At 71.5% G+C, this 57671-nt stretch carries 42 protein-coding genes and 14 pseudogenes (1 of these 56 running past the window's edge); 24 read left to right on the plus strand and 32 right to left on the minus strand.

What is annotated here, in order from left to right:
- Positions 1 to 116 precede the first annotated feature (116 nt).
- From RBJ77_RS27630 to RBJ77_RS27640, 3 genes are all read right to left on the minus strand, one after another.
- Positions 117 to 815 carry a class I SAM-dependent methyltransferase gene (locus tag RBJ77_RS27630; RefSeq protein ID WP_372347510.1) on the minus strand — a complete coding sequence of 233 codons (699 nt, stop codon included), beginning with the start codon at positions 813 to 815 and terminating at the stop codon, positions 117 to 119.
- Positions 816 to 930: 115 nt separating this feature from the next.
- Positions 931 to 1602, minus strand: a complete 672-nt coding sequence (locus RBJ77_RS27635; protein WP_372347511.1) for a DUF402 domain-containing protein — start codon at positions 1600 to 1602, stop codon at positions 931 to 933.
- A gap of 73 nt (positions 1603 to 1675) precedes the next feature.
- Positions 1676 to 3085, minus strand: coding sequence for a class II fumarate hydratase (locus tag RBJ77_RS27640; RefSeq protein WP_372347512.1), 1410 nt, complete (start codon positions 3083 to 3085; stop codon positions 1676 to 1678).
- A 94-nt stretch (positions 3086 to 3179) separates the two neighbouring features.
- On the opposite strand from RBJ77_RS27640, the gene RBJ77_RS27645 reads away from it, so the two are divergent.
- Positions 3180 to 3554 carry a VOC family protein gene (locus RBJ77_RS27645; protein ID WP_372347513.1) on the plus strand — a complete coding sequence of 125 codons (375 nt, stop codon included), beginning with the start codon at positions 3180 to 3182 and terminating at the stop codon, positions 3552 to 3554.
- 20 nt (positions 3555 to 3574) lie between these two features.
- Here RBJ77_RS27645 and RBJ77_RS27650 read toward each other — a convergent pair whose 3' ends face one another.
- On the minus strand, positions 3575 to 5245 hold the full coding sequence (locus tag RBJ77_RS27650) for a fumarate hydratase (RefSeq protein ID WP_372347514.1): 1671 nt from the start codon (positions 5243 to 5245) through the stop codon (positions 3575 to 3577).
- Between the two features lie 154 nt (positions 5246 to 5399).
- Between RBJ77_RS27650 and RBJ77_RS27655 the strand changes: the two genes are divergently transcribed.
- Positions 5400 to 6083 (plus strand): DUF1707 domain-containing protein, encoded by a 684-nt coding sequence (locus RBJ77_RS27655; RefSeq protein WP_372347515.1) that lies wholly within the window; start codon positions 5400 to 5402, stop codon positions 6081 to 6083.
- A 148-nt stretch (positions 6084 to 6231) separates the two neighbouring features.
- Entirely contained in the window at positions 6232 to 6600 is a 369-nt protein-coding gene (locus tag RBJ77_RS27660; protein WP_255975274.1) for a WhiB family transcriptional regulator, read from the plus strand.
- Positions 6601 to 6694: 94 nt separating this feature from the next.
- Here the strand turns inward: RBJ77_RS27660 and glpX are convergent, their stop codons facing one another.
- Positions 6695 to 7732 carry a class II fructose-bisphosphatase gene (glpX, locus tag RBJ77_RS27665; RefSeq protein WP_255975275.1) on the minus strand — a complete coding sequence of 346 codons (1038 nt, stop codon included), beginning with the start codon at positions 7730 to 7732 and terminating at the stop codon, positions 6695 to 6697.
- A 195-nt stretch (positions 7733 to 7927) separates the two neighbouring features.
- Between glpX and RBJ77_RS27670 the strand changes: the two genes are divergently transcribed.
- A complete protein-coding gene (locus RBJ77_RS27670; protein ID WP_372347516.1) occupies positions 7928 to 8464 on the plus strand; it encodes a DUF4245 domain-containing protein in 537 nt (178 codons plus the stop codon).
- A 128-nt stretch (positions 8465 to 8592) separates the two neighbouring features.
- Here RBJ77_RS27670 and RBJ77_RS27675 read toward each other — a convergent pair whose 3' ends face one another.
- The 3 genes from RBJ77_RS27675 to xseA form a co-directional block, all read right to left on the minus strand.
- Positions 8593 to 9183, minus strand: coding sequence for a malonic semialdehyde reductase (locus RBJ77_RS27675; protein ID WP_255975277.1), 591 nt, complete (start codon positions 9181 to 9183; stop codon positions 8593 to 8595).
- 154 nt (positions 9184 to 9337) lie between these two features.
- On the minus strand, positions 9338 to 9592 hold the full coding sequence (locus tag RBJ77_RS27680) for an exodeoxyribonuclease VII small subunit (protein WP_372347517.1): 255 nt from the start codon (positions 9590 to 9592) through the stop codon (positions 9338 to 9340).
- A gap of 14 nt (positions 9593 to 9606) precedes the next feature.
- Complete coding sequence (gene xseA / locus RBJ77_RS27685) at positions 9607 to 10854, minus strand: exodeoxyribonuclease VII large subunit (protein ID WP_372347518.1); 1248 nt, start codon at positions 10852 to 10854, stop codon at positions 9607 to 9609.
- A 124-nt stretch (positions 10855 to 10978) separates the two neighbouring features.
- Between xseA and RBJ77_RS27690 the strand changes: the two genes are divergently transcribed.
- Positions 10979 to 12406: a collagen-binding domain-containing protein gene (locus tag RBJ77_RS27690; RefSeq protein WP_372347519.1), complete on the plus strand. Its 1428-nt coding sequence runs from the start codon at positions 10979 to 10981 to the stop codon at positions 12404 to 12406.
- Positions 12407 to 12415: 9 nt separating this feature from the next.
- On the opposite strand, the gene RBJ77_RS27695 is transcribed toward RBJ77_RS27690, so the two are convergent.
- A complete protein-coding gene (locus RBJ77_RS27695) occupies positions 12416 to 13774 on the minus strand; it encodes an APC family permease (RefSeq protein WP_372347520.1) in 1359 nt (452 codons plus the stop codon).
- 119 nt (positions 13775 to 13893) lie between these two features.
- On the opposite strand from RBJ77_RS27695, the gene RBJ77_RS27700 reads away from it, so the two are divergent.
- Both RBJ77_RS27700 and ppgK read left to right on the plus strand, forming a co-directional pair.
- A complete protein-coding gene (locus RBJ77_RS27700; RefSeq protein ID WP_372347521.1) occupies positions 13894 to 14910 on the plus strand; it encodes a 4-hydroxy-3-methylbut-2-enyl diphosphate reductase in 1017 nt (338 codons plus the stop codon).
- 30 nt (positions 14911 to 14940) lie between these two features.
- Positions 14941 to 15687, plus strand: coding sequence for a polyphosphate--glucose phosphotransferase (ppgK, locus tag RBJ77_RS27705; protein ID WP_372347522.1), 747 nt, complete (start codon positions 14941 to 14943; stop codon positions 15685 to 15687).
- A gap of 18 nt (positions 15688 to 15705) precedes the next feature.
- On the opposite strand, the gene RBJ77_RS27710 is transcribed toward ppgK, so the two are convergent.
- Positions 15706 to 16317, minus strand: a complete 612-nt coding sequence (locus RBJ77_RS27710; protein ID WP_372347523.1) for a DUF6542 domain-containing protein — start codon at positions 16315 to 16317, stop codon at positions 15706 to 15708.
- A gap of 160 nt (positions 16318 to 16477) precedes the next feature.
- On the opposite strand from RBJ77_RS27710, the gene ychF reads away from it, so the two are divergent.
- Genes ychF through RBJ77_RS27725 form a run of 3 tightly spaced genes read left to right on the plus strand, consistent with a single transcriptional unit; the run spans position 16478 to position 19163 of the window.
- Complete coding sequence (gene ychF, locus RBJ77_RS27715) at positions 16478 to 17566, plus strand: redox-regulated ATPase YchF (protein WP_372347524.1); 1089 nt, start codon at positions 16478 to 16480, stop codon at positions 17564 to 17566.
- A gap of 10 nt (positions 17567 to 17576) precedes the next feature.
- Entirely contained in the window at positions 17577 to 18164 is a 588-nt protein-coding gene (locus tag RBJ77_RS27720; RefSeq protein ID WP_372347525.1) for a hypothetical protein, read from the plus strand.
- 9 nt (positions 18165 to 18173) lie between these two features.
- Entirely contained in the window at positions 18174 to 19163 is a 990-nt protein-coding gene (locus RBJ77_RS27725) for an Lrp/AsnC family transcriptional regulator (RefSeq protein WP_372347526.1), read from the plus strand.
- 86 nt (positions 19164 to 19249) lie between these two features.
- On the opposite strand, the gene RBJ77_RS27730 is transcribed toward RBJ77_RS27725, so the two are convergent.
- Positions 19250 to 20473 (minus strand): MFS transporter, encoded by a 1224-nt coding sequence (locus tag RBJ77_RS27730; RefSeq protein ID WP_372347527.1) that lies wholly within the window; start codon positions 20471 to 20473, stop codon positions 19250 to 19252.
- 141 nt (positions 20474 to 20614) lie between these two features.
- Here RBJ77_RS27730 and RBJ77_RS27735 point away from each other — a divergent pair, with 141 nt between their 5' ends.
- Complete coding sequence (locus RBJ77_RS27735; protein ID WP_255980195.1) at positions 20615 to 21121, plus strand: MarR family winged helix-turn-helix transcriptional regulator; 507 nt, start codon at positions 20615 to 20617, stop codon at positions 21119 to 21121.
- Between the two features lie 7 nt (positions 21122 to 21128).
- Here the strand turns inward: RBJ77_RS27735 and RBJ77_RS27740 are convergent, their stop codons facing one another.
- Both RBJ77_RS27740 and RBJ77_RS27745 read right to left on the minus strand, forming a co-directional pair.
- Positions 21129 to 22844: a glycosyl hydrolase family 65 protein gene (locus RBJ77_RS27740; RefSeq protein ID WP_372347528.1), complete on the minus strand. Its 1716-nt coding sequence runs from the start codon at positions 22842 to 22844 to the stop codon at positions 21129 to 21131.
- A 1627-nt stretch (positions 22845 to 24471) separates the two neighbouring features.
- The gene (locus tag RBJ77_RS27745; protein ID WP_372347529.1) at positions 24472 to 25293 is read right to left on the minus strand and encodes a pyridoxal-phosphate dependent enzyme; all 822 of its coding nucleotides are present in this window, start codon (positions 25291 to 25293) and stop codon (positions 24472 to 24474) included.
- A gap of 220 nt (positions 25294 to 25513) precedes the next feature.
- On the opposite strand from RBJ77_RS27745, the pseudogene RBJ77_RS27750 reads away from it, so the two are divergent.
- A pseudogene (locus RBJ77_RS27750) lies at positions 25514 to 26262 on the plus strand (GntR family transcriptional regulator).
- A 698-nt stretch (positions 26263 to 26960) separates the two neighbouring features.
- On the opposite strand, the gene RBJ77_RS27755 reads toward RBJ77_RS27750, so the two are convergent.
- Positions 26961 to 27356: a hypothetical protein gene (locus tag RBJ77_RS27755; RefSeq protein WP_372347530.1), complete on the minus strand. Its 396-nt coding sequence runs from the start codon at positions 27354 to 27356 to the stop codon at positions 26961 to 26963.
- Between RBJ77_RS27755 and RBJ77_RS27760 the strand changes: the two genes are divergently transcribed.
- The 5 genes and pseudogenes from RBJ77_RS27760 (at position 27327) to RBJ77_RS27780 (ending at position 30794) form a co-directional block, all read left to right on the plus strand.
- Positions 27327 to 27740, plus strand: a complete 414-nt coding sequence (locus RBJ77_RS27760) for a hypothetical protein (protein ID WP_372347531.1) — start codon at positions 27327 to 27329, stop codon at positions 27738 to 27740. The genes RBJ77_RS27755 and RBJ77_RS27760 overlap by 30 nt on opposite strands.
- A gap of 654 nt (positions 27741 to 28394) precedes the next feature.
- Positions 28395 to 28584 (plus strand): annotated as a pseudogene (locus tag RBJ77_RS27765) (hypothetical protein); the annotation flags it as partial.
- Between the two features lie 93 nt (positions 28585 to 28677).
- Positions 28678 to 29057, plus strand: a pseudogene (locus tag RBJ77_RS27770) ((deoxy)nucleoside triphosphate pyrophosphohydrolase).
- A 158-nt stretch (positions 29058 to 29215) separates the two neighbouring features.
- Positions 29216 to 29625: pseudogene (locus tag RBJ77_RS27775) on the plus strand (ATP-binding protein); the annotation flags it as partial.
- 671 nt (positions 29626 to 30296) lie between these two features.
- Positions 30297 to 30794, plus strand: coding sequence for a PAS domain-containing protein (locus tag RBJ77_RS27780; protein WP_372347532.1), 498 nt, complete (start codon positions 30297 to 30299; stop codon positions 30792 to 30794).
- 2200 nt (positions 30795 to 32994) lie between these two features.
- Here the strand turns inward: RBJ77_RS27780 and RBJ77_RS27785 are convergent.
- From RBJ77_RS27785 to RBJ77_RS27820, 8 genes and pseudogenes are all read right to left on the minus strand, one after another.
- Positions 32995 to 33685 (minus strand): annotated as a pseudogene (locus tag RBJ77_RS27785) (PspA/IM30 family protein); the annotation flags it as partial.
- Positions 33686 to 34842: 1157 nt separating this feature from the next.
- Positions 34843 to 35916: a TPM domain-containing protein gene (locus tag RBJ77_RS27790; protein WP_372347533.1), complete on the minus strand. Its 1074-nt coding sequence runs from the start codon at positions 35914 to 35916 to the stop codon at positions 34843 to 34845.
- Positions 35917 to 35947: 31 nt separating this feature from the next.
- A pseudogene (locus RBJ77_RS27795) lies at positions 35948 to 37387 on the minus strand (glucoamylase family protein); the annotation flags it as partial.
- Positions 37388 to 38104: 717 nt separating this feature from the next.
- Positions 38105 to 38464: a hypothetical protein gene (locus RBJ77_RS27800; RefSeq protein ID WP_372347534.1), complete on the minus strand. Its 360-nt coding sequence runs from the start codon at positions 38462 to 38464 to the stop codon at positions 38105 to 38107.
- Positions 38373 to 38771 carry a family 1 glycosylhydrolase gene (locus RBJ77_RS27805; RefSeq protein ID WP_372347535.1) on the minus strand — a complete coding sequence of 133 codons (399 nt, stop codon included), beginning with the start codon at positions 38769 to 38771 and terminating at the stop codon, positions 38373 to 38375. Before RBJ77_RS27805 ends, RBJ77_RS27800 begins: the two co-directional genes overlap by 92 nt.
- A gap of 173 nt (positions 38772 to 38944) precedes the next feature.
- Positions 38945 to 39799, minus strand: a pseudogene (locus tag RBJ77_RS27810) (carbohydrate ABC transporter permease).
- Positions 39800 to 39839: 40 nt separating this feature from the next.
- Positions 39840 to 40831: pseudogene (locus RBJ77_RS27815) on the minus strand (carbohydrate ABC transporter permease); the annotation flags it as partial.
- A 552-nt stretch (positions 40832 to 41383) separates the two neighbouring features.
- Positions 41384 to 42169, minus strand: a complete 786-nt coding sequence (locus RBJ77_RS27820) for an extracellular solute-binding protein (RefSeq protein ID WP_372347536.1) — start codon at positions 42167 to 42169, stop codon at positions 41384 to 41386.
- Positions 42170 to 42403: 234 nt separating this feature from the next.
- On the opposite strand from RBJ77_RS27820, the pseudogene RBJ77_RS27825 reads away from it, so the two are divergent.
- Positions 42404 to 43400 (plus strand): annotated as a pseudogene (locus RBJ77_RS27825) (acetylxylan esterase).
- A gap of 628 nt (positions 43401 to 44028) precedes the next feature.
- Here RBJ77_RS27825 and RBJ77_RS27830 read toward each other — a convergent pair.
- The 9 genes and pseudogenes from RBJ77_RS27830 to RBJ77_RS27870 all read right to left on the minus strand — a co-directional run.
- A complete protein-coding gene (locus tag RBJ77_RS27830; RefSeq protein ID WP_372347537.1) occupies positions 44029 to 44328 on the minus strand; it encodes a substrate-binding domain-containing protein in 300 nt (99 codons plus the stop codon).
- The gene (locus RBJ77_RS27835; protein ID WP_372347538.1) at positions 44328 to 44669 is read right to left on the minus strand and encodes a hypothetical protein; all 342 of its coding nucleotides are present in this window, start codon (positions 44667 to 44669) and stop codon (positions 44328 to 44330) included. Before RBJ77_RS27835 ends, RBJ77_RS27830 begins: the two co-directional genes overlap by 1 nt.
- Positions 44670 to 45389: 720 nt before the next feature.
- Positions 45390 to 46130 (minus strand): hypothetical protein, encoded by a 741-nt coding sequence (locus RBJ77_RS27840; protein ID WP_372347539.1) that lies wholly within the window; start codon positions 46128 to 46130, stop codon positions 45390 to 45392.
- 122 nt (positions 46131 to 46252) lie between these two features.
- Positions 46253 to 47025 (minus strand): annotated as a pseudogene (locus RBJ77_RS27845) (succinate dehydrogenase/fumarate reductase iron-sulfur subunit); the annotation flags it as partial.
- Positions 47022 to 47306 (minus strand): hypothetical protein, encoded by a 285-nt coding sequence (locus tag RBJ77_RS27850; RefSeq protein ID WP_372347559.1) that lies wholly within the window; start codon positions 47304 to 47306, stop codon positions 47022 to 47024. The gene RBJ77_RS27850 and the pseudogene RBJ77_RS27845, both read right to left, overlap by 4 nt.
- A 92-nt stretch (positions 47307 to 47398) precedes the next feature.
- Positions 47399 to 47458 (minus strand): annotated as a pseudogene (locus RBJ77_RS27855) (hypothetical protein); the annotation flags it as partial.
- Positions 47459 to 47720: 262 nt separating this feature from the next.
- A pseudogene (locus tag RBJ77_RS27860) lies at positions 47721 to 47780 on the minus strand (hypothetical protein); the annotation flags it as partial.
- 168 nt (positions 47781 to 47948) lie between these two features.
- Positions 47949 to 48845, minus strand: coding sequence for an FAD-binding protein (locus RBJ77_RS27865; RefSeq protein ID WP_372347540.1), 897 nt, complete (start codon positions 48843 to 48845; stop codon positions 47949 to 47951).
- Between the two features lie 119 nt (positions 48846 to 48964).
- Positions 48965 to 49789, minus strand: a pseudogene (locus tag RBJ77_RS27870) (hypothetical protein); the annotation flags it as partial.
- Positions 49790 to 51093: 1304 nt separating this feature from the next.
- Here RBJ77_RS27870 and RBJ77_RS27875 point away from each other — a divergent pair.
- Positions 51094 to 51693, plus strand: a complete 600-nt coding sequence (locus tag RBJ77_RS27875) for a hypothetical protein (RefSeq protein WP_372347541.1) — start codon at positions 51094 to 51096, stop codon at positions 51691 to 51693.
- A 187-nt stretch (positions 51694 to 51880) separates the two neighbouring features.
- A complete protein-coding gene (locus tag RBJ77_RS27880; RefSeq protein WP_372347542.1) occupies positions 51881 to 52033 on the plus strand; it encodes a hypothetical protein in 153 nt (50 codons plus the stop codon).
- A gap of 341 nt (positions 52034 to 52374) precedes the next feature.
- Here RBJ77_RS27880 and RBJ77_RS27885 read toward each other — a convergent pair whose 3' ends face one another.
- Entirely contained in the window at positions 52375 to 52584 is a 210-nt protein-coding gene (locus tag RBJ77_RS27885) for a hypothetical protein (protein ID WP_372347543.1), read from the minus strand.
- Positions 52585 to 52810: 226 nt separating this feature from the next.
- On the opposite strand from RBJ77_RS27885, the gene RBJ77_RS27890 reads away from it, so the two are divergent.
- The 4 genes and pseudogenes from RBJ77_RS27890 to RBJ77_RS27905 form a co-directional block, all read left to right on the plus strand.
- Complete coding sequence (locus RBJ77_RS27890; protein ID WP_372347544.1) at positions 52811 to 53266, plus strand: hypothetical protein; 456 nt, start codon at positions 52811 to 52813, stop codon at positions 53264 to 53266.
- Between the two features lie 290 nt (positions 53267 to 53556).
- A pseudogene (gene typA / locus RBJ77_RS27895) lies at positions 53557 to 55484 on the plus strand (translational GTPase TypA).
- 766 nt (positions 55485 to 56250) lie between these two features.
- Positions 56251 to 57282, plus strand: a complete 1032-nt coding sequence (locus RBJ77_RS27900; RefSeq protein WP_372347545.1) for an ABC transporter permease — start codon at positions 56251 to 56253, stop codon at positions 57280 to 57282.
- A gap of 108 nt (positions 57283 to 57390) precedes the next feature.
- Positions 57391 to 57671, plus strand: the beginning of a protein-coding gene (locus tag RBJ77_RS27905; RefSeq protein WP_372347546.1) for an ABC transporter substrate-binding protein. It continues 1516 nt past the right edge of the window; only the first 281 of its 1797 coding nucleotides appear in the window; its start codon is at positions 57391 to 57393; its stop codon lies off the right edge, out of view.

Here is a 57671-nt window from a genome sequence, read left to right on the forward strand (position 1 = left end):
GCGGGTCCGCGGGGCGGGCCGCCGCGCCGGGGTGGCGGCCTTCGTGGGAGCCTTGGTGAGAGGCTGAGTGCTCCGTCACGCGTGTCGAATCCGTCCGTCCGGGGCTGCGCGCCGCGTCACTGGCCAGTGCGCCGGCAGTTGAGGAACAGCTGGTGCTCGGGTGGGGCGTCGGTGCTCGCGGGAGCGTACGCGTACGTCTCCTCCCCGGTGATCTCGAAGCCCGCATCGCGCACTACCTGGTGCAATTCGTCCCGCAGGAAACCCGATACCCGGATCGTGTGTCCCAGGAACGGAATCTCGGCGTCGTCCAGGTCCGCCTCGACCATGGACAGCGTCAACCAGCCATCGGGGCGCAGCAGCGAGCGCAGCAGCCGCAGGGCGCCGGGGATCTCGTCGCGCTGCAGCATCAGCAGGGTGAAGAAGCAGGTGACCGCGTCGAACTCGCCCACGCCGTCCGGCCCTTGGGCCGTCAGGTCCATCAGGTCGGTCTGCCGGAACTCGGCCTCGGGCACCTGCTTGCGGGCCAGCTCCAGCATGCCCGCCGACAGGTCCACGCCGACCACCGAGTGGCCCGCGTCGACGAGCTGGCGGGCCGTCGGCACACCGGTGCCGCAGCCCACGTCGAGTACCCGGGAGCCCGGTTCGAGCCGCGCCAGCATCCGCTCCACGGCGGCCAGTTGGCCGTCCTTGTGCGGGAACGCCTCGTCGTAGCGTCCGCCGATCGCGTCGAACGCGGCGGCCTGCCCCGACCGGTCCACCCTGTCCGCTCCACCCACGTTCACGGTCCCGCCGCCCCTCGATGACCTCGTTGACATCGTGTCAGACTCGCTGCGTGCGCCTTCAGTTGCTGCGCGAACTCCTCACATTCGCTGCGCTGAGCTCTTGCGGAGGTTGATCCTACGTTTTCTCCCCGGGGGCGCATCAAGGGTCTCATGAGGACACGTGCGCGGGCGTACGGTCCCAGTCCGCGGGAAGCGCCGGGACCGGCCACGCGGGATCGGGCCGCCAGCGCTCCCAGCCGTCCGAGAACGGGTGGCCCCAGCTCTCGATCACCTCGATCGCGCGGGCCCCCGCGGCCCGTACCCCGGCGGCCTGCGCGGCGCCCATCAGGCCGACGGCCTGCGCCTGCGCGAACTCGTCCTCGTCGTGCCAGCGCCAGCTGCCGTCCGGATACACGGACAGGTCGAGGAAGTGGTCCTCGGAGTCGATGCCGCCGGCCCACCGCACCCGCGGCTGCTCCAGGTTCACGTACCAGTTGCGGAACCGCCAGTCCGGCTCCCAGAACAGCCACACCGACCAGGGCTCGCCGGGCCGCGCCAGCTTGAGCACGCCCGCGCCGAACCAGCTCTCGTGGCGCAGCGCGCGCGGCTTCGTGTAGCGGGTGGCCAGCGGCTCGTGGTGCACCGGGGTGCCGTCGGCGATGACCGGTTTCACGCACTCGGTGCCCGGCGCCATCCACACGGCGAGCTGCTCGTCGGTGTCCTGGACGACGGTGACCGGACGGCAGATGTGAAAGCCGTCCCCCGCGTTGGCGCGGTAGCGCCACAGGATCCGCTCCCCGGGCGACCAGCGCCCCTCGCCACTGCGGTCGTCGTCTGTCATGGACAGATATTAGGTGCCAACGGCATAGGCCGCTGCGGTGTGGACCACGAATACGTCATCCGGCCACCAGCCGTTACGGACGGGTCATCCGCAGGACATCGAGCGCCTCGTCGAGTTGCTCGACGGTGAGGTCGCCGCGCTCCACGTAACCGCCGTCGAGGACCACCTCACGGATCGTCCTGCGCTCCGCCAGTGACTTCTTGGCCACCTTCGCGGCCTCCTCGTAGCCGATGTACTTGTTGAGCGGCGTGACCACGGAGGGCGAGGACTCGGCGTACTCGCGGGCCCGCTCGCGGTTGGCGGTGATGCCGTCGACGGTGCGGTCGGCCAGGAGCCGGGAGACGTTGGCGAGGAGCCGGATCGACTCCAGCACGTTCTTCGCGATCACCGGGAGCATCACGTTCAGCTCGAAGTTGCCCGCGGCGCCCGCCGTGGCCACCGTCGCGTCGTTGCCGATCACCTGCGCGGCCACCATCAGCGTCGCCTCGGGAATGACCGGATTCACCTTGCCCGGCATGATGGACGAACCGGGCTGCAGGTCGGGGAGGTTGATCTCGGCGAGCCCGGTGCGCGGGCCGGAGGCCGCCCAGCGCAGATCGTTGGCGATCTTCGTCAGGCCGACCGCGACGGTGCGCAGCTGCCCGCTCGTCTCCACGATCCCGTCGCGCGCGCCCTGCGCCTCGAAGTGGTCGCGCGCCTCGGTCAGCGGCAGCCCGGTCGCCCGCGCCACCTCGGCGATGACGGCGGCCGAGAACCCGGGCGGCGTGTTGATCCCGGTGCCGACGGCCGTGCCGCCCAGGGGCAGTTCGGCGAGCCGCGGCAGGGAGGCGGTGAGCCGCTCGACGCCGTAGCGGACCTGCGCCGCGTAGCCGCCGAACTCCTGGCCGAGCGTCACCGGCGTCGCGTCCATCAGGTGCGTACGGCCCGACTTCACGACGTCCGCGAACTCGGCGGCCTTGCGCTCCAGGGCCTCGGCGAGGTGGTCGAGGGCCGGGATCAGGTCGTGGGTGACCGCGGCCGTGGCCGCGATGTGGATCGAGGACGGGAAGACGTCGTTCGACGACTGCGACGCGTTCACGTGGTCGTTCGGGTGGACCGTCAGGCCGGTGCCGCTCAGGCGCTCGGTGGCGAGCGTGGCCAGGACCTCGTTGGTGTTCATGTTCGACGACGTGCCGGAACCCGTCTGGAAGACGTCCACCGGGAACTCGTCGTCCCAGCGGCCGTCGGCGACCTCGGCGGCCGCGGCGACGATCGCCTCGGCGACGTCCTTGTCGAGCACCCCGAGCTCCGCGTTCACCTTCGCCGCGGCGCCCTTGATCCGGGCCAGCGCCTCGATGTGCGCGCGCTCCAGGCGCTGCCCCGACACCGGGAAGTTCTCCACGGCGCGCTGCGTCTGCGCCCGCCACTTGGCGTCCGCGGGCACCCGTACCTCGCCCATGGAGTCGTGCTCGATCCGGAACCCGTCGTCGCTCGCCGTGCTCACCATTGCCTCCTCGTGGCTCTGTCCGTGCCAGCGTCGCGCACCCGACGGGTATTCCGCCGGTGTCACGGGCGGGTGTCGGGGGAACGCGTGGAGGATGACGACGACGCTCGGAGGCTTTGTCCTCGGTACGCCCGACCCGCCCGCCCTGGCCGACTTCTACCGCGCCCTGCTGGGCTGGGAGGAGGCCGAGCGCGACCCCGAGTGGGTGCGGCTGCGGGACCCCGCGCGCGAGCGCCCCGGCCTCGCCTTCCAGCTGGAGGGCGACCACACGCCACCGGTCTGGCCGCAGCGCCCCGGCAGCCAGCAGATGCAGGCGCACCTCGACCTCCAGGTCGACGACCTGGAGGCCGAGACGGAGCGGGCCCGCGCGCTGGGGGCGACCCTGGAGGCGCACCAGCCGCAGAAGGACGTGCGGGTCCTGCGCGACCCGCACGGCCATCCGTTCTGCCTGTTCCTGCCGGGGGCCTAGCCGGGAGCCCGGCCGGGTGCCTAGGAGAGCTGCGAGCCCTGGCGCACCGGGATGTGCGAGAAGGTCGGCTCGGGCGCCGGGTTCTGGAAGAAGTCGTTGCCCTTGTCGTCGACGACGATGAACGCGGGGAAGTCCTCGACCTCGATCTTCCAGACGGCCTCCATGCCGAGCTCCTCGTACTCGACGACCTCGACCTTCTTGATGCAGTCCTGCGCGAGGCGGGCGGCCGGGCCGCCGATGGAGCCGAGGTAGAAGCCGCCGTGCGCGTCGCACGCGTCGGTGACCTGCTTGCTGCGGTTGCCCTTGGCGAGCATCACCTTGGAGCCGCCCGCGGCCTGGAACTGCTCCACGTAGGAGTCCATGCGGCCGGCCGTCGTCGGGCCGAAGGAACCGGACGCGTAGCCCTCGGGCGTCTTGGCCGGACCGGCGTAGTACACCGGGTGGTCCTTCAGGTACTGCGGCATCTCCTCGCCCGCGTCGAGCCGCTCCTTGATCTTGGCGTGCGCGATGTCGCGGGCGACGACGAGCGGGCCGGACAGCGAGAGGCGGGTCTTCACCGGGTAGCGGGTGAGCTCGGCGAGGATCGCGTCCATCGGCTGGTTCAGGTCGATGTTCACGACATCGCCCTCCTCCAGATGCTCCTCCGTGGTCTCCGGCAGGAAGCGCGCCGGGTCCGTCTCCAGCTGCTCGAGGAAGACGCCCTCGGCGGTGATCTTCGCGACGGCCTGGCGGTCGGCCGAGCAGGACACGGCGATGGCGACCGGGCAGGACGCGCCGTGCCGCGGCAGGCGCACCACGCGCACGTCGTGGCAGAAGTACTTGCCGCCGAACTGCGCGCCGATGCCGATCTTCTGCGTCAGCTCGAAGACCTTGTCCTCCAGCTCCTTGTCCCGGAAGCCGTGCCCGAGCTCGGAACCCTCGCTCGGAATCTCGTCCAGGTAGTGCGCGGACGCGTACTTCGCGGTCTTCAGCGCGTACTCGGCGGACGTGCCGCCGACGACGATCGCCAGGTGGTACGGCGGGCACGCGGCCGTGCCCAGCGAACGGATCTTCTCCTCCAGGAACTTCATCATGGAGGCCTCGTTCAGGACGGCCTTCGTCTCCTGGTAGAGGAACGACTTGTTGGCCGAGCCGCCGCCCTTGGCCATGAAGAGGAACTTGTAGGCGCCGCCGTCGGTCGCGTACAGCTCGATCTGCGCCGGCAGGTTCGAGCCGGTGTTCTTCTCGTCCCACATGGTCAGCGGGGCCATCTGCGAGTAGCGCAGGTTCAGGTTCTTGTAGGCGTCGTAGATGCCCTTGGAGAGCGCCTTCTCGTCCTCGCCCTCGGTCAGCACGTTCTGCCCGCGCTTGCCCATGACGATCGCGGTGCCGGTGTCCTGGCACATCGGGAGCACGCCGGCCGCCGCGATGTTCGCGTTCTTCAGCAGGTCCAGCGCCACGAACTTGTCGTTGTTCGACGCCTCGGGGTCGTCGACGATGCGGCGCAGCTGCGCGAGGTGGGCCGGGCGCAGGTAGTGCTGGATGTCGTGGATCGCCTCTTCGGCGAGCTTGCGCAGCGCCTCCGGCTCGACCTTCAGGAACGTACGCCCGTCCGGCCCCTCGGCGGTGGAGACGCCCTCCGAGGTCACCAGGCGGTACGGGGTGGTGTCCTCGCCCTGGGGGAGCAGATCGGTGTACGCGAACTCAGGCATCTCGCCCATTCCTCACTCGACAGACAGCTTGCTGGCATCCGTTGGCAGCGCCAACCAGCGTAGAACCTGGCGAAGGGACGGGACCTGTGAGGTAAGGCTCAGTTCGCCGCCCGGGGGCCTGTCGCGATCTATCGCGTTTCGGTACGCTGCTGTCGTGGACCTTCAAAAGCGCCCCCAGCAGCCCGGGCCCAGCGCCCCCGTCGCGGACCCCGCCGAGCTGCGCGCGTCCGACGCCGACCGCGACCGGGTCGCGGACATCCTGCGCGAGGCGCTCGCCGAGGGCCGGCTGGACGCGGAGGAGCACGCCGAGCGGATCGACGGGGTGTACCGCGCCAAGACCGTGGGCGAGCTGGAGCCGCTGGTCAGGGACCTGCCCGGCGCGCACGGCGCCCGCCCGACGGTCGCCCAGGGCCCGCCGCCGAACCAGCCGGCGCCCGGCACCATCCCGCCGCTGCCCGGCGAGAACCTGGTGGCGGTGTTCAGCTCCACGACCCGCAAGGGCCGCTGGCGCGTGGGCCGCCGCACGCACGCGTACGCCGTGTTCGGCAACGTGGAGATCGATCTCAGCGAGGCGATCTTCGAGTACCCGCAGGTCTACATCAAGGCGGTCTCCGTCTTCGGCAACGTCGAGATCAGGGTCCCCGAGAACATCTCGCTGCGCGGCAGCGGCGGCGGCGTCCTCGGCAACTTCGAGGTGGACACGCTGGACGCGACGGAGCCCGAGGCCCCCGTCGTCTACGTCGACGGCGTCGCCGTCCTCGGCAACATCGAGGCGAAGCCCAAGCGCGGCCGGATCATCCGAGACCTCCACAAGCACCTGCGCAAGCACCTCGGCTGAACGGCGCGCTCCGCGGCCGAACTCCCGTATGCGCTCGGGAACTTCCGTGCTTCGGAACTCAGTGCATAGGCGTCGACACAGCGGGTAGAGCTTGCTGCATCGTCTCTCGCTCGCGAAAGCCGTCGTAAGCCGTCGTCAGGAGTAGACCGTGCTGCACCCGCCGCATCAGTCCCTGCAGGTAGCCGCCGTTCCGCAGCAGCGGGTGCCAGTAGGGGACAGGGATCAGGACGCGCCGTGGCACACGGAGGCCGTGTGCAGGCGTGATGAGGCCGGACTCTTCTTCGCCCCCTCCAAGGAGCCGACCGCCGCGCGCCTCGCCCGCGAGGCGGCCGCCAAGCGGGTCTGTGCCCGCTGCCCCGTGATGGTCGAGTGCCGCGAGCACGCGCTGCTCCAGCCCGAGCCGTACGGGGTGTGGGGCGGCCTGACCGCCGCCGAGCGCCGGGTCGTGCTGGCCCGCCGCAGGCGCCGCGAGGTCGAGCTGAAGAAGGCGGCGCGGGCGGTGGCCGCCGCCGGCTAGGGCCTGTCTCCCGTATCGGACGCAGTCGGGGGCGCCCCTCCGCACGGGGGGCGCCCCCGGCCGCGTACCGGGAAGGGTTACGCGGCGCGCCGGATCACTTGGCGCGGTCGAAGTCGATCGCGCTGTACGCACGCAGCTTGCTCAGCCGGTGCTCCGAGTCGATCTGCCGGATCGTGCCCGACTTGGAACGCATCACCAGGGACGACGTGACCGCCGTCTCGGGGCGGTAGCGCACGCCGCGGAGCAGCTCGCCGTCGGTGATGCCGGTGGCGACGAAGAACACGTTCTCCCCGGAGACCAGGTCGTTCGTGGAGAGCACCCGGTCCAGGTCGTGGCCCGCGTCGAGCGCACGCCGGCGCTCCTCGTCGTCCTTGGGCCACAGCTTGCCCTGGATGACACCGCCCAGGCACTTGATCGCGCAGGCCGAGATGATGCCCTCGGGGGTGCCGCCGATGCCGAGCAGCAGGTCGACGCCGGAGTCCTCGCGGACCGCCAGGACCGAGCCCGCGACGTCGCCGTCGGAGATCAGCTTGATGCGGGCGCCGGTCTCCCGGACCTCCTTGATGATGCCCTCGTGGCGCGGCCGGTCGAGGATGACGACCGTGACGTCCTCGGGGGCGGCCTTCTTCGCCTTCGCGACCCGGCGGATGTTCACCGACACCGGAGCGTTGATGTCCACGTAGTCGGCGGCCTCGGGGCCGGCGACCAGCTTGTCCATGTAGAAGACGGCCGACGGGTCGAACATGGTGCCGCGGTCGGCGGCGGCGAGCACCGCGATCGCGTTCGGCATGCCCTTGGCGCACAGCGTCGTGCCGTCGATCGGGTCGACGGCGATGTCGCACTCGGCGCCCGTCCCGTCCCCGACCCGCTCCCCGTTGAAGAGCATCGGGGCCTCGTCCTTCTCGCCCTCGCCGATGACGACGACACCGTTCATCGACACGGTCGAGACGAGGGCGCGCATGGCGCGGACGGCCGCGCCGTCCGCGCCGTTCTTGTCGCCGCGGCCGACCCAGCGGCCGGCGGCCATGGCCGCGGCTTCGGTGACCCGGACGAGCTCAAGGGCGAGGTTGCGGTCGGGGGCCTCGGAGGGAACCACGAGTTCGGACGGCAGCTGGTGATGATGCTCGGTCATCGAGACGCACCTTTCTGTTCCGGCGTTCCACCGGGATACGACGACGGCCGGATGAGGGTTGGTATGGGAGGACTCTATCGCCAGTCCGACAATCTGAGCAGACTGCCCCACGGATGAGCGGTCCCGTTCATGACAGGTTGTTCCCTTTCCGGACCTCCCGGCAGAGATCATCCGGCGACCTGCGACGATGGGCGCGTGGCAGCAAGCAAAGGCAAGAAGACGGTGGGCAGTCTCGTTCTGTCCCTGGGTGTCTGCGTCGTGGCGGCGGGCGTGATCTACGTGTTCGTCCCGCACGACGACTCCAAGGAGCCGACGGTCAAGCGCGTCGACTACACGATCGAGCTGCTGACGGCCCGCCGCGCGGCCTCGTACCCGGTGGCCGCCCCCGAGGGCCTCGCGAAGTCCTGGAAGCCGACCTCCGTGCGCTACCGGGGCGAGGCGAACGAGGCGTGGCACCTCGGCTTCCTCGACCCCGACGGCCAGTACGTGGCGGTCGAGCAGTCGACCGACAAGCCGTCCCGGTTCATCGACGACGCCAGCCAGGGCGCCGAGGAGACGAGCCGCACGCAGCGGATCGGCGGCGAGACCTGGCAGCGGTACAAGGGCGAGAAGTACGACGCCCTGGTGCTGAAGGGGGACGGTTCGACGACCGTCGTCACCGGCACCGCCGACTTCGACGGGCTGACGAAGATGGCGCAGTCGCTGCGGATGAAGAAGGGCGAGGCCGCGTAGGCCCCCCTCCCGGCATACGTGAAGGGCCCCGGCACGATGCCGGGGCCCTTCACGTGTAGCTGAGGTGGAACTGCCGGACCCCCGGCCGAGTGTGGTCGGGGGTCCGGTGTGTTCGTGGTGCGGGTGGCTCAGACCGTGGTGATGACCTGGTCGAGCTCCAGGCGCGGGCTGCGCGGGAACCAGGCGTCCTCGCCCGGCTTGCCGATGTTGATGACCATCAGCGGGGTGTGGTCGTCGTCCAGGAACTCCTTCTGGACGCCGGCGAAGTCGAGGCCGGTCATCGGGCCGGCGGCCAGGCCGGCGGCGCGCACGCCGATGATGAAGTAGGCAGCCTGCAGCGTCGCGTTCAGCGCGGCGGCGCCCTCGCGGACCGGGCGCTCCGAGAAGAAGGCGTCCTTGGCGGCCGGGAAGTGCGGGAAGAGCTGCGGGAGCTCCTCGTGGAACTCGTTGTCCGCGGAGAGGATCGCGACCAGCGGGGCGGCGGCGGTCTTCGGCTGGTTGCCCTCGGCCATGTGCTGCACGAGGCGCTCGCGGGCCTCGGCGGAGCGGACCAGGGTGATGCGCAGCGGCGACTGGTTGAACGCGGTCGGACCGTACTTGACCAGGTCGTAGATCGCCTGCACCTGCTCGTCGGTCACCGGCTCGTCGGTGAAGGTGTTCGCGGTGCGGGCCTCACGGAAGAGCAGGTCCTGGGCGGCGGGGTCAAGCACGAGGGACATCGATCAACCTTTTCGGGACGAACGTGGCGGCCGTGGTGATCCGATCCGTCCGGATCAGCCGTTGTCCACGACACTACGCCTATGAGGTTCAACTTTCAACTAAACCCTTCGTGACCCTGTTCACAGGCCTTCACGGGTCCCCGCCGGGCGCCGCCTACTCCTCGTCGGCGTCGCCCGCGTCGCCCCCGTCCGCGTCGTCCGCCCCGTCCTGGGCGAGCGCCGCGTCCAGGCGGGCACGGGCGCCGTCCAGCCAGCGGCGGCACACCTTCGCCAGCTCCTCGCCCCGCTCCCACAGTGCGAGCGACTCCTCCAGCGACGTGCCGCCGGTCTCCAGCCGCCGCACGACATCGATCAGTTCGTCCCGCGCCTGCTCGTAACCGAGGGCCTCGTCGGCCGTCTTCGTGGTCATGCTGCTGTCCGTCCTCACGCTTCCGCTTCGGTGACGTCCGCTTCGGCGGCGTCCGTTTCTGAGACTTCTACGGTGAACCGGCCCTCGGCGACCCGCGCCCGCAACCGCTCGCCGGGCGCGACGTCCGCCGGGTCGCGCACCACGTGCCCGTCCGCGTTCTGCAGCACCGCGTACCCGCGCTTGAGCGTGGCCGCGGGGGAGAGGGCGACCACGCGCGCGTGCGTGTGCGTCAGCTCCGAGTCGGCCCGGTCCAGCAGATGGCCGAGGGTGCGCCGGCTGCGCTCGGTCAGCGCGGCGACCTGCTGCTCGCGCTCGTCGACCATGCGGTGCGGATCCTCTATCGACGGGCGGGCGAGCGCGGCGGCCAGCCCCCGCTCCTCCCGGTCGATGAACGCCTCCACGCTGCGCCGGGCCCGGTCGCGCAGCCACCGCACCCGCTCGTACTCCTCCCCGACGTCCGGCACCACCTTCTTCGCGGCGTCGGTCGGGGTGGAGGCCCGCAGGTCGGCGACGTGGTCGAGCAGCGGATTGTCCGGCTCGTGGCCGATCGCGGAGACGACCGGCGTGCGGCAGGCGGCCACCGCCCGCACCAGCTGCTCGTCGGAGAACGGCAGCAGGTCCTCCACGCTGCCGCCGCCGCGCGCCACGACGATCACGTCGACCTCGTCCATCGCGTCCAGTTCCTTGACCGCCTGGACGACCTGCGGCACGGCGTGCACGCCCTGCACCGGTACGTTGCGCACCTCGAAGCGGACGGCGGGCCAGCGGTGCCGCGCGTTCTCCAGGACGTCCCGCTCGGCGGCCGAGGCGCGGCCGCAGACCAGGCCGATGAGCTGCGGCAGGAAGGGCAGCGGCTTCTTGCGGTCGGCGGCGAACAGGCCCTCAGCGGCCAGCGACTTCTTCAACTGCTCCAGGCGCGCGAGGAGTTCGCCCACGCCGACCGGCCGGATCTCGGCGGCCCGCAGCGAGAGCTGGCCGCGCGGCGCGTACCACTCCGGCTTCGCGTGCACGACGACGCGGGAGCCCTCCCGGACGACGTCCGCCACCGCGTCGAACACCTGGCGGTAGCAGGTGACCGAGACCGAGATGTCGTACGACGGGTCGCGCAGCGTCAGGAACACGACGCCGGCGCCGGGTCTGCGGGACAACTGCGTGATCTGCCCCTCGACCCACACGGCGCCGAGCCGGTCGATCCATCCGCCGATGAGCCGGGAGACCTCGCCCACGGGGAGCGGGGTGTCGGGGGACGTGTTGGCAGCCATGCCGCGAGGGTAGCCGCCGGGACCGACATCGCCCGCTGCCGCGGGTGGGGCGTTCCGGTGCGGGCGCCGGCGGGCGTCGGCGTGGCGCTCCGGACGGCGCGGGGCCCTTACCTAGCGTCCGAGTATGACAAAACGCACAAAAGTGATGGTTCTGGCGGGCGGCGCCGTCTGTACCGCCACCTTGGCCGCGCTGGCCGGCTCACCCGCCGGTGCCATCGCCCCGGCGGCCGCGCCGGTCTCCATCGGCAACCCCGTCGCGGGCAGCAACGGCTTCGGCGTCGTCACCGAGGGCGACGCCACCCTCGGCAGCACCGAGTCCGAGGGCCCCGTCGCGATCGGCGGCGACCTCACCTTCGGCCCCGGCTACAACATCGCCCTGAACGACGCGGGCAGCTACGTCGCCCCCGGCGACAGCAACCCCACCGCGCTGATCGTCGGCGGCCGCGTCGACTACGCCGGCAGCACCCAGGACGGCGTCCTCCAGGTGCTGCAGAACGGCTACGTGAAGATCGGTGACATGACCGGCGGCCAGACGCTCAACACCGACGACAACGGCGCCGCCGCCAACACCCACATCGACCCCGCCGGAGCCGCCTACGACGCGACCCCGCGCATCGAGCTGACCACCACCCAGCCCGCCGACTCGGTCGCCTCGAAGCCGATGGACTTCGCCTCGCTGTTCACCACCTACCGCGAGCGCGCCGCCACCATGGCCGAGTGCCTCACCACGGTGCGGCTGCGCGACGGCGCCGGCAACCCGGTCGAACCGGACGGCATCACCCCCGGCTCCCAGGTGCGCATCGCCCTCGACAGCGGGCAGACCAACGTCCTGCACCTGACCGGGGAACAGCTCAACAACATCGGCACGCTCATCTTCGACGACCAGCCGACCGCCGACACCCCGCTGCTCATCGTCGTCGACACCACCGGCACGGCCTCGGACTTCACCTGGCACACGCCGACCGTCGCCGGCATCTCCGGCGCGCAGGCCCCGTACATCCTGTGGGACTTCCCCGACGCCACCGACATCACCATCGCGGACGGCGACACGACCGAGGGCACGATCTTCGCGCCGAACGCCCGGCTCACGGACCTCGATCCGTCGAACATCGAGGGTGACGTGATCGTCAAGGAGCTGATCGCCGGACCGCTCGACCCCGTCTCCCGGCAGGCCTACAACGCGGGGGAGATCCACTACTTCCCCTTCGCCGCGGACCTGGAGTGCGACTGCGAGTCGCCCAGCCCGACCCCGTCGCCCTCCCGGAGCAGCGCCACGCCCACACCCACCCCGACGCCCAGCCCGTCGGAGAGCACCCCGACGCCCACCCCGACGCCGTCGACGCCCACCCCGACCACACCGGGCCCGACGACCCCCGTGCCGACCACGCCCGGCCCGACCGCCCCGCAGCCCACACCCACCGGCCCCGGACTCGCCCACACGGGCGCCGACCGGGTGCTGTGGCTGCTCTCCGGGATCGCCGGCGTCCTCGTCGGCACCGGCACCGCACTCACCCTCAGGACCCGCCGCACCCGCGGCCGCCACGAGGGCTGAGCCCGCCCGTCAGGCCTGCTCGGTGCCGCTTTCGCGGCCCTGCGCGAGCAGCACCAGCAGGCCGACGACGAACCAGACCGCACCCACCACCTGCGCCGTCCCCGACGCCTCCACGATCACCGCGACCGTGATCGCCGCACCCACCACCGGGATCAGGACGTGCCGCCACCAGCTGACCTGCCCGCCCCTGCGGCGTACCGCGAAGTACCCCACGACACTCGCGTGCAGCAGCGTGAACGCGGTCAGGGCGCCGATGTCGACCACCGAGACGAGATGGTCCATGCCGTCGTCCCTGCTGGCCGCCCACACCGCCGCGACCATCGTGATCACCGCCGCGATCAGCAGCGCGACCCGCGGCACGCCCGAGTCCGTACGGGACAGCACCTTCGGCAGCCGCCGGTCCCTGGCCATCGCGAACAGCAGCCGGCCCGCCGCGGCCTGCCCCGCGAGCGCCGCGAACGCCGCCCCGATCGCCTTGCTGACCGCCACCAGGTCGTGCAGCCAGCCGCCCACCGACGTGTCGACCGCGTCGTAGAAGGCGGAGCCCTGCTTCCCGGGCTCGGCCGCCAGCTCCGCCGACGTCACCGGTTCGAGGAGGGCGATCAGATAGGTCTGCAGCACGAACAGGACACCCGTGAAGGCGAGGCAGAACAGCACCGCCCGCGCCACCTTCGCCGAGCCGCCCGTCACCTCCTCCGCGAACGTCGCGATGGCGTCGAAGCCCAGGTACGACAGGACCGCGATGGACACCGCGCCGATCACCGCCGACAGCGCGAACGCGCCCTGCGTGCCGTCGCCGGTCAGCGGGGAGAGCCAGTCGCGCTGGGCCCCGTCCCGGGCCAGGACCACGACCGCCGAGACCATGAAGACCACCAGGACGACGACCTCCAGGGCGAGCACCGCGAAGCCGACCCTGGCCGCCGCCCGCACGCCCCACAGGTTGAGCAGGGTCGTGACGACCACGGCGAGCGCCGTCCACACCCAGCGGGAGACCGAGGGGACCAGCGAGTTCATGGCGATGCCCGAGAACAGGTACGCCACCGCCGGGATCAGCAGATAGTCCAGCATCGCCATCCAGCCCGCGACGAAGCCAGGACCGCGGCCCAGGCCCACGCGCGCGTAGGCGAAGACGGAACCCGCCTGCGGGGCTACCCGGACCATCTGCGCGTAGCTGAATGCGGTGAACGCCATCGCGATCGTCGCGACGATGTAGACGAGGGCCACCGCGCCGTGGGACTTGGCGTCCAGCGTGCCGAAGACGCCGACCGGGGCCATCGGGGCGATGAAGAGGAGCCCGTAGACCACCAGGTCGCGGAAGCCGAGGTCCCGCCTGAGTGCGGCCTCTTCATGTGTGGTGCTGGCGGACATCGCGCCTCCGTATGTCGCCCGTGGTTCGCGCACAGACCCCCAGTCTCTGTAAGGGCGCTGTATCCGGCCTGTTGAAAGGGGCATTCTTGGCCCGGCCGGTGCCCCCTTACGATGGGGACATGACTGCTACGACTGGCTCCCGCCGCGTCCTGCTCGCCGCCCCCCGTGGCTACTGCGCCGGTGTGGACCGTGCCGTGATCGCCGTCGAGAAAGCCCTGGAGCAGTACGGGGCCCCGATCTACGTCCGCCACGAGATCGTGCACAACAAGTACGTCGTGCAGACCCTGGAGCGGAAGGGCGCCGTCTTCGTCGAGCAGACGGAGGAGGTCCCCGAGGGGTCGATCGTGATGTTCTCCGCGCACGGCGTCGCGCCGACCGTCCACCAGGAGGCCGAGCGCGGCAAGCTCGCCACCATCGACGCCACCTGCCCGCTCGTCACCAAGGTCCACAAGGAAGCGATCCGCTACGCCAACGACGACTTCGACATCCTCCTGATCGGCCACGAGGGCCACGAGGAGGTCATCGGCACGTCCGGCGAGGCGCCCGACCACATCACGCTGGTCGACGGCCCCGAGGACGTCGCCAAGGTCGAGGTCCGCGACCCGGACAAGGTCGTCTGGCTCTCCCAGACCACGCTCTCCGTCGACGAGACGATGGAGACGGTCGACGCCCTCAAGACCAAGTTCCCCGGTCTCGTCTCCCCGCCGAGCGACGACATCTGCTACGCCACGCAGAACCGCCAGCTCGCCGTGAAGCAGATGGGCGCCGAGTCCGACCTCGTCATCGTCGTCGGCTCGCGCAACTCCTCGAACTCGGTGCGGCTCGTCGAGGTCGCCAAGCTGGCCGGCGCCCGCGAGGCGTACCTCGTGGACTTCGCCAGCGAGATCGACGAGGCCTGGCTGGACGGCGCCACCACCATCGGCGTCACCTCCGGCGCCTCCGTCCCCGACGTCCTCGTCGAGGAGGTCCTGGAGTACCTGTCGCAGCGCGGCTTCGCGGACGTGGAGATCGTCAAGGCGGCCGAGGAGTCGATCACCTTCTCGCTGCCCAAGGAGCTCCGCCGGGACCTGCGCGCCGAGGCCGCCGCACTGGTAGGGGACGCCGGGAACGCCGGGGATTCCGCCACCGGGAAGTGACGGCCGGTCTCCCGTCGTACCGTGGATCCCATGAAGATCTTCGGTGTGGACATCGGCGGATCCGGGATCAAGGGCGCCCCGGTCGACCTCGAGCGCGGTGATCTCGCCGAGGAGCGGTTCAAGGTGCTGACCCCGCACCCGGCCACGCCCGACGGCGTGGCCGACGGGGTCAAGCAGGTCGTCGAGCACTTCGAGGGCGCCTGCGACCGGGTCGGGATCACCTTCCCCGGCGTCGTCACCGGCGGCTCCACCATCCGCACCGCGGCCAACGTGGACAAGAGCTGGATCGACGTCGACGCCCGCGCGCTGCTGAGCGAGAAGCTCGGCGGCCTGCCGGTCACGGTCCTGAACGACGCGGACGCGGCGGGTGTCGCCGAGATGGAGTTCGGCGCTGGCCGCGGCCGCAAGGGCACCGTGCTGCTGCTCACGTTCGGTACGGGCATCGGCAGCGCCCTGTTCTCCGACGGGGTCCTCGTGCCCAACACCGAGCTGGGCCACCTGGAGCTGGACGGCCACGACGCGGAGCGCCGCGCCTCCACGAAGGTCAAGGAGGACCACGACCTGAGCTGGGAGCACTGGGCGCGGCGGGTCCAGAAGTACCTGGCGCACGTGGAGATGCTGTTCTCGCCGGAGCTGTTCGTGATCGGCGGCGGCGTCAGCCGCAAGGCGCACAAGTTCCTGCCGCTGATCGAGGGCATCAAGGCCGAGATCGTCCCGGCGGAGCTGCAGAACAACGCGGGGATCGTGGGCGCGGCGATGACGGCGTCCCGCCTCTGAGCAGTGGGCCCCGGGCGGTCAGGCGGTCCTGCGGCGCGGTGCCGGGGCCTTCGACGGCGCCGCCGACGGCTGCTTGCCCGCCCGCCGCTGCGCCGCCCGCCTGGCCATCATCCGGACCCGCCGGACGGTGACGACGACCCCGGCGACGAGCGTGCCGCCGTAGAGCCAGCCCGCGTTCATCGCGAGCGTCGTCACGACCCCCATCACCTGGGCGCCGAAGCCGCCCCTGCCGTCGGCGATGGGCACCGCCCCGACGGCGAACGCGATCGGCACGGCGATCGGCGCCGCCACCAGGTCCGCCTTCCGCACCCACCCCGCCGTAAGCCCGCTGACCAGCACGAACAGCACGCCGTACACGCCGGCCGAGCCGTCGAACAGCAGCAGGTCGAGGAACCCGAGCACCAGCATCGCGGCCACGCAGAACAGCCCGCTGCCCAGACCCGTCAGCCGGGGGTTGGGGAAGCGGCGCAGCGCGAGGAGGACGGGCGGCAGCGAGCGGGACCGGCCCGCGGCCCGGTAGACGGTGGCCGACTCGGCGGGGGCCGCGGCACGCTCGCCCTGCGCCTGCGGCGGAAGCGGGGCCGTGCGGCGGGGGCGGGATTGCGCGGGACGCGTCCTGGGTTGCTCCACATGCCCAACATAGGTGGGCTTATGTGGGGAATAGGCCACGGGACACGCCCTTTGGACGAGCTTGACCGACACCGGCGCCGGGGGACGGCCGCCGCTGAGGCCGTAGACTGGTGGATCGCCCAGCCCCACACCCACCACATCACGTACGGGAAGTCGCAACGTGTCGCTCACGATCGGAATCGTCGGTCTGCCGAATGTCGGCAAGTCGACCCTGTTCAACGCCCTGACCAAGAACGACGTGCTCGCGGCCAATTACCCGTTCGCCACGATCGAGCCGAACGTCGGCGTGGTCGGCGTCCCCGACACCCGCCTCACCAAGCTCGCCGAGATCTTCTCCTCCCAGAAGATCCTCCCGGCGACCGTCGACTTCGTCGACATCGCGGGCATCGTGCGCGGCGCCTCCGAGGGCGAGGGCCTGGGCAACAAGTTCCTGGCGAACATCCGCGAGTCGGACGCGATCTGCCAGGTCATCCGCGCCTTCAAGGACGAGAACGTCGTGCACGTCGACGGCAAGGTCTCGCCCAAGGACGACATCGAGACGATCAACACCGAGCTGATCCTCGCCGACCTCCAGACCATCGAGAAGGTCCTGCCGCGCCTCCAGAAGGAGTCGCGCATCAAGAAGGACATCGCCCCGAAGGTCAAGGCGGTGGAGGCGGCGAAGGAGATCCTGGAGAAGGGCGACACGCTCTTCTCGCAGGGCATCGTCCAGGGCAGCGGCAACGAGGAGCTCCTCCACGACCTCCACCTCCTCACGACGAAGCCGTTCCTCTACGTCTTCAACGTCGACGAGGACGAGCTGACCGACGACGCCTTCAAGGCCGAGCAGAGCGCCCTCGTCGCCCCGGCCGAGGCGATCTTCCTCAACGCCAAGCTGGAGCAGGACCTCGCCGAGCTCGACGAGGAGGACGCGATGGAGCTCCTCCAGTCCGTCGGCGCCGAGGAGCCCGGCCTGGCCACGCTGGCCCGCGTCGGCTTCGACACCCTGGGCCTGCAGACCTACCTGACGGCAGGCCCCAAGGAGTCCCGCGCCTGGACCATCAAGAAGGGCGCCACGGCCCCCGAGGCGGCCGGTGTCATCCACACCGACTTCCAGAAGGGCTTCATCAAGGCCGAGGTCATCTCCTTCGACGACCTGGTCGAGACGGGCTCGGTCGCCGACGCCCGCTCGGCGGGCAAGGCGCGCATGGAGGGCAAGGACTACGTCATGCAGGACGGGGACGTGGTGGAGTTCAGGTTCAACGTCTGAGCACGCGGCAGTGACCCACAGGGACCGACTCGGCCGCGAGTCGGTCCCTGTCGGCGTTCTGCTGGCGGAGGCCGGACTGCTGCCCGAGGGGGTCGGGGTCGACGACGTCTGGGAGCTGCTCGCCGGGGACCGGTGGGACGTCGCCGTCGGGCTCCTGGAGGAGCTCGGCGGGGGTCCCGCGCCGGGGGCCGGGTTCTGGGACGAGGCGGGGCGGGTCGCCCGGGCGTACGGGATGGTGCGCAGCGCCGCCTGGTGCGACTGGCGGGGCGACGAGCTGCGGCAGGGCGTGGTCCGGGCCGAGTTGAGCGTCTCGCCGGTGCGGGGGCTGCCCGTTCCGCGGTCCGGGGAGCTGCGGCCGCTGTGGGACGTCGGCCGGGGGTTCGCCGTCGCCCGGGTGTGGGTGGAGGGCGAGGAGGCGGTGGCGCCGGGTGCGGTCGGGACGGTGCGGCTGCTGCCGCTGACGTCCGGGCTGTGGCGGCACCTCGTCCCCGGCGACGTGATCACGATGCACGAGGGCGCGCCCGTGACCGGTCGCGCGCGGGTCGTGGAGGTGCGGTGGCCCGACGACGGTCCTGGCCCGTGTGGCGGCGTTGACTAGGGTCGCCGTGTGACCAGTGAAGCGAACCCGGGCCCGGGTCCCGGGCCGGCCGTGGCCCTCGACCCCCTCGACCGGCGCATCGTCGCCGCCCTGCAGATCGACGGGCGGGCCTCCTGGCGGCGCATCGCCGCGGCGCTCGGGGAGCCCGAGCGGAAGGTGGCGCGGCGGGGCCTGCGGCTGCTCGAGAGCGGGGACGTGGCGGTGCGCGGGCTCGTCGTGTGGGGCGAGACGGTGATCCTGCGGATGAACTGCCGGCCCGGTTCCGTGCGGGACGCCGCCGTCGCGACGGCACGGCGGCCGGACACGATCTTCTCGTACGTGCTGGCCGGCGCGGCCGACGCGGTGGCCGAACTGCAGTGTCCGCCAGGGCGGTTGGCGTCGCTGATGCTGGACGAGGTGCCCGTCCTGCCGGGGCTCGTGCAGCAGCAGGTGTCGCCGGTGCTGCGCTACTTCAGGACCGTGCACGAGTGGTCGCCCGGCATCCTCGACGACGCCGAGGTCGAGGCGATCGCCGGGCCGGGGGCGCGGCCCGTGGACGGCGTCGTCGTGCCGCGCACGGACATCGCGCCCGACGAGCGCGCCGTCCTCGCCGCGCTCGCCGAGGACGGACGCCTCACCAACGACGAACTCGCCGCCGCCGCAGGGGTGTCCGAGGCCACCGCGCGCCGCCGCGTCGAGTCCCTCACCCGCGCCGGCCTGGTCAGCATCCGCGCCGCCGTGGAGCCCGCGCTGCTCGGGCTGCCCGTCGAGGCGCTGCTGTGGATCAGGACCAGGCCCGACGAGGTCGAGGAGGTGGGGCGGCTGCTCGTCGAGTCGCCGCTCGTGCGGTACGCGGCCGTGGTCATGGGCGAGCACCAGCTGCTCGTCGACGTGACCCAGCCGTCGAAGACCGCGCTGCACGCCTTCCTGACCGAGTCGCCGTGGGTGCGGCGGGCGGAGGCCGTGCAGTCGCACCTCGTGGTGGAGGCGTGGAAGCGCAGCGGGGTGGCGGCCCGCTAGCGCCGGACGGGCCCTAGGGCCCGTCGGCACATTCCCGTCTGCCCCACGGCGCCTGGTACGCACGCTCGCTGCGTTGCCGACAGGCCCTAGCCGAGGACGAGCGCCGTGGCCACGGCCGGGCCGAGCGCCCCGCCCAGCTGGTAGCCGAGGGTGAACAGGCCGATGGCGGTGGGCCGTTGGGCGGCCGGGACGGCGGCGGCCGCGTCCATGGACTGGGTGGCGTTGGCCCCGGAGGCGCAGAACACCGCCGCGCCCGCCGCCGCGAGGAGCGCGGGCGCCGCGTCGGCGAACACCGCCGTCGCCGCCGCGGCGGCCCCCACCGTGAGCAGCACGGCGCGCACCCGGGCCCGGCCGAGCCGCGCCGACACCGCCGCGAAGCCGAGCGCCACGAGCGATCCGGTGAGCAGCGCCACCAGCTGACCCGTCGCCACCGCGCCCGTCGACCAGTGGGCACGGTCGGCGATCAGCCGCGGCACCGCGAAGAGCAGCACGAAGTACGAGGTGGAGAGCGTGAGCGCGATGAGCGTTCCGGTCCGGAAGACGGGGGTGCGCAGGACCGTCACCGGGACGAAGCCGTCGGGCCTGCGGCGGACGTGCAGGGCCAGCAGCAGGCCGGCCACGACCGCCGCGCCGAGCGCCGGCAGCGGGTACGACGGCAGCAGGATCACCCCGGTGGCGAGCGCCGCGAGGAGCACCGCGCCCCGGGTGTCGAAGCGGCTCTCGGCGGGCGCGGCCTCCTTGGCGTGACGCCCGACGACGGGCACCGCGACGAGCGCCACCACCGAGACGGCCAGGGCGGCCCGCCACGAGACGGCGCCGGTGAGCCGCTCGCCGAGCAGCGGCCCCGCCGCCCCGAGCATCCCGAAGCCGGCGCTGATCACGCCCATCCGCCGGGCGTTCCCGGCCAGGCTCATCGCCACCGCGATCAGCCCCGCACCGCCGGCCGCCTGTCCGGCCCGCCCGACGAGCGTCAGCGCCAGCCAGGGCGACGCGGCCACCAGCACGGTCCCGCCGAGCACCAGCCCGGCGCCGGTCCGCAGCACGGTCCGGGCGCCGCGCCGCCGCAGCAGCGTCGCCATGAGCGGCATCCCGACGGTCATCGCCCAGGCGAACGCCGTGACGAGCCAGGCCGCGGCGGTCGTGCGGACGCCGAGCGAGCGGCCCATGTCGTCCAGGATCAGCACGGGCGCGTTGGCCCCCGCCGCGATCGGGGTGGCGAGCAACGCCAGCCACAGGACCGGGACGTGGCGCGGTGCGGCGGACGGCGCGGGGGCGGGCCGGGTGAGCTGCCCCTGGGCGGTGGTGGACATGGCTAGGCTCCTGACGACAGTCATCTCAAGGTTGACTCTCTTAACGTTGAGATAAAAACAGGCCCATCGATGCGCCGTCAAGTGTCTTAACATTGAGAAGGTCTACGTTGAACCGAATGCCGAGGGAACGCGGGAGCACGGATGAGCGACTTCATCGACCAGATCGTCGAGCAGTGGGAGACGGAGCGCCCCGAACTGGCCGACGACCTCTGGCCCGTCCAGGTGCTCGGCCGTATTCAGCGCATGCAGCGGATCCTGGACAGGTCGTTCAAGGTCTTCTACGCCGAACACGGCCTGGAGGCGGGCGAGTTCGACGTGCTCACCACGCTCCGGCGGTCCGGTCCGCCGTACGCGCTGACCGCCGGCACCTTCCTGAAGGCGGCGATGGTGACGTCCGGCGCGATCACCAACCGCATCGACCGGATGGAGAAGAAGGGCCTGGTCGAGCGGGTCAGGGACGGCGCCGACCGGCGCACCGTCCGGATCCACCTCACCGAGCGCGGCCGGGAGCTGACGGAGTCCGTGATGGCCGCGCACCTGCGCAACTACGCCGAGCTGCTCGACGTCCTGGACCGCGACGAGTGCGAGCGGATCGCCGGGGGCCTGCGCAAGGTGCTGGAGGCCCACGGCGACACGTCCATCAGCTGACGCCGCCCTACTCGACGGTCAACTCGCCCACCGGCTCCGCCGATCCGCCCGTCTCCGTCAGCCGCACGAACCGCGCGGCCGCCCCGGCGGCGAACGGACGCCAGGCCCGCCCGTCCCGCGACGTCTCCACGCGGTACGCCCGCGCCCCCGTCACCTGCACCCGGGCCGGGGTGCGCACGGCGCCCAGGTCCACGGTGAGCGCGGCGCCCGGGCGGGCCGGGAGCCAGGTCGTGGCCGGGTTGCCGTCCACGGCGGCGCCCGCGTACTGGCCGGGGTCCTCGGACGTCGCCTTCGCCGTGCGGCAGCGCGCCAGATCGGCGGTCGGGACGCGGTCCGGGCGCCGGGTCGGGAGCGTGATCCCGTCCGCCGTGACCGTCCTGCGGCCGCCGGGCGCGTCCACCGCGAACGGCGCGCCGGACGTCAGCCGCACCGTGGTCCGCTCCGCCCCGATCGCCACGTCGTACGTCCGGCCGCGCCACCGGAGCCCCTTGACGGTGACGCCCTTCGCCAGCTGCGGCGGCAGCATCGGATCGAGCCGCACCGCGTCCCCGTCCTGCAGCCGCATCCCGGTCAGCCCGTGCGTGAACACCTGGAGGAAGCCGCCCTTGCCGGTCAGGAAGTCCTGCGCGGGCGAGCCGGCCAGCGCGTCCCCGGCGCCCGCCTTCGCCCCGCGCGACTCCGAGAACGTGCCGAACGGCGCCCGGAAGAACGGCCGCGAGGCCCGCTCCAGGAACGTGTACGTGGAGCAGCCCGGCTCACCGATCCCCGCCGCCGCCACGGCGTGCACCGAGTCCGTCATCGCCGGGCCGTCCCGGTCGGTGTGCGCCGCGTAGTAGTCGAGCGTCGCGGCCGCCGCGCCCTTCGGCATCGGCCGCCAGTCCAGCGGATACAGCAGCAGGACGGCGTCGGCCTGCTTGATGTCCTTGCCGTGCGCGATGTCGTAGCCGGCGTACTGGAGGAAGACCTTGCGCCGGGCGTCGTACGGGATGCGGAGCCGGCCCGCGATGCCGGTCCAGGCCGGGTCGGGCCGTTCGCCGACGAGCCGGGCGGCCTTCGCGGCGGCGCGCAGCGAGGTCGCGGCGACGGCGTTCGTGTAGACGCCGTCGTCGACCCCGTTGCTGTACTCGTCGGGACCGGCGACGTCCTTGATCGAGTACGTCGTCCGGCCGCCGCCCTCGGCGTTCTTCGTCACGCGTGAAGTCCAGTACGCGGCAAGGCCCTTGAGCAGCGGCCAGCCGCGCTCGCGCTGCCACGTCCGGTCGCCGGTCGCCTGGTAGTGCTGCCACGCGGCGAGCGCGATGTCGCCCTGGAGGTGGCTCTGGATGACGCAGTGCGGCGGGTACCAGCTCTGGCACTCGTTCCACAGCGCGAGCCCGAACTCGCGCTCGTCCAGGGGTACATGAGCCCCTTCACGGATCGCCAGTCTTGGCCGCGTTGTCGGCGGCGGCCGCGCGGGTGCGGTAGCGGTACTCAGGACCGGCTCGGCGAGTTCGGGGCGGGTGGCGAGGAGGGAGGGGAACATCCACGTCTCGGCGTCCCAGAACACCATGCCCGCGTAGTTGTCGCTGCTCAGACCGGTCGGCGGGATGCTGTCGCGGGCACCTGCCCGCAGCGACGACAGGAGCCCGTACTGGGCGGCGCGCACCTGGTCCTGAAGGCCGGTTCCCGGGATCTCGATGTCCGAGGCCCACAACTCCCGCCAGGCGGCGGTGTGTCCACGCAACAGGTCCGCCCAGCCCGCGGCCGCGTGCGCGCTGCGACGCCGTGACCGCGTCGTCGTGGGGTGCGCGCGAGGTCAGCCCGGTGTCGACCCCGACGTACTTGACGACGTCCTGACGCGCACCGGACTCGACACGGAAGTCGGCAATCTCGTGACCACTGCTCCGGGGAATCCGCGCGGCGGGCCGGGTGGGTGCGCCGCGCGCGCGCAGCGGTGGAGGCCACGGTGCCGGACGTGCCGGTGCCGTCGGTGCGGAAGCCGACCGTCGTCTGTGCGCTTGCCCGCGCGCGCTGCCGGTGGCGGCGAGGCGGCGGGCGGCGCGGCCGTCGATCCGGTCGGTGACGGTGACCCGGCCGGTCCAGTGCGGGGTGACGCGCAGCGGACCGCGCCGACGTGGGCGCGGGCGGTCGGCGAGCACCTCGTACGTCAGGTCGGTACGGCGGCCGTCCCGGTGCACAGGTGACGTCGGTCCGCACGATGCCGCAGCGCAGGTCGAGGCGCTGCCACGGTAGCCGCTGGTAGCGGCTGACCGTGTTGACCGTACGTCTCGCGTCGCGCGCGCGCGTCGAGGCCGGTCCAGTTGGGAGGGCGGCGAGTGAGCCTGGCGGTGAGCGGTGCTCGCGGGCCGCGCGCGCAGAGCCCGGAGACGAAGGCGCCGTCGTACCGGGGCGTGTACAACGGCCACCCGGTCCTGTCCGCCTCCCGTCCCCGGCGGCGGCACGTACCCGGCCCCTGCCGGCCGGCACCCGGACCCCGAGGTACCGTTCCCGGCATAGGCGTCGTACGCGCGCGCGCCCCGCTCGGCGACGATACTCCACTCGGAACCACACCGACGCGGCGGCACGACCGGGCGCGGGCCCGAGCCCGAGAGCGAGCAGAACGGATGCGAGAAGCGACTCTGGGCGCAGTGATCACGCCCCGAGCGTGCGCCCCACACCCCGACCCCCGGCACGCGCGCCGAAAGGTACCCGATCCGGGTGCTCCCTGACGGACGAGCCCACCCTCCCGACGCGACGACAGCCCCGTCAGGGGCGCGGGAACGGCGCGAGCAACCACACCAACCCCGCACCCTAACAACGCACCAAAGCCCCGTCAGGGGCGCGGGGAACGGCGCGACCAGCCACGACGCACCCGCACCGACAACGCACCAAAGCCCCTCAGGGCGCGGGGAACGGCGCGAGCAACCACAACAACCCCGCACCTCGACAACGCACCAAAGCCCCGTCAGGGGCGCGGGGACGGCGCGAGCAACCACAACGCACCCGCACCAACAACGCACCAAAGCCCCATCAGGGGCGCGGGGAACGGCGCGAGCAACCACAACGCACCGCACCCGACAACGACGCGCCCAGCACATCTCACCCCGGCCAACCCCGTCCTGAGCCCCGCGCACAGCGGCACCACCACGGACCGCCCCTCCCCTGACCCCGCCCCGCGCAGCGGCCCAGCACGCCACCCCCGTCGACTCGACGTACAACCCCCGCGAGGCGAGATCGAGCTGGGCGTGCCGGATCTGATCCTCCGTCACCGTGTGGAAGGCACCCCCGATTCCCGTACGGCCCGAAGGATCTGGCGGGCCCGCGGCGGCTTCGGGATGGCGATGCCCCGGCGAACGTGGGAGCCATGGGCGTCACGCCGACCAGATCGTCCGCCCCGGCCCGCCACGCCTCCGCGAGCGGCGCCACCGCGGCGGCCTGGACGGCGTGCAGCGCGGGCCGCCGGTCGATGAGCCCGCCGTGTGCAGCTCGGCGACGGCGAGCGCGGCACCCAGCAGGAGGGTGCCGTTGCCGACGGGCACCACCAGGACGTCGGGCAGCCGGCCGCCGAGGTCCTCCCACAGCTCGTGGACGTAGGTCTTCGTGCCGTGCAGGAAGTACGGGTTGTGGACGTGGCTGGCGTAGAAGACCCGTCCTCGTCGGCCGCGGCCCGCGCCGCGATCGCGGTCGCCTCGCGATCGCCCGCGACCACCTCGAGCCGGGCGCCGTGCGCGGTGATCTGCTCCAGCTTCTTGGCCGACGTCCCCTCGGGGACGTACACGGTGCAGTGCCAGCCGCGCGCGGGCGCAGTACGCCGCGATCGCGGTGCCCGCGTTGCCGCTGCTGTCGGCGATGACCCGGTCGGGCCGCAGCCGGGCGGCCAGCGCGGCGAGCAGCACGGCGCCGCGGTCCTTGAACGACAGCGTCGGCATGAGGAAGTCCAGCTCGCCGAGACGGTGCCGGTCAGCGGGACGACCGGGGTGCGGCCCTCCCCGAGGGTGCACTCGCTCGGGCAGCGGCAGGCACTCCGCGTACCGCCACAGTGAACCGACCCGGCCGGAGAGCGACTTGAGCGGGGCCGGAGTGAGTGGTCGAGGTCGAGAGGGCCTCGGCAGGCCGGGCAGCACCAGGCGAGGGAGCCGCCGGGGACGTCGGGTGCCGTCGCGCGGACAGTAACTGTCGGGGAGGGCGCTCATGAGCGAGAGCGTAGGCAGCCGCGTGAACCAAACGTACGGACGATCCGTGTGTCGATGTGTGAATCACGCACTACCTGGAGAAAGTCGCTGCGTAAAGCTCCCTGAGCGCTCCCAAGTCATCACTTCGAGTGATTCCTTGGCCTTTGCTTGCATGCCCCAACCCACGGCTGCCACGCTGTTGCTGTCCGTCAATCTGATGGGGATGTGAGGGGAACGACCAGTGACATTCGGTGAGCAGCCGGCATACCTGCGCGTCGCGGGTGATCTCCGCAAGAAGATCGTCACTGGCTCGCTGCCGCCGCACACCCTGTCTCCCTCACAGGCCAGGATCCGCGAGGGGTACGGGGTTTCGACACGGTCGCCCTGGAGGCCCGCAAGGTCCTGATGGCGGAGGGGCTCGTCGAGGGCCGGTCCGGCTCCGGGACCTATGTGCGCGAGCGACCCGTGCCGCGCCGCGTGGCCCGCTCGGATACCGGTCGGGCGTGGGGTCCACCCCGTTCCGCCAGGAGCAGGCGGACCCGGCGGCGCGGGGCACCTGAGTCGCGCAGCGAGCAGGCCGAGGCGGACGGCGGCATCGCCGAGCGGCTCGCGATCCGCGCGGGCGACCGCGTGATGCGCACCAGAGTACGTGTACCGGACGCGGGCGAGGCGGTGATGCTGGCCACGTCGTGGAGCCGCTGGCCGTCACGGGCCGCACCCCGGTGATGCTCCCCGAGGAGGGCCCGCTCGGCGGCTGCGGCGTCGTCGAGCGCATGGCGGCCATCGACGTGATCGTGGACAACGTGACGGAGGAAGTGGCCGCCCGCTCCCGGCCTCGCCGAGGAGCTGAGCGCGCTCGGCGGCGTGCCCGGCCATGTCGTCCTCGTCATCCACCGCACCTTCTTCGCCTCGGGACGGCCGGTGGAGACGGCGGACGTCGTGGTGCCCGCGGACCGGTACCGCATCGCATACCACCTGCCGGTGATGTGACCGATAGGCGGACACCCGGTCCGTGGCGCGTGATCCGGAGTTAACCGGGATCCCCAACTCCCGTAACAGCCAGGCAATCCCGCGCTGCAACGACTTGTCATGCACGGCTCCTACCTTCCTCTGCGTACCGGCCGTACCGGTATACCGCTGACTGATGGACGAACGGGAAGCTCGACGATGACCGAGACCGCTCTGCCCACCGCCGATCCTGCCGCGCTCCCCGCCCCCGGCGCGGGCGCGCCGAAGCGCAGCTACGCCAAGCTCGCGGCGGACGAGTCCCGCGAGGACTCTCGCCGCGCTACGCCCCGCACTCCTACCGCCGCTGGTCGCCGACGATGGTCGCCTCCACGGCGCTCGGCGGCATCGCCTACCTCGCGGACTTCGCGATCGGCGCGTCCATCTGTCTTCACCTACGGGTTCACCTAGCGGTCTCGCCTCGCATCCGTGCGCGGCGACGATCATCTTCCTGACCGGCATCCCCATCGCCCGGGCGCCTGCGCGAAGTGCGGCTCTGGACATGGACCTCATCACCCGTGGCGCCGGCTTCGGCTACTTTGCTGGCTCGACGCTCACGTCGCTCATCTACGCCTCGTCTCACCTTCATCTGCTCGCGCTCGAAGGCTCGATCATGGCGCAGGCGATGCACGAGGTGGCCGGACTGCCGCTGCCCGTCGGGTACTTGCTGACCACGCTCATCGTCATCCCACCGTCTTCCGCATGCGCTCGCCAAGGTGCAGGCCTGGACGCGGCCGGTCTGGCCGATCGGTCTCGTGCTGCCCTTCGTGGTCCTGGCGTTCCACTCGCCGGGCATCGCGGGACTCCACCCGCCGGCGGCGCGGCACCGAGGGCGCGGGCAGCGGCTTCTCCTGGCTCGGCTTCGGCCTCGGCACCGGCGTCGCGCTCTCCTCATCGCGCAGATCGGCGAGCAGGCGGACTACCTCCGTCTTCATGCCGGCGAAGACGGAGCAGAACAGGAAGCGATGGAATCTGGCCGTTCTCGCGGCAGGCCCCGGCTGGGTGGTCATCGGCGCCGCGAAGCAACTCGGCGGCGCGCGCTCGCCTTCGTGGCGCTCGAAGCGGTCGGCAAGACGCACGCCCTGGAGCCCATCGCCCCGCAGGTCGAGGCGCTCAAGCCGTGGCTCGGCTCGGTGGCACTGCCCGCCGCCGCGCTCTTCGTCGTCGTGTCGCAGATCAAGATCAACGTCACGAACGCCTACAGCGGCTCGCTGAGCTGGTCGAACTTCTTCTCCCGGGTGACGCACAAGCACCCGGGCCGGGTCTGCGACATCTTCCTCAACCTCGCCATCGCGCTGACGCTGATGGAGATGAACATGTTCGCCGCGCTGAACAAGCTGCTCGGCTTCTACTCGAACGTGGGCATCGCCTGGATCGCCGCGGTCGCCGCCGACCTGGTCATCAACAAGCGCGCTGGAGCCCCAAGTACATCGAGTTCAAGCGGGCGTACCTGTACGCCGTGAACCCGGCCGGTTTCGGTTCGATGGTGATCGCGTCGACCGTCTCGATCCTCGCCTTCTTCGGGCTCTTCGGTGAGTACGCGGAGGCCTTCTCGACCTTCATCGCCGCCGGCCTCGCACTGATCCGTGCCCGCTCATCGCCTGGGCCACGAAGGGCAAGTACTACCTGGCCAGGCCGAATCCGGTGAACGGCGGACGCCGACGTCGAGGACATCACCGCGACCCACGCGTGCAGCGTCTGCGAGACGGCGTACGAACTCCCCGACATCGCCGACTGCCCCGTCCAGTCCGGGCCGATCTGCTCGCTGTGCTGTTCCCTCGACGCGGAGTGCGGCGACGTCCGCACGAAGCGGCCAACGGGCGAGCCGGTTCTGATGCCGATGCCGACGGTGCGGGTGAGCTGAACCGGTACCGCTGGGGGACAGGGGGCGCATCTATGCAGATGCGCCCCTCTGCGCGTCCCGGAGCGGAGCCGCCGATGGCTTGTTGCGTACCTCTTTGTGCCATTCCGTATCCGCTGCGTAAAGGTCAGGCGTAGGCTCGGGCATAGTGCGGATTGCGGTTTCCTCAGGATCAGGGGCGGGACGCGATGCGAGTCGGAGCCGGGGCGACAAGGAGGAGGGCGCGACGACTGACAGCACGACCACGCTTCGTGGCCTGCTCATCCGTGAGGACGACAACGGCAGCCGCTATCGCGTCGGCCGCTACGCGACGAAGGCGGAGGCCCAGCGCATCGCAGACAGTCTCGACGACGGACAGAGGGGGCGGCGCGCAGCGCCTCGATGAGGGCGGTGGCCGGGAGACGGGCGGGCACAAGCAGCTCTACTGGGTGGAGCGGCTCGCGCAGGGGCAGGTCCCGGGCAGAACGGCACCGTGCGCTGACGGAGTCGCGGCCCCCGGGTCGTACGCTCCGGCACATGACAGAACCGATCGAACCGTCGTGGTGGTCGCCGCCGCGCTGTACGACACCGACGGCCGGCTGCTCGCCGCGCGACGGAGTGCGCCCCCGAGCTCGCAGGCCGCTGGGAGCTGCCCGGCGGCAAGGTCGAGCCGGGCGAGGTCCCGGAGGACGCCCTCGTCCGCGAGCTGCGCGAGGAGCTGGGCGTCACGGCCGCTCCGGTGGCGCGCGTGCCGGGCGAGTGGCCGCTGAAGCCGGGTTATGTCCTGCGCGTATGGCGCTGTGACCTGCGCGCGCAGGGCACGCCGCGCCCGCTCCAGGACCACGACGAGCTGCGCTGGCTGGCTGCGGACGAGATCTGGTCGGTGGACCGGCTCGACCAGGACGTTCCCGCGGTGAAGGAGCGCCCTGGCGCGCACTGACCGCGCGCGCCGTCCCTACGCCGTCCGTGCCACCGCACCCCAGGAACACGCTGAACGCGATAGCTCACCACTGCGTCCGGGTATATCCCGATTAACCCTCTGAAACCGGACAGGAACCGGCCAGGAGATTCGGGCAGAGCGATGCACGGGCCAGGGAAGTGATCGGCGTGCTCCACACCGAAGGCGACTACGCCGAGCGCCTTCTGCCGACCCGACGGCCGTCCGTGCAAGGCGCGCGCCGCGGTCCGCGCACAGCTCGTCGCTGGCCTCGACGAGCTCGGCGACGTGACGGCACTGCTGGTCAGCGAGCTGGTCACCAACTCCCTGCGCTTCGCGTCCGGCCCCATCGGCGTCCGGCTCGTCCGCCCCGACGGCAGCCGGACGTGCTCCTCGTGGAGGTCTCCGACCCTCCCCGACCCGCCCTGCGCGCCCGCGCGGCGGACCCCGACGACGAGGGCGGCCGCGGACTGCAGCTCGTGGCCGGTGCCTCGCGCGCCGCTGGGGCACGAAACCGGGGAGCACGGGAGAGGCGGAGAAAACCGTGTGGTTCGAGCTGGCTCTACCGGGTGAGGAGAACCCTGCGGGGCCGGTGAGGCGTGCCGGGCCCGGTGCGCGGAGGCGGGTCAGGAGACCCGTGGCCGGTCGAGACACGAAGGAGCGAAGATACCAGGTGTAGAGACACCGGGTGTGGGCGCACCCGCACCTTGGGTACGAAACAGTCGGTCCCGGCGGGCAAAAAGGGTCGGGAGCGTGGTGTGATCGTGAACACCGTGTTGCGCGGCTCCGTAGTGCTGGATACTGCGGGCAGCCGCCCCGGTGACCGGCGCCGGACGCACGGTGAGCTGGAGGGACGATTCGCGTGAGCGAGATACCAGCGAAGGCCAGGTCAGTCCGGGGGCCCCTCGGGCGCGGCGGCGGCGCGGGGTGCGGGCCAGGCGCCGCAAGGCGGTAACGGGCCGAACGGCGAGGACGGCGGGCAGCCGGAGCAGACGGACATCTGGCGGTCGAGCCGCCCGGTTCGATCTACGACTACATCAAGGTCGCCTCCTTCTCCTCGGGTCCGACGGTCTGATCGACCAGTGGAGCAGGCGGGCCGCACAGCTCTTCGGCACGTCACGTCCGAGGACGCGGTGGGCAGGACATCGAGGCGTTCGTCCCGGCCGACCTGCGGGAGCGCGGCCACCGCAAGATGACGGAGATCCTGGACGGGCGCGAGTGGACGGGCGCCGTCCGTTCCGCATGCCGGCCGGCGAGGACGGCGGCGAGCCGCAGACCGGCGTCGCCGAGGTCTCACGCCATGCCGACGACCACGGAGTCCGGCGAGCGCGCCGCGGTCTGCATCGTCTCGTCGACGTGCGGACCCTGCGCAGCTTTATCGAGACCGACCTCGCTGCCTCTCAGGCAATTTTCGGCCAATCTCCCTTCGGCTTCCTGCTGTTCGACACCGATCTCAAGGTCGGCGGACCAGCCGCACGTTCACCTCGGTGTTCGGCGGCCAGGTCGACGACCGCGCGCGGCCACACCGTCCACGACTACCTGCCGCGCCACGGGGCGGACCGGGTGCAGGGCGCGCTGCGTCGGGTCCTGGAGACCGGCGACGCCGTCACCGACATGCAGCTCGTCGGGCCCGCGCCCGGCTCGAGCCGAGCGCCGCCTGCTGGTCCATCGACCTCTATCGCGTGCACAGCGGTTCAGCGGGCCGGCCGATCGGCATCGCCGGCCTCGCCACGGACGTGACGCGCCGGCACGCCGCCGCCCGCGAGGCCGCGCTGCGCCCGCCGCGGCCTCGCGCGCTCTGAACGAGGCGGGGGCCCGGATCGGCACTCCCTCGACCTGGAGACTGACCGCGCGGGCTCCTCGACGTCGTCGTCCCCGGCTTCTGCGACCTGGCCTCCGTCGACCTGTACCAGGGCCTGCTCGCCGGTGACGAGACCGCGCTGTTCAGCCACAGCCTCGCCGAGCGGCGGCGCCGAGCTGCGCCGCGTCGCCGCCGCCAGCGCCGTGGTGCCGACATCCCCTTCCTGGACCTGGGCGGCGAGGCCCCGGTGACCATGGGCGCGGTGCGCCGCTTCCGTTCAACTCGCCTGTGCGGACGCCCTGCGCACCGCCAGGCCGCAGCTGCTCCCCGCCGAACCGGGCGGCCTGGTGCAGTCCACGCTCGCCGTCCCGATGGTCGCGCACGACACGGTCGTGGGCCTCGTGCAGTTCTCCCGCACCAAGGGCGGCGAGCCGTTCAGCGACGGCGCTGACGGTCCCTCGCGGTGGAGCTGGCCGCGCGCGCCGCGGTCTGCATCGACTCGCCCGGCTGTACCGCCACTGCGAGCACGAGCGGGCCTGATACTCCAGCGGTCCCTGCTGCCGCCCGGTAGCGACCCCGAGGCGTCCGGCCTCGCATCGCCTGCCGCTACCTGCCGGGCAATGCGGCGACGGAGGTCGGCGGCGACTGGTTCGGCGTCATCGAACTCCCCGGCCACCGCACCGCGCTGGTCGTCGGCGACGTGATGGGCCGTGGACTGCGCGCCGCCGTCGCCATGGGCGAGCTCGCACCGCCGTCCGCACGTTGGCCCTGCTCGACCTCGAGCGGCGAGAGTGCTCAGCGCGCTGGACTGAGATCGCGCGCGGCCTCGGCACCCCGGCGGCGTGCAGCAGGCCACCCGCACCGCCCGCACCGCGAACTCCACCGGCGGCGAGGACCTCTCCGAGGTCTACCTCGCCACCTGTGTCTACGCGGTCTACGACGCCGTCACCCGGCGCTGCACGTTCGTTCGCCACGCGCGCCACCTGCCGCGTCCTCGTCGAACCCGGCGAGGGCGCCCTCTAGCTCGACGTTGCCGCCGGGGATGCCGCTCGGCGTCGCGAGCCGTTCGAGGAGGTCGAGGTCGAGCTGCGGAGGGCTCGCTGCTCGCCTCTACACGGACGGTCGTCGCGAGTCCCGCGACCATCCGCTGGACGAGGCGCTCTCGGCGTTCCGCAACGCGCTCGACGATCCGTCGCCGGCTTTGGAGGACGTCTGCGACCACGATCCTCAACACGCTCGACACGCACCACGGCGAGAGGACGACATCGCGCTGCTGATGGCTCGCGTCGCAGGGGCTAGCCGCCGAGCGAGAACGTCGGCGACTGGACGCCGCCGCGCGAGCCGAAGTCCGTGGGCGCGCCCGCGCAGCCGCGCGGGCGCAGCTGCTCAGCTGGGACCTCGAACTCGTCGACACCACGGAGCTGCTCGTCAGCGAGCTGGTCACGAACGCGCTGCGCTACGGCGAGGGCGACATCCGGCTGCGCCTCCGCTCGACCGCACGCTGGTGCGCGAGGTGTGGGACGCGCGGGGCTCGTGCAGCCGCGCGAGGCGCCGCGCCCGGGACACCGACGACGGGCGGGCGCGGCCGCAGCTCGTCGGACTGCTCAGCGCCGCCTGGGGCTCGCGCAGGACGCCGCGCGGCAAGACCGTCTGGTTCGAACTCCCGCTGCCGAACGGCGACTCGCTCGCGGACCGACGGAGGCGCTGCTCAGCCTGTTCTGGCCGGATCCTGCCCGCGGCCCTTTCGAGTGGCTGCCGGGCGTGCCGTGTGCGGGATCGGCCGGTGGCGATCGGAGGCGAGCATCGCCCGCATGGACACCGGCCTCCGGACATCGCCGTCTCGGTCATCGCCGCCGCCGCGCGGCGGTCCTCGCGGCGGTCGCCGCGCGCTGCGGCGATCCGCACCGGCTGGTGCCCGCCGTGGATGGCGGCGCGATCCAGCGCCCCGGCTGATGGGGCAGGGCGTCCTGCTGCTCGCCAGCTGCCTGGCGGTCCAGAGCGGTCGCCACCGTCGCCGGGTACGGGCGGCTGGCCGCCGCATCGCGGGGCTGGCGCTGCTGCTCGCCGGTCTCGGCCTCGTGGCCGCGGCGGAGCGCCCGCCCAGGACGCGACGGGCGCGCCCGTCACCGCTTGAGCGCGCGCGAGCCGTGCCTCGGTCTCCGCCGCGTCGCCGAGCGAGTCCAGCTGCTCGAACTGCGCGTCCAGCGACGACGCGGCCAGCTCCTGCTTGCCGAGCGCCTTCTGCCTCCTCGCGCCGTACCTTCTCCTCGAAGCGGCCAGACGTCGCTCGTCGGGCCGAGGACGTCGATGTTCCGGCCGCGTCCAGCATCTGGTTCTGCGCCTGCGCCGTCTTGGCGCGGGCCTCGCTGGTCGCGCTTCGAGCGGAGTTCGGTCAGCTTCACCTTCATCTGGTCGAGTCCGGCCTTCAGCTTGTCGACGACCTCGGTCTGCGCGCGGCGATCGTCGGCTCCGCGTCCCTGGCCTCCTTCTCGGCCTGCACTGCCGCCCAGGGCGACCTTCGCCAGGTTGTCGAACTTGTCGGCCTCCGCCGCGTTCCCGCCGGCGCGCAGTTCGTCCGCCTTCTTGCTGGCGGCCAGCGCGCTTGCCGCCCCACGTCGGCGGCCGCGTCACGTCCTCCTTGTGGTCCTGCTCCATCATCCGCAGATTGCCGATGGTGGTCGCCACCGCCTCCTCGGCCTCGATGTTGTTCGTGTAGTCGCGGATCAGCTGGTCGAGCATCTTCTGCGGATCCTCCGCACTGTCGAGCAGCGCGTTGATGTTCGCCTTCGCCAGCTGGGTGACTACGGCCGAGAATGGTCTGCTTCGTCATGGTGAAGTCCTTCGGTGCGTAAGTCCGGTCGGGGACCGGGGACGGGGTCATCGGGTGCTCAGAAACGTCCGCCGCCGCCCCTGCGGCCGCGGTCCCCCTCCGCCGAAGCTGCCGGGCCCGCCCCCGCCGAAGCCACCGCCGCCGAACCGCGCCGCCCATCCCGCGCCCTGCCCCGCGCAGCACCTCGCCGAGGATGATCCCGCCGAGCACCGCGCCGCCCATGCCCCACCGCCGCGTCCACCGCCACCGCCGTAGATTGCCGTACGAGCGCGCGTCCCGCTCGGCCAGCGACTGCGCCTGCCGGGCCAGCGGCATCGGCCTGCTGCGCCTCCGTGAGGGCCGCGGGTCGGACTCCTCGCTCGCCTGCGCGGTCGCCAGGCGGCGCTCGGCACGCGTGTGAGCCGGAGCGCGGGCCTCGCTGCCGACCGCGCCGCGGTGCGTCGTGATGAAGTCGGCCGCCGCGCCGGTGCTGCATGCGCGCCGCGAGCAGCGCCTGCCCGAGGAGCGAGCGGGCGCGCGCCGCGCCCGCCTCGCGCTCCGCGCCGCCGCGAGCGCCTCGCCGAGCGCCGCGTCCGCCTCTCCTCCACCCGGCGCAGCGCGTCGATCGGGTCGCTACGGTCCGGCGGCCAGCGCTGCGCACGTCGGCGACGACCGATCTCACGACACGTGCGATCCGGCCGCGCAGATCGCCGGTCGCGACGCCGCCCGTGGTGCCTTCGAGGAGACCGGTGCGGGCGTCCGCGGCGTCCGTCTCGGACTCGGTGAGCGCGCCGGGCGAGCTCCTCCTGGCCTCGGCGAGCTGCTACCGGCCAGCCGGTCGGTCGTCGCGCGACGAACGTGCCGGCCTGGTCGATGGCGCCCTCGGCGGCCCGCAGGAAGACGGCCGCCCTGCCGTTGTCGCCGGTGTCGACGGACTGCCGGGCCTGGTTGAGGTGGGTCGTCGCGAGCACCAGCCGGTCCTTCCTTGGCCTGCTCGACGTGGCCCGCGACGGACAGGAGCGCGGCGGGCGCGTACTGCGAGCCGAGCGCCGTCATGGTCCCCTGCGCGCTGCTGGTCCGCGCCGCGAGCTCGCCGGAACGCCCGCTCGGCGCCCGCCAGCGCCTCGGGCGCCGTCCGTTCCAGCGCCCGCAACCGGTCGAAGTCCTCGGCCTCCTGGTCAGCCTGCGCCCCGCCTCGGTGCAGCCCGGCCGACGATCTCGTCGAGCATCCGCCGCTTCGTCGCGTCGTCCTCGGGGAAGGCGTCGTCGAGCTGCTGGCGCAGCTTGAAGGCCGCCGTCAGCTCCGTCTGCGCGTAGGCGACCGCGGCGCGGAACGGCTCGACGGCCTCGTCCCCGAACTGGGCGGTGGCGAAGCCGAGTTCCTCGGTGCTGGTGCGGACCGCGTCGTCGGTCTCGACCAGCAGCCGTCTCGCCTGTTTGTCGAGCTCCGGCAGCGGGGTGAGCTGCGGTTTTCCCCAGCCCTGTGCACCCGCCCCGCCGCCGGGCGTGGTGCGGGTGCCCATGCGCCGCTTGCGCCGGGTGTACGCGTACGCGGCCAGGGCCCCGGCGCCGCCGACGGCGATCACGGGGAGCACCAGGTCGCCGGCGCCGCTCCCGCCGTTGCCGCTGTCCGCGCCCGGGTCGGCGGCGCCCGGCGTGATCGTCGGGGAGGGCACCGGGCGGCCCGCGACGACGGCGCCGATGCCGTGCGCGGCGCCGATCGCGGCGCCCGCCCAGTCGTTCTTGCGCAGGGCGGGCTCCACCGCGGTCCCCGCGATCTCCTGGATCTGGGCGTCGGTGAGCCGCGAGTCCTGGTCGACGGAGAACGCGTACTGCCGGTCGTGCGTGGCGACGGCGAGCAGGACGTCGTTGAGACCGAGGCCGTTCTTGTCGGCGGTGCTGTTCGCCCAGTCCTGCGCGGAACGGCCGGAGAGGTCCCGCACGTAGGTCACGAAGAGCTGGATGCCACGCTCGTCGTCGAGCTCGGTGAGGGCGTCGGCGGTGACGTCCTCGCGGTCCCCGAGGGCGTCGACCTTGTCGGTGATCTGGCCGGTGCGGGAGAGGTGACCGGGTCGTCGGCGCGAGGCGGAGTCGGCGGGCAGCAGCAGCCAGAGCAGCGCCAGCAGCGCGGCTGCCGCCGTCCGCGCGGCTATCGGTGGCGGGGAACCGGCGGGCGTCGCAATTCGGAGCGTAGCGTCCGGATGGAAGGTGCCGCGACCGGGACGCCCCCACAGCGTCCGCGGCCGCGGCACCGGTCTTGGGTGCCGCTTCAGGAGCGGCTGAGATGGAGAAACGCTCCTTCGCCAGCAGCGGCCGCACCCGCGCGGCGAAGCCGCCGGTACGGAACGGGCGCTGCAGCAGGCCCGGGCTGAGCTGCTGCGCCAGCGCGGCGGCGACCATGCCCTGGTCGAGCGCGAGCACGAGTCGCTGACCCGGCCCGTCGTGACGTCCACCGAGTCCCGGAACCCGTACGTGTCGTCGTACGCGCCGAAGTCCGCGTCGAGCGCCTTCAGGTTGGCGACGGCCTCCCCGCGCGCGTGCGGCAGCGCGAGGAAGGAGGCGTGCGGGGTGACGACCCCGAGGGAGTTGTAGCCCTCCTCCTGCATGCCGATGGCGTCGACGCCGTACTCGCGGTAGCCGCCCGCCGGGATGTTGGCGGGGAGAAGCCCCAGTAGCCGTACCCCTCCTCCTGCAGGCCGTGCTCGATCTGGCTGCGCACGTACCGGTCGTGCGTGAGCCCCACGCGCGCGGGGACCACTCGGGCTCCGGCACGAACAGCGGCACCATCAGCGCCTCGAACATCGACCCGCCCCAGGTGGGGACGAGCTTGCGGCCGCGGTACGTGTAGTGGCCCTGCCGGACCCGGATGCCGTCCATGGCGACGTAGGAACCCTCGGGCTCCTGCTCCTGGCCCATGCCGGGCAGCAGGGTGCGGAAGAGGTGCCAGTAGTGGTCGGCCGGGATGCTGCCGTCGGCGATGCCCAGGTAACTGGCCATCCGGGGCTCGGTGTTGAGGGCGCCGTAGTGGTGGCCCGTCGGCTCGCCTCTCCCGGCTTGTCGGGCCAGAAGCCGCCGCGGAGCTGGCCGGGGCCCGCGACCGGGTCGGCCGCGTCGTACGGCGTGTAGTAGTACGACCAGTCGGCGCCGGCCAGCAGCTTCGCGACGCGCGGCCGCAGCGCGGGGGCGGCGTCCGCGGCGATCCGCAGGCCCGTGACGAGCCAGGCGTTGTCGACCGAGGAGAGGAACGGGCGGACCGGGTCACCGGTCGCCGGCCAGAGTGGTCAGCAGCGAACCGTCGTGCGCGTCGTACGCAGTTGAACCAGAACCCGTGCGCCCGCTCCAGCTTCTCGACCGCGGACACGGTCCTGGTCAGCTTCCGCTCCATCGCGTCGCGGGAGATGACGCCGAGCCCGCCCGCGGCGGCCGTCGCCCACAGCCCGCAGCCGATGTTCGTCGGGGAGGTCTGCACCGACGGGACCGGGTTGCCCGGGCCGCTGACGTCGATCTTGTCGGCGGCCAGACCGAACTCGGTCGTCATCGCCTCGATCGAGCGATACGTCGAGTGGAACCACTTGCGCAGCAGCGGTGTATCAGAGGTATGAGCGGAACGACGGAGCGACGAGACGGCGTCCGCCGGGGCACGGCCCCGGCGGACGGGGCAGCGCCCAGCGCGAGGGCGGCGCCGCCGGCGCCTGCGGCGGTGAGGAAGGTACGGCGATCCATGAAGGTCCTTCTCCGGAGGGGCTGATGTGAAGGGAAGTTCGTGGTGCTCGTGGGGGTGCGGGCGGGGCCGGCGGACGTCAGGGTCCGTCGGCCCCACCGTGCGCGCCTGTGAGTCAGGGGCCGCAGGCTCGCGGTGGCCGGAGCGCGGGGGTCAGGGTCCGCGGTTCCGTACGCCTCGGAGCGGCGTTCTGGCCTGTGCCGTTCCGGACGGTCGTGGGGTGGGTGCGGTCCCGGCTGCGCGGGCACCCACCGGAGGGCAGGCCGGCCGGAGGACCGGCCGGGGGTCAGAGGCGCGGCAGGGCCTTCTCGTGGCCCAGGCCGCCGAGCCAGACGCCCGCCCGCCTTGGGGGTGCGCTCGAAGGTCTCGGGGTCGACGGAGATGAGGCCGAAGGTCGCCTTGTAGGTGCCCCACTCGTAGCTGTCGAGGGCGCTCCAGGCCGAGGTAGCCGCGGACGTCGAGACCGTCGTCGAGACAGGCGGCGACGGCGTCGAGCGCCCCGCGTAGTAGTCGACGCGGCGGTCCTCGTCGCCGGTGGCGATCCGTTCTCGGTGACGATCAGGGGCACGTCGGGGCCGACCAGCTCGGCGGTGTGCCGCAGGGCGTACCCGACGGCGGCGGGGTAGTACTCCACTGCGTCAGGGTCCGCTCGGCGTCGGCCGGGGCCGGGATGGGACCGTCGGCGCCGATCTTCGTCCGGGTGTAGGACTGCACGCCGATCAGTCGTCGCCGCGGGCCGCCTCGATGAAGACGTCCTCGCGCGGCGCGCTGTAGGCGGCGGTGACGTCCTCGGCGCCCGGCAGCGCCTGGTAGACCTGGTTGGCTATCGTCCAGCCGACCTGGATCCCGGCGTCGATGGAGCGGACCGCCTTCACCGCGGCGTGGTGCGCGGCGATGACGGCATGCGCCGTCTCCTCGTCGGGGAAGGGCAGACCGGCGGGCGGAAGCCCTGGTCGCCGCGCTTGGCCAGCCCCGCCATCACGGCGATCATGTTCGCGCTCGTTGATGGTGCACACGTGGCGCACCCCGTCGGCGAAGATCGGCGCGCACTCCTCGACGTACCGCGCGAAGAGCTCCACGGCCCCGTCGGCGGTCCACCCGCCGAAGTCCTCGAGACCACTGGGGGACGGTGAAGTGGTGCAGCGTCACCATCGGCCGCAGCCCGCGGGCGACGGCGCCCTCCACCATCCGCCGGTAGTGCGCGATCTCGGCCACGCGAGAGTAGCCACGGACGGGCTCGATGCGGGCCCACTCGACGCTGAACCGGTAGTCGGTGAAGCCGAGTTCGGCCAGCAGGTCCATGTCCTGCTCCCAGCGGTGGTAGCTGTCGCAGGCGTCCAGGCTCGGCTCCTGGATCCCGGCCGCCGGGTCGTGCTCCTGCGCCACCAGTCGCTGTTGACGTTGTTGCCTCGATCTGGTGCGCGGCGGTGGAGGCGCCCCAGAGGAAGCCGTCCGGGAAGGGGGTCCAGGCGTGCGTCATCGTCAGCTCAGTCCTTCTGTGAAGCGTGTGGGAGCAAGTGGGGAGGGCCGTCCGGCGGCCGGTGCGCCGGGTGCGCCGCCTACTTCATGCCGGCGGTCGCGATGCCCTGGGTGAAGTGCCGCTGCAGGACCGCGAAGACGAGCAGCACGGGCAGGACGACGAGCAGCGAGCCCGCCATCAGCATGCCGTTGCCGCCGCCCACCGTGCGGTCCGGGTCGTTCGCGAAGGTCGCGAGCGCCACCGGGAGCGTGTACTTGTCGGGGTCGTTGGTCGCGATGAGCGGCCAGATGAAGTTGTTCCACGACCCGAGGAAGGTGAAGATCGTCAGCGTCGCGAGGGCGGGCTTGACCAGCGGAAGCACGATCCGCCAGAAGATGTACCACTCGCCGGCGCCGTCCATCGGGCCGCTTCCAGCAGCTCGTCGGGGATGGTCACCATGAACTGCCGCATCAGGAAGACCCGAAGGCCCCGGCCGCGAAGGGCAGGACGAGTCCGGCGTAGCTGTCCAGCAGGTTCAGCTTGTTCATCAGCACGTACAGCGGAAGGATCATGAGGCTGCGGCACCATCAGGGCGGCGAGCACCACGCCGAAGACCTTCGAGCGGCCGCTGAAGTTCAGCTTCGCCAGCGCATAGCCGAGCATCGAGCAGAACAGCAGATTGCATCACGGTCACGAGCACCGCGACGATCAGCGAGTTCAGGAAGTAGTAGCGCGGCATGTCGAGCTGGTCGAGCAGATCGGTGAAGTTCTGCAGGGTCCAGGTCGACGGGATCCACACCGGCGGGCTCGCGGTCAGGTCCTTCTTGGTCTTGAAGGCGCTGAGCGCCATCCACAGGAAGGGCGCGGACATGACCAGCAGCCCGAGCGAGGCGACCACGTGCAGCAGCGGCTTGCGGACGCGGCCCTCGCGGGGCGCGGGCCGTCCGGGACAGATGAGGGAGCGGGCGGGGGCGGTGGCCTGCTGAGTGCTCACTCGTGTTGTCCTTCATCAGTCGCAGCTGCAGCACCGTGATGCCCATGATCACCACGAACAGGACGTACGCCATGGCACTCGCGTAGCCCATGTGGAAGAAGTTGAAGCCCTCGCGGTACATGTCGAGCGACACCGTCAGCGTGGAGTCCGACGGCCCGCCCTGCGTCATCACGAACGGCTCCTCGAAGACGTTCAGATAGCCGATCGTGGTGATGACCGTGGCGCGGCAGCAGCGTCGGCCGCAGCAGCGGCATCGGTGATGCGCCGCAGCTCCTGCCAGGCGCTGGCGCCGTCCAGCCGGGCGGCCTCCCGGACCTCGGTCGGGATGGCCTGCAGACCGGCGATCATCAGGACCATGACGGTGCCCATGCTTGCGCCACACCGCCATCGCGATGAGGGACGGCATGGCCCAGGTCTCCGAGCCGAGGAAGTCCGGTGTGGAGAAGCCGAGTTCCGCGCCCAGTCCGGCGATCAGACCGTCCGACGGGTCGAGACACGAACCGCCAGACGATCGCCACGGCGACGATGGTCGTGACCACGGGGGCGTAGAAGCCGACGCGGAAGAAGGTGCGCGCCCGGTCGATGCCGTTGTTCAGCAGGATCGCCACTGAGCAGGCCGAGCACGATGGTCAGCGGCACCCCGACGACGACGAAGTAGGCGGTGCTGAACAGGGCCTTGAGGAACTTGTCGTCGCCGAACAGCTGGACGTAGCTGTCGAAGCCGACGAACTTGGCCTCCAGCGGCCGGGTGACGTTGCGCGTCCCGAAGTCGGTGAAGCTCATCAGGAGCGTCGCGACGATCGGGAAGAGCATGAAGACGCCGAACAGCACCAGGAAGGGGGTGGAGAACAGCCAGCCGGCCAGGTTCTGCTTCCCCATCGAGCGCTTCTTCCCGCGCCTCTCTGCTCGGGCCCGGGGGCCGGGGCCTGACGGCCCGGACCGCACGGGGGTGGGCCGCTCTGCTGCGGCACCGGGTGTCGTGGTGGACGACATGGTCTCGCCCCTTCGGACCGGTTGCTCGCGCGACGGTGCTGCTCGGCGCGGGCGATCGCGGGTGGTTACTTCACGAGGCTTTCGATCTCAGCCCTGGGCCTTGTCGAGCGCCGCCTCGCGCGGAGGACTTGCCCTGGGTGACCGACTCGATGGCCGAGTCGACCTTCGAGGTGATCTCCGTCCACTTGCTGGACCGGGAGACCTCCGCGACTCCATCTGGGCCTTCCAGACCTCATGTTCGGGTCGGTGGCGAGCTCGCCGGACTTCCAGGCGCTGACGTTGGCCGGGAGGTCCTTGGTCCGCTTGAACCAGTCGGCCTGGCCCTCGGTGCCCAGTGAGGTTCTTGACGAGCTCCTTCTGCGGCGGCCTTGTGCTCGCTGTCCGCGGAGATGGCCAGGCGGAGCCGCCGGCCATGGAGGCGGAGGATCTCGTCGGTGGGGACGTTCGCGACGCCCCACTTGCCCTTGAGGTCCGGGTAGTTGTCGTCGATCAGGCCCATCATCCAGGGGCCGCCGAAGAACATCGGGACGGAGCCCGAGTTGAAGTCCTTCGTCACGCCGTAGCCGGGGGCGACGGACTCTCGCTCAGACCCTTCTTGAAGTAACTGCCGTAGTTCTCCAGGGCCTTGACGGCGGTCGGGTCTGTTGACGACGGCCTTGCCGTCCTGCTGACGATCTCGCCGCCGGCCGAGTACAGGAACTGGTAGAAGCTCTGCACCGTGTCCAGGTTCTTCGGCTGGATGGACAGGCCCCACTCGGTGCCGGCCTTCTTCTGGTACGCGGTGGCGGCCTGCTGCAGCTCGGCCATCGTGGCCGGGGCCTTCTCGATGCCGGCCTTCTTGGCGAGGTCGGTGCGGTAGAAGAGGACGCGGGTGTCGACGTACCACGGCACGCCGTAGGTCTTGCCGTCGACCGTGCCCTGGTCCCAGCCCGCCGGGAAGTAGTCCTTCTCGTCGAGAAGACCTTGGTGTCGACCGGCTCCAGGGCGCCCATGTCGGCGAACTCGCCCATGTAGCTCCCGCCCATCTGCATGACGTCGGGAGCTTGCCCGCCGCGGCGGCGGACACCAGCTTCTGGTGGCGACGTCCCAGCCGATGGGGGTGACCTTGACCGTGATGTTCGTTGGCCTTCTCGTAGACCTTGGCGACGTCCCGAGCTTCTCGCCCTCGGTCCCCATCGCCCACACGGTGAGGGTCTGCGTCTTGTCGGCGGCCACGCCACTGCCGCCGGAGCCGCCGCACGCGGTGAGAGTGAGCGCCGCCGCGGCTGCGATGGCGACCGAAGCGATTCTGGCGTTGCGGTGCATGGACGGCTCCTCCTTGAGCACTTCCTGATGCATGCGCTGCCGTAAGCGCATACATCACTCTGCGCAGGTCCCCGATGTGGCAAGAGGGGTCTTGGTCACACTCCCGTAACGCGGGGTGCCATCCCAGGTCGCAACGTGCCCGGGCGAATCGCCAAGACGTTTGCGAACCGAAAGTATCTGATTCTGCCCTGACTCGGTGCGGTCCACTTCGGGAAGTGGTCCGCCGGTGCGTGCCAGGTCAGACGCGCGCGACATGATCCACCGGGTATGTCTAAGGTCACGCGCATGACATCGACGCTCGTGCACGACTTCCCGTTCGACCGTCCTACGGGCGGACCCTCGACGATCTGCTCCAGCATCCCGGGCCCCCGGTGCGCCCGAGGACTTCGACGACTTCTGGCGCGCGCAGTACCGGGCGGCGCTCGAGGTGGCGCCCGAGCCGCAGGTCGGACGGCTCGTCGAGGAGCGCGACGTGCGGGTCTTCGAGGTGTCGCACGCGTCCGTGGGCGGCGTCCGGGTGGGCGGCTGGCTGGTGCCGCCCGCGGAGGGGCCGGCCGAGCACGGCCGTCATAGGCCACGGGTACGGGGGACGGGACGCGGTCGGGCCCGAGGTGCCAGCTGCCGACGCCGCGGTCCGCGGCGATCCTGCCCTGCGTACGGGGCATGGGGGAGCGGACCCTGCTTCCCGGCGTGCCGTCCGTGTCGGGCGAGCACGTGCTGCACGGGATCGAGTCGCGGGAGTCGTACGTCATCGGGGTGCGTCGCCGATCTGTGGACGGCGGCGACGGCGCTGCTCGAACTCGTCCCCGAACTGGGGGAGTCGGCGGACGGCGGGCCCCGCCTCGGCTACCTCGGCGAGAGCTTCGGGAGTGGGCTCGGGGCGCTCGCGCTGCCGTGGGACGAGCGGTTCGCGGCGGGGCAGTTGACGGTTCCGACGTTCGGCAACCATCCGCTGCGGCTGACGCTGAGATGACCGGGAGCGGGGCGGCGTGCGGCGTCATCACGCCACGCATCCCGAAGTCGTCGACGTGCTCCGGTACTTCGACGCGGCGACGGCGGCGACGCGGGTGCGGGTGCCCACGCTGGTGGCGGCGGCCCTGTTCGACCGTCCGTGCCGCCGCCCGGGCAGTTCGCGGTGTTCAACGGGCTGGGGACGGGCGTGAGCTTCACGTTCCGAGGCGGGGCACTTCGAGTGGGGCGGGCTGACGCGGAGCGTAATCGGCTGGACGCGGCTGTGCGGAAGTTCTTGGGCGGGTGCTGCTAGGCCGGCCGTCCTGGTTGGCCGGGACCGTGGCCGAGCTCCCGGGCGCTGCCCCGACCCCGCTCCTCAATCGCCGGAGGGGCTTCTCTGATCGGGGGTGTGGTTGGTTGGACGTTTCTGTTGGGCGGCCCCGGGGCTGAGCTCACGTGGCTGAGCTCCGGGGCGCTGCCCCGGGCCCGCTCTCAATCGCCCGAGGGGCTTGATCGGATCGAGCAGTCGGTTCTCCGGGGGCAGACGCGTACGAGACGGAGAGGGGACGGTCCGGGTATGTGCGCGCGCAGCAGCCTGGCCCCGGGTGACTGGTGCGGTCATCGGTCGACGGTTCGCGTGAGATGGCGAGCATCGGACATGCCCGGGCGGCCCGGACCCGACCACGCACCTGTCGGGACCGGCGATCAGCCGCCACGCAGCCCCGCGACGGCCACCTCCACTCCTCGCGCGAGAACCCCACTGCCCGCACCCGGCGACCAGCGCCGCAGCCAATCAGCCGCGCCCCCGTATCAAGCCCTCCCTCCGGCGATTGAGGAGCAGGGCCCGCCGGGGGCAGCGCCCGACCCCCACTCGCAGCAACCGAAACTAAACCGCCACCCCACACCCACAACTACCCCGCCGCACCACGGACACCGAAGCATCATCGACACCGGGTCGCCCCCGTGAGCCCGGTGAGGCGGCGGACCAGGAGTTCCACCGCCTCCTCGCCCATCCGCCGCATCGGCTGCCGCACAGTGGTGAGCGCCGGCCGCACCAGACGACTGAGGGCGATGCCGTCGAAACCGGTGACGGCGACGTCCTCCGGGACGCGTGTACGCCCGCCGTTCCAGGGTGTGCAGCGCTCCGACCGCCATCTGTCATTGGCGAAGAGCAGCGCTCCGGGCGCTCCCCGGCCCGGTCGAGCAGGGCGTCGGCCGCCCGCGCCCTCCGCCTGGGTCATCATCCCGACCCGCAGGTCCGGCTCGGGGCCACCTCGATGCCCGCGGCCCGGCACGCCTCCACGTACCCCGGAAGCGCGCCTCGACGTCCGGCTGACTCCTCCGCGGAGCCGACGTACGCGAGCCGCCGCAGCCCGTGGTCCTCGATGAGGTGCCGGGTCAGCTCGCGCTGGCCGTCGGCGTTCGCGACCTCGATGTGGTCGAGGTGATCGAGGTGGTCGCTCTCCCGCGGCCCCGCCAGCATCACCACCGGCTGCCGCCGCGAGATGACCTCCAGCTCCTCCGTGGGGACGGTCCGGGCGAGCACCGCGAACCCGTCGACCCGCCCGGCCACCTTCGCCACCAGGCTCTCCGGCCCGCCCTTCAGGGACGCCGCGATGAGCAGCGCGTACCGCGGCGGCGCGCGGCGCGCTCCATGCCGCGGATGATCTGGTCGGAGTAGAGCATCGCGGCGTCGTCGTCCGCCCGTCGCCCCGGTCGCTCCCGGCCTCCGCTCGGACCCTGGCGTCCGGGTCGGAGTAGTCGAAGCGCTGCGCCGAGCACGCCGGTGGAGCGGCTGGCGAGGCCGCGGGCGTTGCCGCTGCGCGCACGTAGCGCCGAGCTCGCGGGCGGCGGCCAGGACCCGTTCGCGGGTCTGGGCGCGGACCGAGTCGGGGTTGCGGTAGACCCGGAGACGGTGGCGATGGAGACGCCGCGGATCGTTCGGCGACGTCGTACACCGTGGGGCTGTGCTCACTGGGTGGTACCCCGAGTCTGCGGTCAGCGGATGCGAGCGGACGCCGGCGCATGGGCGCAGGCGAAGGAACGCACGTGGATGTCAGTGAATGAAAGCGCATTCACTCTAGGTCGGTACCCTCGACGTGAGCAAGGTCAGGCCCCACCGGCTCAGGCCCCACCGGCTCAGGCTCACTCGGCTCAGGCCCCACCGGCTCAGGTCCCACCGGGTCAGGGCCACAGCAGCAGTCTGGCCAGCTCGCCGGTGCGTCCTGGTCGCCGGGGCGCATGCCCGACTCCGTGCTGTTCTTCCACGTCATGGAGACGACCGTGCCGCCGTCGCCGACCGTCACCTTCGAACCGGCGAACCGCTCGCCCGCCGCCGTCTCTCCCGCGGAGCTTGCCGGCCACCTTCTCCGCGGCCGCCGCGGACGGGGTCACGACGCAGGGCGTCTCCGTCGGGGCGGCGGCGGTCTTCGCGCGGCTGCCGATGCCGAGCAGGGTGACGCCCTGCTTGCGGTACGCGGCGCGCTTCCGTACAGGGACGCCCGCACACGTCGTCGCCCAGGCAGTCGACGGCCTTCCGATACGCGGCGTCGTCCGTCACGGCGCGGTCCGGCGGGTCGAGCGGGAGCGGGACCGCGTCGTCGGTCAGCTTCGTGGTGCGTGCCGAGCCGGACACGTCGACGTCGGCCTGCCCCTTCTTGCGCAGCCGGACGGCGCCGTCGTCGTCCGTCGCCCGGTAGCCGCGCTTCGTCATCGCGGCGCGCACCGCGGCCACGTCGAAGTCGCCGGTGAGCCGCTGGCCGTGGCCATTGCTCAGCAGGAGCGAGGTCGCCACGTCCTTCCGTCGAAGCCGTAGGAGGGCCGCACGCGCATCGGCGGTGTAGGGACGGCCGGTCAGCTCGATGATCCCGTAGCCGTCCAGCGACCGGTACACCTTCCTGCCCGTGCCGACGAGCCGGCGCGCTGCCGTGACGTCCGTGTATGTGACGACCTGCCCGGCCGCCGACGGGGGCACCGCGGACAGCGCCGCCGTCAGCCCCCGCCCGCCGCCGTTCTCCGAGTCGTCCCCGGCGCCGCACGACACACGCTCTCCGTGCCCAGCACTCCGACGAGCACCGGCACCACGTACCTCAGGGTCACCATCCGCATGCGCGGCAGTCTGGCACGCGGGCATGACAAGGGGGCCGGGGACGGTCCTACTCGCTTGCGGCGCCTGATCTTGTTGCCCAGCCAGACCACCGGGTCGTGCCTTCCGGTCGGCGGCCCGCTCCTGAGGGGGATCAGCGCGTTGTCCGTGATCTTGATGCCCTCCGGGCAGACCTCCGTGCAGCACTTGGTGATGTTGCAGTAGCCGAGGCCGTGCTCGTCCTGCGCCGTGGTCTTGCGGTCGAGGCCGGAGTCGGCCGCGGCGTCCAGCGGATGCATGTCGAGCTCCGCGACCCGCATCAGGAACCGCGGACCGGCGAACGCGGCTTGTTCTCCTCGTGGTCACGCACCACGTGGCAGGTGTCCTGGCACAGGAAGCACTCGATGCACTTGCGGAACTCCTGCGACCGGTCGACGTCCTCCTGCATCATCCGGTACTCGCCCGGCCCGACCCCCTGCGGCGGCACGAAGGCGGCACCTCGCGGGCCTTCGTGTAGTTGAACCCGACGTCGGTGACGAGGTCCCGGACGACGGGGAACGCGCGCAGCGGCGTCACCGTGATGACGTCCTCCCGGCCGAACACCGACATCCGGGTCAGTGCACATCAGGCGCGGCCGCCGTTGATCTCGGCCGAGCACGAACCGCACTCTGCCCGCCTTGCAGTTCCAGCGGACCGCCAGGTCGGGGGCCTGCGTCGCCTGCAGCCTGTGGATGATGTCGAGGACGACCTCGCCCTCGTTCACCTCGACCTCGAAGTCCTCGAGGCCGCCGCCGCCGACGTCACCCCGCCACACCCTGAAGTGCGCCTCGTACGCGCTCGCGGTCGCGGTCACTCGAAAAGCTCCTCTTCGGCCAGGTACTTCACCAGCTCCTCCTTCTCGAAGAGGGCGAGCAGGTCGGGGCGGATGGGCTCGGTGGTCTCCCGGCGCAGGCTGATCTGACCGCGCACCGGATCCGTGGCCGCCAACCCGCCCGTGGGGTCCCGGAGTTGGCACAGCAGATTGATCCGGCGCCAGTCCCGGTCCATCGCCCCGTGGTCCTCCCGGGTGTGGCCGCCGCGGGACTCCGTGCGCTCCAGGGCGGCGCGCGCGACGCACTCGCTGACCAGCGGCATGTTGCGCAGGTCGAGCGCGAGGTGCCAGCCGGGTTGAATCTGCCGGTGCCCTCGACCCCGGCCCGCCGCGCCCGCACCCGCAGGTCCGCGAGCTTGCGCAGCGCCTCCTCCATCTCGGCCTCGCGGCGGATGATGCCGACCAGGTCGTTCATGGTCTGCTGGAGTTCCTGGTGCAGCGTGTACGGGCTTTCGGGGACGGTGCCCTCCTCCCGGGCCCTCGGCCGAGAAGGGGCGCAGCGCCTCGGCCGCCGCGGTGTCGATCTGCAGCCGGACACGGCCGGCCGGTCGGCTCGCCGCGGCGGCGTGCGTCGCCGCGTGCAGCCCGGCCCGCCGGCCGAACACCAGCAGGTCCGAGAGGGAGTTGCCGCCGAGCCGGTTGGAGCCGTGCATCCCGCCGGCCACCTCGCCGGCCGCGAAGAGCCTCGGGACGCCGCGGGCGGCGGCGGTGTCCGAGTCGACCGCGATGCCGCCCATCACGTAGCGGCAGGTCGGCCGACCTCCATGGCCTCGGCCGTGATGTCGACGTCCGCCAGCTCCTGAACTGGTGGTACATGGACGGCAGCCGGCGCCGGATCACCTCGGCCGGCATCCTGCGTCGACACGTCGAGGAACACCCGCCGTGCGGCGATCCGCGCCCGGCCTTCACCTCGGCGTTGATGGCCCGGGCGACCTCGTCGCGGGGCAGCAGTTCGGGGGCCGCCGGTTGTGGTCCGGGTCGTCGTACCAGCGGTCGCCCTCGGCCTCCGACTCCGCGTACTTCTCCTTGAAGACGTCGGGGATGTAGTCGAACATGAACCGCTTGCCCTCGGAGTTCTTGAGCACTCCGCCGTCGCCGCGCACGGACTCGGTGACGAGGATGCCCTTCACCGACGGCGGCCAGACCATGCCGGTCGGATGGAACCGCACGAACTCCATGTTCAGCAGCGAGCCCCGGCGAGCAGCGCGAGCGCGTGCCCGTCGCCGGTGTACTCCCAGGAGTTCGACGTCACCTTGAAGGACTTCTGCCGATGCCGCCGGTGGCGAGGACGACGCTCGGCGCCTCCAGGACAGAAGAACCGTCCGCTCTCCCGCTCGTAGCAGAAGGCGCCGGAGACCTGGCCCTCGTCGTCCTTCAACACTCCGTGTGACGGTGCACTCCTGAAAGACCTTCAGGCGCGCCTCGTAGTCCCGAACTCCTTCTTGTCCTCCTGCTGCAGCGCCACGATCTTCTGCTGGAGCGTGCGGATGAGTTCGAGGCCGGTGCGGTCGCCGACGTGCGCGAGGCGCGGGTACCGTGTCCGCCGAAGTTGCGCTGCGAGATCCGCCCGTCCTTCGTCCGGTCGAAGAGGGCGCCCCAGGTCTCCAGCTCCCAGACGCGGTCGGTGCCTCGGTCGCGTGCAGCTCGGCCATCCGCCACTGGTTGAGGAACTTGCCGCCGCGCATCGTGTCGCGGAAGTGGACCTGCCAGTTGTCCCCGGAGTTCACGTTGCCCATGGCGGCCGCGATGCCGCCCTCCGCCATCACCGTATGGGCCTTGCCGAACAGGGACTTGCAGATCACGGCGGTACGAGCACCTGCTCGCGCGCCTCGATCGCCGCCCGCAGTCCGGCGCCACCGGCCTCCTCACCACGACAACATCCCACTGCTGCCGCTCCACCACAGTCATCAGAACAACCTCGATCGTCGAAGGCGCCGGACGCGACTCAGGTACACGTAGAGCCGGCGACCGCCACGCTCACCAACGAGGCCCAGGCGAGCAGCATGTGACGGGCGTTCAGCTTTGCCGACCCAGCCCCAGAGGCGATAGCGCACGGGTGTTTCGAGAAGTGCTTGAGCCGGCCGCCGATGATGTGCCGCATCGAGTGGCAGGAGATCGTGTACGCCTGATCAGCGTGATGTTGACCAGGAACACGAGCGTGCCGAGGCCCATGTGGCTCCCACTCGTAGTGCTCTGTCGCGTGAAGGCGAGCACGGTGTCGTACGTGAGGATGCAGGCCACGAGTACGGCGGCGTAGAAGCAAAGTACTCGTGGACGTTCTGCAGGATCAGCGGGAACTTCTGTCTCACCGCTGTACTTCTTGTGCGGCTCGGCCACCGCGCAGGCCGGCGGCGACGCCCAGAAGCCGCGGTAGTAGGCCCTTGCGGTAGTAGTAGCAGGTCAGCCGGAAGCCGAGCGGGAAGATCAGGATGAGCAGCGCGACAGGCCCCACCAGCTGCCGAAGATCTCCCAGTTGGGGCCGTGCCGCATGGGCTCGCAGTTCTCCGCGAGACACGGCGAGTAGAACGGGGACACGCACGGGGCCGCGTAGTAGTCCGCGTTCGCGAAGGCCCGCCACGTCGAGTACACGACGAAGGCGAACAGGCCCGCGGCGGTCGTGGCCGGGGCCAGCCACCAGCGGTCCGTGCGCAGATGGCGCGGCGATCGCGGCACGGGTCCGGCTTCGGACGCCGGTGCCGCTCTCGGTATGGGGTTCGGTACTGGTGGGTTCCGTGCCGGTGGCCAAGGAAGCCTCCGCTCGAAGCGACTCGCGTGGGTGTGCGTCAGGCGTGCCGGTCCGCGCGCCGAGCCCTCGTCGTCCGAGTCCGTCCAGCCAGGGAGCTGTCGTACGGGGTGTCGATCGTCACGAGGTTCTCGGTGCGGCGGGGGTGCTGTCTCGGCGGCGGCGGTCGCGCGCAGCAGGGCCACGCTCTCGCGCAGGTGGTCGGTGTCGGCGCGGACGCGGCGCAGTCCGCCGTCGAGCTGGGGCTGGATGCGGCCCACGGCTCGTGCGAGGTCGTCCACGCAGCGCTGAATGGCCGTCAGGTCGTCGTTCATGGACATGGCTTGCCCTCACTTCCGCTGGTGCGGCGGAGATGTCTCAGGCGCGCCTGCGAGTGTCGCGCGTCACATTGCCGTTTGTGAAGGGATCCGCGGATTGCTGAAGCGGGAAGTGCACGCCCCCGCTCCGCGCCTCCGGGCGGCCGGTTCTTCGTCCGCGGGCCCCGCCGCTGCTGCTCGCGCAGCTCCCGCGCGCCCTGATCGCCTGCCGTGTGGCGGCCGGTTCTTCGTCTGCGGGTCTCGTCGTGGTTGCTCGCGCAGTTCCCGCGCCCCTGAAACAGGCGCACTCCGTGCGCCGTCCCAGGGTCGCCGATGGGGCTGCGGCGAAGCCGCATGCCTCAGGGGCGCGGGGAACGGCGCGAGAAGCCCCACCGACCGCAGCCCGCGACGAAAGCCCCGCCCGGCAGACGCGGTCGGTCTTTGAGGGGCGCGGGGAACGGCGCGAGAAGCTCCCACCGACCCGCGGCCCGCGACGAATCACCAGTCCGGCAGACGCCCAGGGGCGCGGGGAACGGCGCGCGAAGCCCCACCGACCCGCAGCCCGCGACGAATCACCAGTCCGGCAGACGCCGTCGGTCTTTGAGGGGCGCGGGGAACTGCGCGAGGAGTCCCGTCGGCCCGCAGACGGAGTCTTAGAGCCGCGCCGGACAGCTTCCTTACATTGGGCTTCCTCGCACGAGTGTTGTGGGAGGCACGCCGGGATGCGTCGCGGGATCGTGGGAGCGATCCTTCAGTTGGCCGATGGATGTGATCAACGACATATACCGCCAAACGTGATCAACCGGCCAGCACCGGAGGTAGACGCCGAGATGCACCCAACCCCCAGGCGCCCAGGCGCAGCCGCCCGCTCGGCCGCGTTTCTCGTGAGCGGTGCCCTCGCCGTGACCGCCTCGCGGGTGCGGCGCCGACGACGAGTCCAGCACCCCTCCGCCGGCCAGGACATCGCTCCCGCCGCCCGCGCCCAGCTCAAGCGACGGCGGCACTCCTGCGGTGGGCGATCGACGCCGTGCCGCAGACGCTCAACGCCTCCAGGCCGACGCCGACGCGGGCACCGGCCGGATCACCGGCGCGGTCCTCCCGGCGATGTTCCGGCTCGACGCCCAGGGCCGGCCCCAGCGCGACGCCGACTACCTGGAGAAGGCCGAGGTCATCGAGACCGAGCCCAAGCAGGTCGTGCTGTACAAGCTGAACCAGCAGGCGGTGCGGAGCGACGGCCGGGAGATCGGCGCGCCGACTTCGCCGCCCAGTGGCGTGCCCTGTCCGGCAAGGACTCCGCGTACTGGACGGCCCAGCAACGCGGGCTACGACCGCATCGAGAAGATCGAGCGCGGCGCCGACGACCTCGAAGTAGCCGGGTCACGTTCTCCAAGCCGTACGCGGACTGGCGCGCCCTGTTCTCGCCGCTGTACCCCAAGCGACGTCATGGGGACGCCGGACAACTTCAACGAGGGCGCGCGCCGCAAGCTCAAGGTCACGCAGGGCCCGTTCGCCATCGACAGTAGGTCGACCGCGGCGACCAGCAGGTGCACCCTGGAGCGCAACCCGCGCTGGTGGGGCCTGCCCCGCCAAGTCTCGACAAGCTCGTCCTGAGCGCCGTCCCGCGCGCCCAGCGGGCCGCCGCGCTCGCCGCCGACAAGCTCGACCTGGCCGACCTCGACGCGGGCGGCGCCGACCGCATCGCGTACGCGGCCCTGCGACAAGAGGCGCCTCGGGCCCGCTCGCCCACGGCCCGGCGCGAACCTCACCCTCGGAGCAGGCGCTGCGCTCCTGGGCGATCGTGCACGGCGACGACGAGGAGGCCGCCGACGGGGAGATCGCCGCGCGCGAGAAGACCGCAAGGCGATCACAGAAGTACGCCGCGGAACAGGCGAACCTGCACGGCTTCCAGGTCCGCAAGTCCCTCGAACCGCCTACACCCAGCTCGCCCTGAACGGCTCCGAGGGCCCCCTCGCCGACGAGCGCGTGCGCCGCGCCGTCGCCCGCGCCCTGACCGCGACCCAGCTCGCCGAGTCCGTCCTCAAGCCGCTCGGCCTGCCGGTGCACACCGCCGACAACCACCTCGCCCTCTCGCCGGGCAGGACGGTTACACCGACAACAGCGACGCGCTCGGCGACCAGGACACGGCGGAGGCCCAGGCGCTGCGCTCGCCGAGGCGGGCTGGACGCCGGGCGGCCCGATCACGGAGAAGAAGAAGGAGAAGCCGAAGACGGCGGGCAGCGAGGCCGACCGCGACGCGGCGTCCGCGGAGGACTCCGACGACTCCGGCGGCGACTACGTCGTGGGCGAGGACGACCAGAAGCCCGCCGACCACGCGCCGCCGCCGCGTCGGCCCTCGAACCCGTCGCAGCCGCCCAGTACGCGGCGCTCCTGCACCAGGCCGACGCGCTGATGCTCGCGCGCCGCCGACAAGGAGAAGTCGCACTCCAAGAAGCGCGCCGAGAAGCGCGCCGAGAAGAAGGAGCACGCGGCCGAGGGGCTCAAGAGCGACGCCAAGCGGTACGCGAAGCAGGGCGGCGCCCCGGCGCGTACGCCCGAGCGGGCACGGCCGCTCCGGCCGGCGCCGCGGCTGGGCCGCTCGCCAAGGACGGCAGCCGCCGACGCTGCGCTTCGCTGCAGTCCGTCGGGACCGGGCGCCTGAGCAGCTGCGCACGGTCGCCGACCGGATCACGCGCATGCTGGAGAAGATCGGCATCCGCACGGACGCGTCATGAAGGTCGACGACGAGAGCTACTTCAAGGACCACATCGCGTCCCGGCCGGTACGACCTGGCGCTCTCACTCGTGGCTCCGCCTCGGCCTACCCGGCCACCGACGCCCGCCCCATCTACGCCAAGCCGATCCCGGCTCGCCGACTGGTTCGCTCACCGCCGAGCAGAACTACACCCGCGTCGGCACCGCACCACACCGACCAGCTCTTCGACCAGGCCATCGGCGGCGCCTTCTCGACGCCTGACGAGAGGAGCGGTCTGGTGAAGCACGCCGACGCCCGGATCTGTGGCCGCGGCCGGCTCCATCCCGCTCTACCAGCGGCCGAGCTGGTCGCCGCCCGGCCGGATCTGGCCAACGCCGGGGCCTTCGGGTTCCAGGAGCCGGAGGCCGAGGACATCGGCTACCTGAAGCCGCGAAGCCGTCCGCCGTCAGGGTCCCCGTCGACCGGCTCGTAGCTTCCGCGCGGAGGAGCCCGCATGCGGCCGCCTGACAGATCTTTAGCTGCAGATCGAGCTCGGTCTCCCTTGCCCGCCGGCTCCACCCGGCGGGCAAGGTTCGTTATACCCGTTGACCTGCGGTTTTTCCCTGCTGTGCGGCTCACCCCACCTCCCTGAGGAGCCTCGGCAGGCCCCCACCCGTCAAGCCACGTACCATGGGGTAAGGCCGTGGCGTGTCCAGCTCCGGCAGGGCGCGCGTATCACTGACGGTACGCGCAGCCGTCCACTCACTCCGGGAGTACGCCGCAATATGGCCACGCGCCACGTTACATCCGAAACGCGTCGCCATCGTCGCTGCTCACGTCGACCACGGCAAGACGACCATCGCTCGACGCCATGCTCAAGCAGGCCGGCTCCTTCGCCGCGCAGCACGCCGCCGAGTCGCTCGACGATCGCATGATGGACTCGAATGACCTGGAGCGTGAGAAGGGCATCACGATCCTGGCCAAGAACACGGCGGTCAAGTACCACCCGAAGGATGGCGCGCGACGTCATCACGATCAACATCATCGACACCCCGGGCCACGCCGACTTCGGTGGCGAGCGTCGAGCGCGGTCTGTCGATGGTCGACGCGGTGGTCCTGCTCGTGATCGCCTCCGAGGTCCGCTCCCGCAGACCGCTTCGTGCTCCGCAAGGCGCTCCAGCAGCAGCCTCCCGCTGATCCTCTGCAGTCAACAAGACGGACCGCCCGGACTCGCGGATCGACGAGGTCAGTCAACGAGACGTACGACCTCTTCTCCTCGACCTGGACGCGGACGAGGAGCAGATCGAGTTCCCGATCGTCTACGCGTGCGCCGTGACGGCATCGCGTCGCTGACCAAGCCGGCTCGACGGCACGTCCCTGGCGACTCCACCAACCTGGAGCCGTTCTTCTCCACGATCCTGGAGCACGTCCCGGCTCCGACGTACGACGAGAGGCCCCCCTCAGGCGCACGTCACGAACCTGGACGCCGACAACTTCCTCGGCCGCATCGCGCTGCTCGCGTCGAGCAGGGCGAGCTGCGCAAGGGCCAGACCGTCGCGTGGATCAAGCGCGACGGGACGATCCAGAACGTCCGCATCACCGAGCTGATGATGACCGAGGCGCTCACCCGCAAGCCCGCCGAGGTCGCGGGCGGTGACATCTGCGCCGCGTGCCGGCATCCCGGACATCATGATCGGCGAGACCCTGGCCGACACGGAGAACTCCGGTCGCGCTGCCGCTCATCACGGTGGACCAGCCGGCCATCTCCATGACCAGATCGCTGCCAACACCTCGCCGCTCGCTCGGCCGGTGGCACGGGCGAGGGCGCGGCCGCCAAGTCGGCCGTCAAGGACCGCAAGGTCACCGCCCGCCAGGTCAAGGACCGCCTGGACCGCGAGTCTGATCGGTAACGCTCCGCTCCGCGTCCTCGACACCGAGCGTCCCGACGCCTGGGAGGTCCAGGGCCGTGGTGACGCTCGCGCTCGCCACATCCTGGTGCCGAGCAGATGCGCCGCGAGGGCTTCGAGCTGACCATCGGCAAGCCGCAGGTGGTCACGCAGGAGATCGACGGCAAGACGCACGAGCCGGTCGAGCGCCTCACGGTCGACGTCCCCGAGGAGCACATGGGCGCGGTCACGCAGCTCATGGGCGTCCGCAAGGGCCGGATGGACAACATGTCGAACCACGGCTCCGGCTGGGTCCGCATGGAGTTCGTCGTCCCGTCCCGCGGCCTCATCGGCTTCCGTACGGAGTTCCTGACGAACACCCGTGGTACGGGCATCGCCCACTCCATCCACGAGGGCCACGAGCCGTGGTTCGGCACGCTGACGACCCGTAACAACGGCTCGCTGGTCGCCGACCGCGCCGGCGCCGTCACCGGGTTCGCGATGACGAACCTCCAGGAGCGCGGCGTGCTGTTCACCGAGCCCGGCACCGAGGTGTACGAGGGCATGATCGTCGGCGAGAACTCGCGCGCCGACGACATGGACGTGAACATCACCAAGGAGAAGAAGCTCACCAACATGCGCTCCGCCTCCGCCGACTCCTTCGAGGCGATCGTCCCGCCGCGCAAGCTCTCCCTGGAGCAGTCCCTGGAGTTCTGCCGCGACGACGAGTGCGTCGAGGTGACCCCGGAGGCCGTGCGCATCCGCAAGGTCGTCCTGGACCAGAAGGAGCGCGGCCGCTCGGCCTCGCGCGCCAAGCACAACTGACCCACAGGCAGTTGGGCCCGGTACCCCGAAAGGGGTGCCGGGCCCTTTGCGTTGCCGCTAACCTGCCGTTGTCTACGCGGGGTGAACGGGACGGGTCATGCGTCGCCCAACAAAGGGTCAAAAGCCGTCCCCGCGCAAGTGATTAAGTCCACCTCGGTGTCCGGTATCCGGGCGCGAGTGGTCGATAGATATGTAACACGTCCGTTTCGTGTCCCTCTATCTCAGATCCGTTTGTCCGGATTTTGGGAGATGTACGCATCAGGTGTGATCGAACCGAGACCAAAAGAGTGTGGTCGCGACAGCCCGGGTGGCTAATAGTTGACGGCGTAGAGCTCGGGTCAATGGGTCACGCGCTGTGGGGAGCGCCGACTCGCGAGCACACTGGGGCACTTACATCTTCGCCGTCAGGGGTGTCGGCCGGATGTCCTGTGCCTCCACTTGTAGTGAACAAAGTGGACTCATGAGGAGGAACCCATGCGAGGTGCCACAAGCGCCATATGGGTCGCGTCGTCCCCGATGACAGGTGTTGTAAGTCCCGCGGGTGCGCTCAGTCCCGCGGGCGAGGTAACGATCCAGCGTCGCGAACGCCCTTGACGGCTCGGCCTGTTGTCCGGCCGAGGCCGGCGGCAAGCCAGGGTTCCCCAGGGGTGGGTTCACCCCAGTCGTTGTTCCCCTCGCGCGCTTCGAATGACGTACGCCGTGCGATGGCCGTCGGACTCTTCTCCGTACCTCCGACGACCGCCAACACCTGTGAAATGGACGAATCATGACGAGTCCAATCGAGATTGAGGGCGCCGTTACCTCTTCCGCCTTGGACAAAGAGAGCGCGCCGCAGGGTGACGCCAAGGAGCCCAAGAAGCTGGAGGGGCGCAGCCCCGGCCAGCTGATGTGGCGCCGCTTCAAGCGGGACAAGACGGGCATCATCTCCGCCTTCGTCGTGCTGTTCTTCTTCCTGATAGCCGCGCTCGCGCCGGTCATCACGAAGCTGTACGGCAAGGACCCGTACACGTTCTACGGCCAGGACGACCCGACGCTCCTCAACGAGTTCAACCTGCCCGCCGGGCCCAACGGCGGCATGTCGCCCGAGCACTGGTTCGGCATCGACCCGAACTACGGGCGTGACGTCCTCGCGTACCTCCTGTACGGCATGCGGACGTCGCTGGGCACCGCGCTGCTGGCCACCATCGGCATGGTGTTCATCGGCATCGTCATCGGCCTGACGGCCGGTTACTTCGGCGGCAAGATCGACTACTGGCTCGGCCGGCTCATCGACTTCATGCTCGCCCTGCCCAACCAGCTCTTCATGGTGGCGGCCATGCCCGTCATCGTCACCGTGTTCGTGGCGCCCGACGAGGAGACGCCGACGATCGTCCGCTTCCTCGCCATCACCGGCGTCATGTGGCTGCTCACCTGGATGAGCCTCGCGCGACTGATCCGCGCCGTCACCCTCTCCCTGCGCGAGCGGGAGTTCGTGGAGGCCGCGAAGGTCGCGGGCGCCTCGCCCTGGCGGATCATCCGCAAGGAGCTGCTGCCCAACCTGGTCACCCCGATCATCGTCCAGGGCACGTATCTGCTCCCCAGCACCATCCTCTCGGTCGCCTTCCTCTCCTTCGTCGGCGTGGGTTACCAAGACCCCACCCCCGACTGGGGCCTGATGTTCGCCACCGCCGCGAACATCTACGAGCAGGACCCGACCTACATGTTCTTCCCGGGTGTCGCCATGGTCGTCTTCGTCGTGGCGTTCAACCTCCTCGGTGACTCGGTCCGGGACGCCTTCGATCCCAAGACCGGACGCTGATCCAGCGTCACCGCAGGGGGAAGCTGCCACCCGGGCGCCGGGACGACCAACCGGATGCGCCAGGCAGCACCAAAGGATCACTACTCACAGGCAGGTGGACTCAACTCCATGAGCATCCTTCGATCGCGCACGGCGCAGGCAACGGTCGCCGCGGCAGCCGTCGGCGCCCTCGCTCTGACCGGCTGCAGCAGTGGCAGCAAGGACAGCAACAAGCCCGCGGGCAAGTCCCAGGAAGAGGCCAAGGCCCAGGCCAAGCCGGTCGCCATGGGTACCGCCCAGGACTCGGTGGGTCCGGCCAAGCCGGTCGCCGGTGCCAAGAAGGGCGGCACCGTCCAGGTCTACCAGGAGGCGGACTTCTCGCACCTGGACCCGGGGCAGATCTACGTCTC

Origin of the sequence: Streptomyces sp. KL116D (genome assembly GCF_030766975.1) — a bacterium.
GTDB classification, from domain to species: domain Bacteria; phylum Actinomycetota; class Actinomycetes; order Streptomycetales; family Streptomycetaceae; genus Streptomyces; species Streptomyces longispororuber_A.

Excerpts from the sequence above, each read along its gene's own strand:
- RBJ77_RS27675 (WP_255975277.1), bottom strand. The coding sequence starts at position 9,183 with ATGTCCCTCGTGCTTGACCCCGCCGCCCAGGACCTGCTCTTCCGTGAG.
- RBJ77_RS27730 (WP_372347527.1), bottom strand. The coding sequence starts at position 20,473 with ATGTCCACCACCGCCCAGGGGCAGCTCACCCGGCCCGCCCCCGCGCCG.
- RBJ77_RS27635 (WP_372347511.1), bottom strand. The coding sequence starts at position 1,602 with ATGACAGACGACGACCGCAGTGGCGAGGGGCGCTGGTCGCCCGGGGAG.
- RBJ77_RS27630 (WP_372347510.1), bottom strand. The coding sequence starts at position 815 with ATGTCAACGAGGTCATCGAGGGGCGGCGGGACCGTGAACGTGGGTGGA.
- RBJ77_RS27745 (WP_372347529.1), bottom strand. The coding sequence starts at position 25,293 with ATGAGCGCCCTCCCCGACAGTTACTGTCCGCGCGACGGCACCCGACGT.
- xseA (WP_372347518.1), bottom strand. The coding sequence starts at position 10,854 with ATGGCTGCCAACACGTCCCCCGACACCCCGCTCCCCGTGGGCGAGGTC.
- RBJ77_RS27735 (WP_255980195.1), top strand. The coding sequence starts at position 20,615 with ATGAGCGACTTCATCGACCAGATCGTCGAGCAGTGGGAGACGGAGCGC.
- RBJ77_RS27780 (WP_372347532.1), top strand. The coding sequence starts at position 30,297 with ATGCCGGCCGGCGAGGACGGCGGCGAGCCGCAGACCGGCGTCGCCGAG.
- RBJ77_RS27695 (WP_372347520.1), bottom strand. The coding sequence starts at position 13,774 with ATGTCCGCCAGCACCACACATGAAGAGGCCGCACTCAGGCGGGACCTC.
- RBJ77_RS27820 (WP_372347536.1), bottom strand. The coding sequence starts at position 42,169 with ATGCATCAGGAAGTGCTCAAGGAGGAGCCGTCCATGCACCGCAACGCC.
- ppgK (WP_372347522.1), top strand. The coding sequence starts at position 14,941 with ATGAAGATCTTCGGTGTGGACATCGGCGGATCCGGGATCAAGGGCGCC.
- RBJ77_RS27680 (WP_372347517.1), bottom strand. The coding sequence starts at position 9,592 with ATGACCACGAAGACGGCCGACGAGGCCCTCGGTTACGAGCAGGCGCGG.
- RBJ77_RS27650 (WP_372347514.1), bottom strand. The coding sequence starts at position 5,245 with ATGCCTGAGTTCGCGTACACCGATCTGCTCCCCCAGGGCGAGGACACC.
- RBJ77_RS27830 (WP_372347537.1), bottom strand. The coding sequence starts at position 44,328 with ATGACCCAGGCGGAGGGCGCGGGCGGCCGACGCCCTGCTCGACCGGGC.
- RBJ77_RS27900 (WP_372347545.1), top strand. The coding sequence starts at position 56,251 with ATGACGAGTCCAATCGAGATTGAGGGCGCCGTTACCTCTTCCGCCTTG.
- RBJ77_RS27890 (WP_372347544.1), top strand. The coding sequence starts at position 52,811 with ATGAAGGTCGACGACGAGAGCTACTTCAAGGACCACATCGCGTCCCGG.
- RBJ77_RS27690 (WP_372347519.1), top strand. The coding sequence starts at position 10,979 with ATGACAAAACGCACAAAAGTGATGGTTCTGGCGGGCGGCGCCGTCTGT.
- glpX (WP_255975275.1), bottom strand. The coding sequence starts at position 7,732 with ATGACCGAGCATCATCACCAGCTGCCGTCCGAACTCGTGGTTCCCTCC.
- RBJ77_RS27645 (WP_372347513.1), top strand. The coding sequence starts at position 3,180 with ATGACGACGACGCTCGGAGGCTTTGTCCTCGGTACGCCCGACCCGCCC.
- RBJ77_RS27850 (WP_372347559.1), bottom strand. The coding sequence starts at position 47,306 with ATGCCGCTGGTCAGCGAGTGCGTCGCGCGCGCCGCCCTGGAGCGCACG.
- RBJ77_RS27700 (WP_372347521.1), top strand. The coding sequence starts at position 13,894 with ATGACTGCTACGACTGGCTCCCGCCGCGTCCTGCTCGCCGCCCCCCGT.